Origin of the sequence: Streptomyces sp. NPDC006294 (assembly GCF_042870895.1) — a bacterium.
Classification (GTDB): domain Bacteria; phylum Actinomycetota; class Actinomycetes; order Streptomycetales; family Streptomycetaceae; genus Streptomyces.
Genome location: NZ_JBIAHV010000027.1, coordinates 1 through 57671, shown reverse-complemented (window position 1 = coordinate 57671; position 57671 = coordinate 1). Strand labels below are relative to the sequence as shown.

At 71.2% G+C, this 57671-nt stretch carries 48 protein-coding genes and 1 tRNA gene (1 of these 49 running past the window's edge); 15 read left to right on the top strand and 34 right to left on the bottom strand.

The genetic code is table 11. From position 1 onward, the window contains the following. From ACFYOP_RS32660 to ACFYOP_RS32600, 13 genes are all read right to left on the bottom strand, one after another. Window positions 1-83, bottom strand: the beginning of a protein-coding gene (locus ACFYOP_RS32660; protein WP_356899495.1) for a hypothetical protein. It extends 325 nt beyond the left edge of the window; 83 of the gene's 408 nt are visible here — the first part of the coding sequence; the start codon lies at window positions 81-83; its stop codon lies beyond the left edge, outside the window. Beyond that, window positions 84-431 (bottom strand): DsrE family protein, encoded by a 348-nt coding sequence (locus ACFYOP_RS32655; RefSeq protein ID WP_356899494.1) that lies wholly within the window; start codon window positions 429-431, stop codon window positions 84-86. Then, window positions 428-1399: a hypothetical protein gene (locus ACFYOP_RS32650; RefSeq protein WP_356899493.1), complete on the bottom strand. Its 972-nt coding sequence runs from the start codon at window positions 1397-1399 to the stop codon at window positions 428-430. The genes ACFYOP_RS32655 and ACFYOP_RS32650 overlap by 4 nt, the downstream gene beginning before the upstream one ends. After that, window positions 1396-2244: an alpha/beta hydrolase gene (locus ACFYOP_RS32645; protein WP_356899492.1), complete on the bottom strand. Its 849-nt coding sequence runs from the start codon at window positions 2242-2244 to the stop codon at window positions 1396-1398. Before ACFYOP_RS32645 ends, ACFYOP_RS32650 begins: the two co-directional genes overlap by 4 nt. After that, window positions 2244-3122 carry a beta-ketoacyl synthase N-terminal-like domain-containing protein gene (locus ACFYOP_RS32640; protein ID WP_356899491.1) on the bottom strand — a complete coding sequence of 293 codons (879 nt, stop codon included), beginning with the start codon at window positions 3120-3122 and terminating at the stop codon, window positions 2244-2246. The genes ACFYOP_RS32645 and ACFYOP_RS32640 overlap by 1 nt, the downstream gene beginning before the upstream one ends. Next, on the bottom strand, window positions 3119-4270 hold the full coding sequence (locus ACFYOP_RS32635; RefSeq protein WP_356899490.1) for a beta-ketoacyl synthase N-terminal-like domain-containing protein: 1152 nt from the start codon (window positions 4268-4270) through the stop codon (window positions 3119-3121). Before ACFYOP_RS32635 ends, ACFYOP_RS32640 begins: the two co-directional genes overlap by 4 nt. Next, on the bottom strand, window positions 4267-5529 hold the full coding sequence (locus tag ACFYOP_RS32630) for a beta-ketoacyl-[acyl-carrier-protein] synthase family protein (RefSeq protein WP_356899489.1): 1263 nt from the start codon (window positions 5527-5529) through the stop codon (window positions 4267-4269). Before ACFYOP_RS32630 ends, ACFYOP_RS32635 begins: the two co-directional genes overlap by 4 nt. A gap of 33 nt (window positions 5530-5562) precedes the next feature. Further along, window positions 5563-5817, bottom strand: a complete 255-nt coding sequence (locus ACFYOP_RS32625; RefSeq protein WP_356899488.1) for an acyl carrier protein — start codon at window positions 5815-5817, stop codon at window positions 5563-5565. 127 nt (window positions 5818-5944) lie between these two features. Continuing rightward, window positions 5945-6706 carry an IclR family transcriptional regulator gene (locus ACFYOP_RS32620; protein ID WP_388453798.1) on the bottom strand — a complete coding sequence of 254 codons (762 nt, stop codon included), beginning with the start codon at window positions 6704-6706 and terminating at the stop codon, window positions 5945-5947. After that, the gene (locus ACFYOP_RS32615) at window positions 6703-7455 is read right to left on the bottom strand and encodes an alpha/beta fold hydrolase (RefSeq protein ID WP_356899487.1); all 753 of its coding nucleotides are present in this window, start codon (window positions 7453-7455) and stop codon (window positions 6703-6705) included. Before ACFYOP_RS32615 ends, ACFYOP_RS32620 begins: the two co-directional genes overlap by 4 nt. Window positions 7456-7486: 31 nt before the next feature. Next, entirely contained in the window at window positions 7487-8410 is a 924-nt protein-coding gene (locus ACFYOP_RS32610; protein ID WP_356899485.1) for an ACP S-malonyltransferase, read from the bottom strand. Between the two features lie 206 nt (window positions 8411-8616). After that, window positions 8617-9411 carry a LuxR family transcriptional regulator gene (locus ACFYOP_RS32605; protein ID WP_356899484.1) on the bottom strand — a complete coding sequence of 265 codons (795 nt, stop codon included), beginning with the start codon at window positions 9409-9411 and terminating at the stop codon, window positions 8617-8619. 82 nt (window positions 9412-9493) lie between these two features. Continuing rightward, window positions 9494-10261, bottom strand: a complete 768-nt coding sequence (locus ACFYOP_RS32600) for a DNA-binding response regulator (RefSeq protein WP_356899483.1) — start codon at window positions 10259-10261, stop codon at window positions 9494-9496. Between the two features lie 435 nt (window positions 10262-10696). Here ACFYOP_RS32600 and ACFYOP_RS32595 point away from each other — a divergent pair, with 435 nt between their 5' ends. From ACFYOP_RS32595 to ACFYOP_RS32580, 4 genes are all read left to right on the top strand, one after another. Continuing rightward, window positions 10697-11467 carry a 4'-phosphopantetheinyl transferase family protein gene (locus tag ACFYOP_RS32595; RefSeq protein WP_388453792.1) on the top strand — a complete coding sequence of 257 codons (771 nt, stop codon included), beginning with the start codon at window positions 10697-10699 and terminating at the stop codon, window positions 11465-11467. A gap of 168 nt (window positions 11468-11635) precedes the next feature. Next, the gene (locus tag ACFYOP_RS32590) at window positions 11636-14476 is read left to right on the top strand and encodes a non-ribosomal peptide synthetase (RefSeq protein ID WP_356899481.1); all 2841 of its coding nucleotides are present in this window, start codon (window positions 11636-11638) and stop codon (window positions 14474-14476) included. After that, window positions 14473-15417, top strand: a complete 945-nt coding sequence (locus ACFYOP_RS32585) for an NAD(P)-dependent oxidoreductase (RefSeq protein ID WP_356899480.1) — start codon at window positions 14473-14475, stop codon at window positions 15415-15417. The genes ACFYOP_RS32590 and ACFYOP_RS32585 overlap by 4 nt, the downstream gene beginning before the upstream one ends. Before the next feature lie 14 nt (window positions 15418-15431). After that, window positions 15432-15941 (top strand): nuclear transport factor 2 family protein, encoded by a 510-nt coding sequence (locus ACFYOP_RS32580; protein WP_356899479.1) that lies wholly within the window; start codon window positions 15432-15434, stop codon window positions 15939-15941. A gap of 141 nt (window positions 15942-16082) precedes the next feature. Here the strand turns inward: ACFYOP_RS32580 and ACFYOP_RS32575 are convergent, their stop codons facing one another. Beyond that, window positions 16083-17078, bottom strand: a complete 996-nt coding sequence (locus ACFYOP_RS32575; protein ID WP_356899478.1) for a LysR family transcriptional regulator — start codon at window positions 17076-17078, stop codon at window positions 16083-16085. 128 nt (window positions 17079-17206) lie between these two features. Between ACFYOP_RS32575 and ACFYOP_RS32570 the strand changes: the two genes are divergently transcribed. Together ACFYOP_RS32570 and ACFYOP_RS32565 are read left to right on the top strand one after the other, a co-directional pair. After that, entirely contained in the window at window positions 17207-17878 is a 672-nt protein-coding gene (locus ACFYOP_RS32570) for an NAD(P)H-dependent oxidoreductase (protein ID WP_356899477.1), read from the top strand. Between the two features lie 87 nt (window positions 17879-17965). Beyond that, window positions 17966-18973, top strand: coding sequence for a TAXI family TRAP transporter solute-binding subunit (locus ACFYOP_RS32565; RefSeq protein ID WP_356899476.1), 1008 nt, complete (start codon window positions 17966-17968; stop codon window positions 18971-18973). Here the strand turns inward: ACFYOP_RS32565 and ACFYOP_RS32560 are convergent. Further along, the gene (locus ACFYOP_RS32560) at window positions 18952-20397 is read right to left on the bottom strand and encodes a HAMP domain-containing sensor histidine kinase (RefSeq protein ID WP_356899475.1); all 1446 of its coding nucleotides are present in this window, start codon (window positions 20395-20397) and stop codon (window positions 18952-18954) included. The genes ACFYOP_RS32565 and ACFYOP_RS32560 overlap by 22 nt on opposite strands. A gap of 15 nt (window positions 20398-20412) precedes the next feature. Beyond that, window positions 20413-21117: a response regulator transcription factor gene (locus ACFYOP_RS32555; protein ID WP_356899474.1), complete on the bottom strand. Its 705-nt coding sequence runs from the start codon at window positions 21115-21117 to the stop codon at window positions 20413-20415. A gap of 288 nt (window positions 21118-21405) precedes the next feature. Between ACFYOP_RS32555 and ACFYOP_RS32550 the strand changes: the two genes are divergently transcribed. The 5 genes from ACFYOP_RS32550 (at window position 21406) to ACFYOP_RS32530 (ending at window position 26561) form a co-directional block, all read left to right on the top strand. Further along, complete coding sequence (locus tag ACFYOP_RS32550; protein ID WP_356899473.1) at window positions 21406-22188, top strand: amino acid ABC transporter ATP-binding protein; 783 nt, start codon at window positions 21406-21408, stop codon at window positions 22186-22188. Between the two features lie 70 nt (window positions 22189-22258). Next, window positions 22259-23101 (top strand): glutamate ABC transporter substrate-binding protein, encoded by an 843-nt coding sequence (locus ACFYOP_RS32545; protein WP_356899472.1) that lies wholly within the window; start codon window positions 22259-22261, stop codon window positions 23099-23101. Between the two features lie 74 nt (window positions 23102-23175). After that, a complete protein-coding gene (locus ACFYOP_RS32540) occupies window positions 23176-23844 on the top strand; it encodes an amino acid ABC transporter permease (protein ID WP_356899471.1) in 669 nt (222 codons plus the stop codon). Further along, complete coding sequence (locus ACFYOP_RS32535) at window positions 23841-24746, top strand: amino acid ABC transporter permease (RefSeq protein ID WP_356899470.1); 906 nt, start codon at window positions 23841-23843, stop codon at window positions 24744-24746. The genes ACFYOP_RS32540 and ACFYOP_RS32535 overlap by 4 nt, the downstream gene beginning before the upstream one ends. 186 nt (window positions 24747-24932) lie before the next feature. Further along, on the top strand, window positions 24933-26561 hold the full coding sequence (locus ACFYOP_RS32530; RefSeq protein ID WP_356899416.1) for an FAD-dependent monooxygenase: 1629 nt from the start codon (window positions 24933-24935) through the stop codon (window positions 26559-26561). Between the two features lie 451 nt (window positions 26562-27012). Here the strand turns inward: ACFYOP_RS32530 and recX are convergent, their stop codons facing one another. The 4 genes from recX to ACFYOP_RS32510 form a co-directional block, all read right to left on the bottom strand. Continuing rightward, window positions 27013-27585, bottom strand: a complete 573-nt coding sequence (gene recX / locus ACFYOP_RS32525) for a recombination regulator RecX (RefSeq protein ID WP_356899417.1) — start codon at window positions 27583-27585, stop codon at window positions 27013-27015. 3 nt (window positions 27586-27588) lie between these two features. Then, window positions 27589-28719, bottom strand: coding sequence for a recombinase RecA (recA, locus tag ACFYOP_RS32520; RefSeq protein ID WP_356899418.1), 1131 nt, complete (start codon window positions 28717-28719; stop codon window positions 27589-27591). 200 nt (window positions 28720-28919) lie between these two features. Further along, window positions 28920-30125: an AI-2E family transporter gene (locus tag ACFYOP_RS32515; protein WP_356899438.1), complete on the bottom strand. Its 1206-nt coding sequence runs from the start codon at window positions 30123-30125 to the stop codon at window positions 28920-28922. A gap of 512 nt (window positions 30126-30637) precedes the next feature. Then, window positions 30638-30832 (bottom strand): DUF3046 domain-containing protein, encoded by a 195-nt coding sequence (locus ACFYOP_RS32510; RefSeq protein WP_356899419.1) that lies wholly within the window; start codon window positions 30830-30832, stop codon window positions 30638-30640. A gap of 79 nt (window positions 30833-30911) precedes the next feature. Here ACFYOP_RS32510 and ACFYOP_RS32505 point away from each other — a divergent pair, with 79 nt between their 5' ends. Then, entirely contained in the window at window positions 30912-31853 is a 942-nt protein-coding gene (locus ACFYOP_RS32505) for a hypothetical protein (protein ID WP_356899420.1), read from the top strand. A gap of 54 nt (window positions 31854-31907) precedes the next feature. Here ACFYOP_RS32505 and ACFYOP_RS32500 read toward each other — a convergent pair whose 3' ends face one another. The 3 genes from ACFYOP_RS32500 to ACFYOP_RS32490 form a co-directional block, all read right to left on the bottom strand. After that, window positions 31908-32216 carry an AzlD domain-containing protein gene (locus ACFYOP_RS32500; protein ID WP_356899421.1) on the bottom strand — a complete coding sequence of 103 codons (309 nt, stop codon included), beginning with the start codon at window positions 32214-32216 and terminating at the stop codon, window positions 31908-31910. Next, window positions 32213-32977: an AzlC family ABC transporter permease gene (locus ACFYOP_RS32495; RefSeq protein WP_356899422.1), complete on the bottom strand. Its 765-nt coding sequence runs from the start codon at window positions 32975-32977 to the stop codon at window positions 32213-32215. The genes ACFYOP_RS32500 and ACFYOP_RS32495 overlap by 4 nt, the downstream gene beginning before the upstream one ends. A 211-nt stretch (window positions 32978-33188) precedes the next feature. After that, complete coding sequence (locus ACFYOP_RS32490; protein WP_356899423.1) at window positions 33189-34061, bottom strand: AraC family transcriptional regulator; 873 nt, start codon at window positions 34059-34061, stop codon at window positions 33189-33191. A 102-nt stretch (window positions 34062-34163) separates the two neighbouring features. Between ACFYOP_RS32490 and ACFYOP_RS32485 the strand changes: the two genes are divergently transcribed. Both ACFYOP_RS32485 and ACFYOP_RS32480 read left to right on the top strand, forming a co-directional pair. Then, on the top strand, window positions 34164-38786 hold the full coding sequence (locus tag ACFYOP_RS32485) for an ATP-dependent helicase (protein WP_356899424.1): 4623 nt from the start codon (window positions 34164-34166) through the stop codon (window positions 38784-38786). A 55-nt stretch (window positions 38787-38841) separates the two neighbouring features. Next, window positions 38842-39660 (top strand): DNA-formamidopyrimidine glycosylase family protein, encoded by an 819-nt coding sequence (locus ACFYOP_RS32480; protein ID WP_356899425.1) that lies wholly within the window; start codon window positions 38842-38844, stop codon window positions 39658-39660. A gap of 215 nt (window positions 39661-39875) precedes the next feature. Here the strand turns inward: ACFYOP_RS32480 and ACFYOP_RS32475 are convergent, their stop codons facing one another. The 10 genes from ACFYOP_RS32475 to ACFYOP_RS32430 form a co-directional block, all read right to left on the bottom strand. Further along, the gene (locus ACFYOP_RS32475; protein WP_356899426.1) at window positions 39876-40112 is read right to left on the bottom strand and encodes a hypothetical protein; all 237 of its coding nucleotides are present in this window, start codon (window positions 40110-40112) and stop codon (window positions 39876-39878) included. Between the two features lie 101 nt (window positions 40113-40213). Further along, complete coding sequence (locus ACFYOP_RS32470) at window positions 40214-40684, bottom strand: DNA starvation/stationary phase protection protein (protein WP_356899427.1); 471 nt, start codon at window positions 40682-40684, stop codon at window positions 40214-40216. Between the two features lie 162 nt (window positions 40685-40846). Next, complete coding sequence (locus ACFYOP_RS32465) at window positions 40847-41230, bottom strand: helix-turn-helix transcriptional regulator (protein WP_356899428.1); 384 nt, start codon at window positions 41228-41230, stop codon at window positions 40847-40849. Window positions 41231-41339: 109 nt separating this feature from the next. Then, entirely contained in the window at window positions 41340-41849 is a 510-nt protein-coding gene (locus ACFYOP_RS32460; protein WP_356899429.1) for a CinA family protein, read from the bottom strand. Continuing rightward, the gene (pgsA, locus tag ACFYOP_RS32455; RefSeq protein WP_356899430.1) at window positions 41846-42511 is read right to left on the bottom strand and encodes a CDP-diacylglycerol--glycerol-3-phosphate 3-phosphatidyltransferase; all 666 of its coding nucleotides are present in this window, start codon (window positions 42509-42511) and stop codon (window positions 41846-41848) included. Before pgsA ends, ACFYOP_RS32460 begins: the two co-directional genes overlap by 4 nt. Then, window positions 42508-44004, bottom strand: a complete 1497-nt coding sequence (rimO, locus tag ACFYOP_RS32450; RefSeq protein WP_356899431.1) for a 30S ribosomal protein S12 methylthiotransferase RimO — start codon at window positions 44002-44004, stop codon at window positions 42508-42510. Before rimO ends, pgsA begins: the two co-directional genes overlap by 4 nt. Window positions 44005-44078: 74 nt before the next feature. Beyond that, window positions 44079-44897, bottom strand: coding sequence for a helix-turn-helix domain-containing protein (locus ACFYOP_RS32445; RefSeq protein WP_356899433.1), 819 nt, complete (start codon window positions 44895-44897; stop codon window positions 44079-44081). A gap of 191 nt (window positions 44898-45088) precedes the next feature. Continuing rightward, window positions 45089-47851 carry a DNA translocase FtsK gene (locus tag ACFYOP_RS32440; protein WP_356899434.1) on the bottom strand — a complete coding sequence of 921 codons (2763 nt, stop codon included), beginning with the start codon at window positions 47849-47851 and terminating at the stop codon, window positions 45089-45091. Between the two features lie 128 nt (window positions 47852-47979). After that, on the bottom strand, window positions 47980-48663 hold the full coding sequence (locus ACFYOP_RS32435; RefSeq protein ID WP_356899435.1) for a response regulator: 684 nt from the start codon (window positions 48661-48663) through the stop codon (window positions 47980-47982). Window positions 48664-48937: 274 nt separating this feature from the next. Further along, window positions 48938-54403: a HAMP domain-containing protein gene (locus tag ACFYOP_RS32430; RefSeq protein ID WP_388453773.1), complete on the bottom strand. Its 5466-nt coding sequence runs from the start codon at window positions 54401-54403 to the stop codon at window positions 48938-48940. Between the two features lie 268 nt (window positions 54404-54671). On the opposite strand from ACFYOP_RS32430, the gene ACFYOP_RS32425 reads away from it, so the two are divergent. After that, entirely contained in the window at window positions 54672-57326 is a 2655-nt protein-coding gene (locus ACFYOP_RS32425) for a SpoIIE family protein phosphatase (protein ID WP_356899437.1), read from the top strand. Window positions 57327-57393: 67 nt separating this feature from the next. Here the strand turns inward: ACFYOP_RS32425 and ACFYOP_RS32420 are convergent. Continuing rightward, window positions 57394-57466, bottom strand: a tRNA-Thr gene (locus ACFYOP_RS32420). Window positions 57467-57671: the final 205 nt, after the last annotated feature.

Sequence of the window (57671 nt, the reverse complement as noted above, 5' to 3'; positions counted from 1 at the left end):
AGTGCGGTGGTGACCCGGTCGCTGCCGTGCGGGGCGCCCATGAGAGTGATCAGCACATCCGTCTCGGGAATCCTCCTGGCCACTTAGTGCCACACCACCCGGACAGCGGGGTCGAGGAGCCAACCCGCCACCTCGTCCATGCCGACGACCCGCAGTTCGGGCCGCAGCAGGTCCGTGTCGAGTCCCCGCTGGGCGAGCGAGAACCCGTCCGCCGCGAGCACCCCGCCGCCCTTCTGGAACCGGTCCAGGTCCTCGTCGCTGCCGGGAACCGCCAGTACGACACCGTCCTGGACCAGGAAGAGCAGCACAGAGTGCCCGGTGAGGACCTGGGTGACCGCGTCGCGCCGGAAACCGGAGTCCCGCGCGGGCTGCCCCTGGCTCTCGATGAGCAGCAGCCGGGGCGGACCGCCGCTCTCCCAGGTCTCCGTCACGCCTGCGGCGCCTTGCCGCTGATCGCGTCGATCACCCGCTGGTCGAAGTTGACCAGGCTCCAGTCGCGGCGGTTCTCGATGACGGCGTAGCCGTGCACGATGCGGCCGGTGGCGGTCTTGACCAGCTTGCCGTCGCGCAGCACGTAGAAGTCCATGCGCGAGGTGTAGGTGAAGTCCTTGAAGACCTCCTCGACGGTGTAGACCGTGTAGAGGTCCTCCTCCATCAGCGCCTCGTCGAGGATGCGGATGTCGGAGCGGGGCACGACCGGGATCCAGCGGCGGTCGTCGAGCAGGGTCTTGATGGAGATGCCGCGGTCGGCGACGAAGCGGTCCTTGCCCTCCTCCATCAGCCGCAGGTAGCCGGACATCTGGATGCGCTCGGTGAAGTGGCAGTACGGGTACGGGATGTTCCACTTCCACGCGTACGCGTTCTGGCCGGCGGTGAGCGAGGCGAGGATCTCCTCCTCGGCCGGGGCGGCGGCGGGCGCCTCGCGCTCCAGGTCGTCGCCGAGGGTCGCGACGGCGAAGCGGGCGAGCTCGGCGGGGACCTCGCCGGCCGCCTCCAGGTAGGTGTCGATGCGCAGCGAGACGCGGACCTTGGAGGTCACGGCCTTGTGGATCTCGCCATCGCGCTCGAACTGGATGGTGATCTTGAAACCGATCGTGCCGTCGTCGCCCTTCGTCCAGGGCACGACCTCCGCGTCCGCGATGTCGTCCATGTGGAAGGCGTGCAGGATGCGGCTGTCGATGGAGACGAGGTCGAGGCCCAGCCCGTGCTCCTCGTAGAGCGCGCGGGCGGGCAGGCCGGCCTGCCGGAAGTGGTCGAGAACGGCTTCCTCGACGAGGTAGTTGACGTGCTTGAAGCCGATCCAGGTGCAGATGTTGGAGCCCTCGTAGCGGGGGCGCACCTGCGTGGTCGTGGTGGTTTCGAGGAGCGCCTTGACGGCGGTGTCGGTGACGAGGGTCATCGCTGGGGCTCCAGAGCGTTGAGGGGGGCGGTCCCGCGCTGAGGGGTGACGCCCATGATCGGGTTGACGAAGTCCTGCACGGTGGCGGCGAAGAGCTGGGCCGCCTCGAGCATCGGGAAGTGCCCGCAGCCGGGCAGCACGCGGGAGACCGCGTCGGGGAGCGCTTCGGCGAGTGCCACGCTCTCCTCGGGCCGGGCGGCGAAGTCCGTCTCGCCGCCCAGCACCAGGGTGGGGACGGTGATGCGGCCGGTCTGCAGTGCGGGCGTGCGCAGGTAGAGGTCGAAGAAGCGGAACCAGCCGTAGGCGCCGACACGGTCGCGCACCCGCCGGCCCATGGCCTCCTGCACCTCGGCGGGGAAGCGTCCGTCGGAGTGGGCGCGGATGCCCTCCTCCATGATCAGGTGGAAGTCGTTGAGGTAGTAGCTGATGGTGTCCCAGTCGAACTCGTCGGCCGCCCCCCGGTAGAAGGGCGAGGCGAGCACCAGGGCCCGGATGCCGAACTGGCGCAGCGCGTCGACGCCGCCCCGGTTCTTCTGGTCGAGCAGGTCGAGCAGGACGTTCGCCGCCATCGAGTGCGCGACGACGACCTCGGCGCGGCCGGGCACCGCCTCGATCGCCCTGGCCAGCCAGCCCTTGAGGTTGGGCTGCTCGCCCCACTCGCCGATGGTCTCCGTGCGCCACGGCAGCCGGGCGGTCCACAGCTCGTACTCGGCGGGGAGCAGCGGAATCACGCGCTCCCAGACGCTGTCGTTGGCGGCCAGTCCGTGCAGCATCAGCACCCGGGGGCCACTGCCCTCGGTGCGCTGCTGGACGGATACCGGCCTCAGGTCCATGTGGGTGGTCATCACGCCGCCTCGGGGGCCAGGAGCACCAGGTCCGCGCTCGCGTCGTCCGCCGCGGTGCCCGCGACGGCATGTACCGGGCCGCGCTCGCCGGCGTCGAACCAGCCGACGGCGGCGGCGCACTGCAGGATTCCGTAGGCGCCCGACGCACGGCCGAGGTGCGAGGGCAGTTCCCAGCGGCGGCCCCGGGCGGGCGCCGGGTCACCGGCGCCGCGGCTGTACGCGCCGAGTACGGCGCGGACGGCCGCGGAACGCCGCTCGGCCGCCGTCCGGGCCTCCAGGACGAGGGCCGCGCCGCCGTCCACCGCCCGGCCGCCGCCGAGGAGCCTGCGCACCACCTCGTTGTCGGGTTCGACGCCGAGGACGAGGACGCGCTCCGCGCGCCCCGCCACGATCATCGTGGTCGCCCAGTGGACGGCGTCCAGGCCGGACGTCTCGCCGTTGCAGACCATCAGGTTGGGGCCGCGCAGGCCGTAGCGGATGGCCGCGGACGAGGCGATGACGTTGCTGGACGCGTTGGGGAGGTCCATCGGGCTCGTCGCGGTGACGGTCTCCTCGCGGATGGTGTCCAGCGCCCTGGCCACGGTGTCGAGGTTGCCGAAGTTGGAGCTGGCGACCACGCCCAGGCTCTCGGGGGCGCAGGTGAGGCCGTCGTCGCCGAGCAGGCCGGCGTCCTTCAGGGCCGCCGCGGTCAGGCAGTAGCCGAGCTGGGTGGCCCGGTCCTTGTAGCGCAGTCCCTTGCGGCCGACGTGCTCGGCCGGCTCCACGGGGGCGCCGCCGGAGACCGGGCCGTCGGCGAGGGCCCGTACGGTGTCGGCGCCGGGCAGCAGCACTGCGGCGCCGGAGACCACCACGGTGGTGTCGGTGCTCTGCGTGGTCATCGGGGGCCCTCCACTATGGCGACGGCGTTGATGCCGCCGAATCCGAAGGCGTTGAGCTGCGCCACGTTCAGCTGCCGTGAACCGGCCGCCTCCCCGGTGACGAAGCGGAAGGGCGCGGCCTCCTCGACCGGCTCCTCGAGGCCCACGGTCGGCGGTACCCGTCCCTCGTTCAGGGCGCGTACGCCCACGATCAGGTTGATCAGCCCGGACGCACCGGAGGTGTGCCCGGTCATGGATTTCACGGCGGTCATCAGCGGTCCGGAGGCGCTGTCGCCGAGGACGTCGGCGAGCGCGGCGGCCTCCGCCTCGTCGTTGAGGAGCGTGCCGGTGCCGTGCAGCATCACCAGGTCGACGTCGGACGGCTTGACCCCGGCGAGCCGGTGGGCGGCGCGCATGGCTTCCGCGATGCCCGCCGGGGACGGCGCGGTGACGTGGTAGGCGTCGCAGTTGACGGCGACGCCGCGCAGCCGGCCGTGCACCTGGGGCGCGCCCTGCTCGGTGCGGCGCAGCACGATCGCCGCGGCGCCGTCGCCCATCAGCACGCCGGTGCGGTTGCGGTCGAAGGGCCGCACCCGGTCCGGCGGCTGCGCGTGCACGCGCTCCAGCAGGCCGTACATGGACTCGGTGAGCACGTCGACGCCCGCGACGATCACGGTGTCGGGCGCGTCGTCGCCCTCCTGGTCCAGCAGGTCGGAGCCGAGCGCCAGCGCGTACAGCGAGGCGGAGCAGGCGTTGGAGAAGGTGTGGGTGACATCGGCGTTGAAGCGCTCGCGCAGCCCGGTGCCGAAGTGCAGCCCGGAGTCCGCGAACGGCGAGCCGTCGCGCCACCACAGCTCCAGGGAGCGCAGCTCCCGCAGACCCGTGCCGACGAGCACGGGGATGCCGCTGAGGTCCTCGCCGAGGCCCGCGTCGGCGGCCGCCTGGCCGACGGCGTCGAGCAGCAGCTCCGTCGCACGGCCGGGTACGTCCTGGCCGGCGACCGGTCTGTCGTCGACCTCGTACGCGTGCTGCGCCCGGAACCGGGTGCGGTCGAACCCGCGGAGCTCGGCCCGGCCGCTGCGGCCCTGGCAGAGGCTCTCGAAGAGCTCGTCGACCCCGGAGCCGGTGGCGGCGACGGCGCCCATCCCGATGATGGGGCGGATCGTCATGACGCCTCCTTGATCGCGTCGTACCTGCCGAGGAGGACCGCCGCGTTGTTGCCGCCGAACGCGAGACCGTTGTTCTGGACGATCCTCAGGTCGGCCTCGACCGCCTCGTTCGGGACACAGTCGACGTCGCACTCGGGGTCGGTGGTGACGTGGTTGATGGTGGGCGGGATGAAACGGTTCTGGATCGCGAGGGCGCAGCCGATGGCCCCCAGGGCGCTGGCGGCGCCCATGCTGTGGCCGAGCATCGACTTCATGGAGACGGTCCGGGGAGGCGCGTCTCCGAAGACCTGGCGGATGGCGCCCGCCTCGGTGATGTCGTTGGCCTTGGTGCCGGTGCCGTGCGCGGAGATGAGGTCCACCTCGTTCGGCTTGACGCCGGCGTTCTCCAGGGCGAGGCGCATCAGCTCCGCGACGCTGTCCCGGTCGGGCGCCACCTGGTGGTGGGCGTCGCAGTTGAGCCCGTAGCCGAGCACCTCGGCGTAGATGGTGGCGCCGCGCGCCAGGGCGGAGTCGAGGCGTTCCAGGACGAGGACGCCCGCGCCCTCGCCGGTGAGGATGCCCTTGCGGTCCACGTCGAAGGGCTGGCACCGGTCGGGCGCGATGGTGCCGAGCCGGTAGAAACCGGTGAAGGTCTTGCGGCACATCGCGTCCGCGCCGCCGCAGAAGGCGAACTCGGCCTCGCCGGAGCTGACGGCGTCGAAGCCGTAGCCGATGGCGTAGTTGCCGGCCGAGCAGGCGGTCGGGATGGTGAGCGCCTCCACGTCGGTGAGGCCCAGCTCCTGGGCGATGGCCACCGAGAGCCGGCCGGCCGGCACCCGCCGCGCGGCCGCGGGGTCGAACATGCCGGTGCCGTCGGCCAGTTCCCTCTCGACCATCTGGTCGAGGTCGTAGCTCTCGCCGTCCGTGGTGCCGATGGAGATCAGGCCACGACGGCCGCGCAGCTCCGTCAGGTCGAGTCCCGAGTCCTCCAGGGCCATCCGGGCCGCCGCCACGGAGAACTGCGCGGCCCTGCCGAGCTGTTCCACCTGGAGCGTGCTGATCCAGTCACGCGGGTCGAAATCCGTGATCTCGCACCCGTTCGCGTGGGCGAACCCCTCGGTGTCGAACACCGTGATGGGCCGCGCTCCGCTGCGTCCCTGGCGGAGTCCTTGCAGAAACTCCTGTGCCCCCAGCCCGATGCTGGAGACCACACCGAGTCCGGTGAGGACGACCCGATGCCGTTCGGGCCCGGCCTGGCCGGTGCCGCGCACTGCCGTCATGCCAACCTCCCAATCCACTGCGGCCGGGGCCGACTACCAGCCGGCCGGCTCCGAGACGACCTCGTAGACGCCCTTGAGGTTCACCATGCGCGGCAGCTCGCTCTGGTTGATGACGACACCGAACTCCTTTTCCAGCGCCGCGAGGATTTCAATGGCGCGAAGCGAGTCCGCATTGTGGTCCTCCTTGAAAAGGCTGACCTCAGTGACCTCGTCCTCCTCGATCTCGAGAATGTCGCAGACGATTTCCTTGATGGTGACGAGACGCTCGTCGCGCGTAACAGTGGACACGCCTTTACCCCTTTTTGTGATGTGCCGCTGATCGATTCGCGGCAGGATTACTCGCAAATGAATACTGTCGCCGTGCGCTATCGGCCACAACGGCGGCTGCAACAAGCTGCCACCGCGTTCCTGCTGTTCACGTCCCGGCGAAGCCGGCGGGCACGAATTCACCCTGTGCGCGCCGCAGCGCGTCGCTCAGTGCGGCGGCCGAATCGATGAGCGCGCCGCTGAGGACGCGGCTCGGGGCGCCCGGCACCCGTGCGGGCGGCCCGGACAGCACCAGGGCGGCCACCACCCGGTGCCCCTTGGTCCGTACGGGCACGGCGTACGCGGCGCTGCCCGGCGCCATGGAGTCGGGGCCGTGCGCCCAGCCGCGCCGGCGCACCTGGGCCAGCGCCGCGGCGTTGAACCGGGCCCCGCGCAGCCCTTCGTACAGCTCCTCCGGGTCCTCCCAGGCGAGCAGCACCTGGGCGGCCGGGCCGGACTTGGCCGGCCGGGAGGTGCCGACCGGGACGGCGTCGGCGGGGCCGGCGGGCGAGGATGCGACACAGATCTGCAGGGGGCCGCGGCGGCGGAAGAGCCGCGCGTCGAGCCCGGTCAGACTGCGCAGGTCGGCCAGCACCGGAGCGGCCGCCTGGACCAGCCGGTCCCGCTGCGCCTCCACGGAGAGGTGGCCGAGGCGCGGACCGAGCACGAACCGGCCGTCGAAGTCCCGGGCGAGCAGCCCCAGTCGCTCCAGGGCGACCGCGATCCGGTGGGCGGTCGGCCGGGCGAGCCCGCTGCGGGCGACGAGCTCGGAGAGCGTCACCGCCTCGCGTTCGACCACGCTCAGCAGGATCGACGCCTTGTCCAGCACACCGACACCGCTCATCGGCAGCGGCTGGGTGGCGGTGCTCATCGCTGTGACGCCAGCCGTGCGCGGATGTCCCCGATGAGCTCGTCGCGGCGGTCCACGAGGTAGAAGTGCCCGCCGGGCAGCACCTTGAGGTCGAAGCCCTTGGGCGCGATCCGCTCCCAGCCCCGGACGCCTTCGACGTCCACGTCGGGATCGCTGTCGCCCACATAGCCGACGACGGGGCAGTCCAGCGGTTCGCCAGGCCGCGCCGTGTACGCGGAGACGATGGAGAAGTCGGCCCGGATCGCCGGGAGGATCAGCTCCCGCAGGTCGGGGTCGTCGAGGAGCGCGGTGTCGGTGCCGCCCAGCCGCTTCACCTCCGCGACCAGCTCGTCGTCGTCGCCGAGCGGCGCCGTGCGGGGCGTGAGCAGATGCGGCGCCTTGCGGCAGGAGACCATGAGCACGGCGGGGGGAGTCCCGTGCCGCTGCTGGAGCCGCAGTGCGACCTCGTAGCCGAGGGAGGCGCCCATGCTGTGCCCGAAGAGCACCAGCGGGGTGTCGCACAGGGGCAGCAGCGCCTCGGTGACCGCTTCCGCGAGCGGTTCCATCCCGGTGAACAGGTCCTCCGCGATGCGTTCCTGACGGCCCGGATAGCGGACCGCGACGACCTCGGTGTCACTGCCGAGGGCGTGGCCCCAGCTGTGGAAGAAGCTGGCGGAACCGCCGGCGTGCGGGAGGCAGACCAGCCGCGTCCGGGGCGGATCCTGGGTGGCGTATCTGCGCAGCCAGATGCTGTCCGTGCCAAGTGCCATGGTGCGTCGGTCTCCTCGCTCGCGGGATGCGTCAGTGCAGGACGCCGGGGGCGTCCACGGACATGACCTCGATGTCCGGGTCGATCCGGCGGATCAGCCCGGCCAGCGTGCGGCCCGGTCCCAGCTCGACGAGGCGGCCGCAGCCGAGCGTCGCGGTGAGGGTCCGTACGCATCGCTCCCACAGCACCGGGCGGGTGAGCTGGCGGGTGCCGAGCTCCGGCCAGTCGCAGTCGCCCGTGTACGGCACCGCGTCGACGTTGGCCACGACGGGCATATGGACGGGGGCGAACGCGGTGTTCTTCAGCGCGGTGCGCAGCGCCTCCGCGGCGGGCGCCATGTAGGGGCTGTGGAACGCTCCGCCGACCTGGAGGCGGATCATCTTGGCGCCGATCGAGGGCGCCGCGGCGTCGATCCGGTCGATCCCGTCGGGAGAGCCGGACACCACGGTCTGGCCCGGTGCGTTGACATTGGCGACCCATACGTCGGTCCCGCCGGCCCGCACCTCGTCCACCAGGGCCGCCACCGCGTCCGCCGGCGCGGCCACCAGCACGCCCATGGTCCCCTCGCGGTCCTCCGCGGCGCGGCGCATGGCGCGGCCGCGGGCGGCGACGATCGCGGCGCCGGCCTCGACGGTGACGGCTCCTGCCGCGGTCAGCGCGGCGTACTCGCCCAGGCTGTGGCCGGCGCAGGCGACGACCGGCCCGTCGAGCGCCCCGGTGCGCACCGCCTCCGCGTGTGCGATCACGGCGACGGTGAAGACGGTGAGCTGCGCGAGGTCGGTGCGCCGGAGCTGCTCCGCCGGGGTGTCCAGCAGCAGCCCGGGAAGATCTTCACCGGTGACCTCGGAGATCTTTTCCGCGAGGTTCCACGACGGGGTTTCCCGCCAGACCTCACCCATTCCCTTTTTCTGAGTGCCCTGTCCGGGAAACACCAGACCGATCGGCAATTGATTCATGGCCCGCCTTCCACGCGGTGTCAACCGGGAGGGAGGCACGGGAGTCCGGACAGCGCGGAACCCCGTGCACCGGCAGCGTGCACGGGGGTTGCACGAGCGCCGGGGACAGGAATTCCACAGAGCGGGAATCCCGTGCCTCGGGGCCTATACAACTGCTCGGCGGGAAGGGCGGCAACGGTCCTTTCAGGAAGCTGCCAGCGGGCCTTTCAGGACACCGGACCGTGGCCACCAGGACCCGGTGCGGAGGCAGGCGGGAGCAGCCCCAATTCGGCTGCCCTGACACCTGCCTGGAATCGTGAATTCGCACCGAGCAGCGCCATGATCTCCGCTACGTAGCGGCGGTAGGTGCGCACCGACACGGTGAGCTCCCGGGCGGCGACCTCGTCGGTGACACCGGCTCTGAGAGCGCTGAGTATCTGCCGCGCCAGCATGGCGCGGTCCCGGTCCCCGAAGACGATGCGCTCACCGGCCGGGACCGCGTTGCTCCAGACGCTCTCGAAGAGGATGTGCAGGGTGTGCAGCACCTCCGGGGCCCGGATCAGCGAGGCCCGGCGGCCGACCGCCGATTCGGCCACCACGAGGCCGGTCGTGCCGTCGACCAGCAGCGCCTGGAGGGGAGGCACCCGGGCCACCCGTATCGCCACCGGTCTGGGTCTGCCGAGCTGTTCCCGGACGTACGACTCGTCGAGGAGGGTGGGGCTGGCGAGCAGCCGCACCGACACCGACTCGTTGGCCCCGTAGATCAGTTCCCGCTCTGATCGCTCCGAACGGTCGGGCTGCTCGCTGATGGCCGGCATCCGCGCGTGCACGATGTCGATCGACCGGTCGGCCGTCGCGATCAGTTCCTCGGCGATGTCGAGCACGGCCCCGTAACCACCCTCGATGGTGGCGATCTGCTGTTTTCGAACGCTGCGGCCGCGATGGATGGCCACGGTTGACTCGATCAGCGCCTGGACCTCCAGCAAGGCGTGCTCGAGTTCGTCCCCTGGTTCTCTGGACAAAGTGGTTTTCCACCATCCCCGTTGGTGTTCTGCCTGCGGCCCGCCCGCCTGACGGGCCGCGTTCTGGTCGCTCGTCTGGTCGCTACTCCGCCAGCAGCCCCAGCTCCACGGCGCGCGCACCGGCCTGGAAGCGGGAGTTGGCATCAAGCTCCCGCATGATCTCCGCGACATGGCGGCGATAGGTGCGCAGCGACACGTTCAGTTCGCGGGCGGCGACGTCGTCGGTGCGCCCTGCCCGCAGCCGCTCGAGGATGTTGCGGGTGAGCTCCGTGCGCAGCCGCGGTCCCAGCTCGAGATGGTCGGCGAGCCGGCGCCCGCGGGACCACGCCCCGGCGAACAGCAGCTCCAGGGCGCGGACGGCCGCGGCGTCGTTGATGACCGTGGCCTGGGCGCCCTGCTCGGTCGGGGCGCCGCGCACCAGGGCGCCCGCGCCGTCGACGACGACGATCTCGCGCAGTTCGCGCTCGACGACCCGGATCTCCAGACGCGACTGCGGGAGCCTGCGCAGCGCCGGGAGGGACACGTCCGCCACCTCCGCGGTGCACAGCACCCGTACCGCCGCGGCCGGCCCCACCCGGGCGAGCAGCCGCAGCACCGAGTCGTTGAAGTCACCCGCCTGCGACAGCGCCACACTCAGCGAGTGGCGTACACCCCCGATGAGCTGATCGAGCGCACTGTCGAGCAGGGCCACATCAGTGGGCTCCGCCGCGAGCGATGCGACCGGCTGCCTGCGGTACAGGGAGACCGTCGACTCGATCAGTGCCTGGACCTGCAGCAGCGTCTCCTCAAGATGTGCTGCGTGCTCCTCCGGCACGGTCTGCTCGGCTCCGTCCGCTTCTGGTGGATCCACAACCGTATCCGTCACTCGCGCCCCCTCGACTACCCAGGATCTTCTTCATAGTCCGCGCCGACCCTCAGTATTGGCCACCGGCACCCCCCGGGGTCGCCGGCGGGAGATTGCCCAATACACCTGTTGAATCCGGCACTTTCACGCCATGAGAAAGGCTCAGATTCTCGTCAGGAACACTAGTTCGCTGGCTCGGAACCAGTCAACAAGATCGGTCACGGCCGACGCGCACGGCACTCATGGAACCCCCTTGTTTCAAGCCATGGGCGCTCGCGTGCGCCACGACTGTCAACAAGCTGCACAGGCGCCCCGTAAGCGAAAGTGCCGCCTCCCACTTTGGTCACTGCACGCCAGGTAAACGTCACGGACGGTGAGACGCGTGACCGTTTGCTGTCAACTCACCACTCGTACGGGTGGTTTCACGCCTACGGTCACCGGGTGACCACACGCTGCGCACCGATCCGCCACTCCATCAGTGCAACTTCGTCAGGTCCGCTCGCCACCGGCACCCAGGTGTGGTGGTGGCACGTACCGATGGGTACGTACGCCAGAGCCGATCTCGACCTGCTCGACAGTGCGGAGCAGGCCCGCCTGAAGCAACTCAAATCAGCCGACGCGGCCGCCGAATACATCTGTTGCCGCGCTGCGGTAAGGCGCATATTGGCCGGTTTCTTCGGCCTCTCGGCCACCAAGATTTCATTTGGCCGAAACCCGTGTCCCGGGTGCGGGAGCGAGAAACACGGACCACCCTCAGTTGTTCATCCTGAAACCGATTGGCATATCAGCCTTTCGCACTCTTCCGGGCTCGGCATGCTGGCCGTCGCCCCGTACCCGGTCGGCGTGGACACCGAGGCGGTCCGGGATCTCGCCGTGGAGGACCTCACGGGCGACGTCCTGACCCGCCGCGAGCACGACGCCGTCCTCGCCGCGCCCCAGGGCCCGGGCCGCACCAGGGCGTTCCTGCGCTGCTGGACCCGCAAAGAGGCGGTGCTCAAGGCCGCCGGCGTCGGGATCGTGACCGATCTGAGCCGGCTGGAGACCCGCGCATGGTCCCCGGGCCCGGCCGAGGTGACCACCGACGTCCTCGCCGCCCCGACCACCTGGCAGGTGGCCGAAACGCCGGTGCCCGACGGTTGGACAGCGGCCGTCGCGGTGCCCTCGGGAACCGGGGGGGACGTCACCGTCCGGCAGTTCGCGTTCCGCGGCTGAAGCCCCGCCCTCACGGACCCACACAACCGAACAGCGCCCCACAGCCACCCGCCCCCGCTCGCCGCTGACCGCACGACTCTCGTCAGGTCCTTCATCCTGCACATCCTTACGACGCCACGCGGGGACGCGTTCCCCGCCGTGCCCTGAGGCAACGGAGACAGACCAAACGTGGACAACGCACCTTCGCAGAGCATCGCCGGCCTCCTCCTGCGCGCCGCTGAACAGCACCCCCGCTCCGGCGTCCGCTACTGCCTCGGCGGGGCGGACGCCGAGTACACCGACCAGAGCCACCCGGATCTGCTGGCCGACGCCACCCGGGTACTGGCCGGGCTGCGTGCCCGCGGCCTGAGGCCGCAGGACAAGGTCGTCCTGATCCTCGAGCGCCCGCGGGACTTCCTCACCGCGTTCTGGGGCGCCGTGCTCGGCGGATACGTCCCGTGCCCGATGGCGCCGCTCCGCGGCGATCCGGAGCGCTGGGCCGCACAGCTGGAACATGTCGACGCGCTGCTGGACCGGCCGCTGATCGTCACGAGTGAGTCCCTCGCCGCCGAACTGCCTCCGGTGCCGGGCCTCTCCGTCGCCCCGCTCGACCGGCTGTACGCCGCCGGGCCCGCCGCCGTCCACCAGGCCGCGCCCGACGACACCGCGGTGCTGGTGCTGACGTCCGGATCGACCGGCAGCTCCAAGGCGGTCATGCTGAGCCACGCCAATCTGCTGGCCTCCATGGCCGCCAAGAACGGCCACCACCGGCTCGGCGCCGACGACACCACGCTGAACTGGGTCTCCTTCGACCATGTGGCCGCCCTGCTGGAGTGCCATCTGCTGCCACTGTCCATCGGCGCCCGGCAGCTCCACGTCGAGGCCCCCGTCGTCCTGGGCGAGCCGCTGGAGTTCCTGAGGCTCGTCTCGCGGCACGGCGTGACCATGACCTTCACGCCCAACTTTCTGCTGGGGCTGATCAATTCGTCCGCCGACCGGCTCGCGGAGGCGGCCACGGAGGCCGACGCGGACGCACCGCTCGACCTGAGCCGGCTGCGCCACATCATCAGCGGCGGCGAGGCGGTCGTCTGCGCCACCGGCGAGGCGTTCCTCGACCTGCTGGCGCCGTACGGCCTCGCCCGGGACGCGCTCTGGCCGGCCTTCGGCATGACGGAGACCTGCGCCGGCAGCGTCTACTCCCGCGCCGCCTTCCCCGACGTCGACCGCGGCAAGGAGTTCGCCAACCTGGGCACCCCGGTCGAGGGCCTGCGGATCCGGATCGCCGACGCCGACGACCGGCCGCTCCCCGAGGGCGAGGTGGGCGAGCTGCAGCTCACCGGCCCCGTGATCACGCGCGGCTACCACAACAACGCGCAGGCCACCGCGGACGCGTTCACCGCCGACGGCTGGTTCCGCAGCGGCGACCTGGGCCGCCTCGACGAGGGCCGCCTGACCCTGGTGGGCCGCAGCAAGGACAGCGTCATCGTCAACGGCGTCAACTACTTCAGCCACGACATCGAGACCGTCCTCGAGCAGCTCGACTCCGTGGCCCCCTCCTATGTCGCGGCGTTCCCGGTCCGCCCCGCGGGCAGCGACACGGAACAGCTGGTGATCGCCTTCCACCCCGACCTCCCGCCGGGTGACGAGGCGGCCCTTCACCGGGTGCTCACCGCCGTACGCAGCAGTGTGGTCATGCACTGGGGCTTCCGCCCCTCCCTGATACTGCCGCTGCCCAAGGAAGCCTTCCCGAAGACCAGCCTCGGCAAGATCCAGCGCGCCCTGATGCGGCGGCGCCTGGAGTCGGGCGCGTACGAGACGCAGCGGCGTCACGTCGCCGACCTCACCCTGCGGATGCTCGGCGGCTACACCGCGCCCGAGGGCCGGGTCGAACAGGTCCTGGCGGAGATCTACGCCGAGATGTTCGACATCGACCCCGGCACCGTCAGCGCCACCGCCGGCTTCTTCGACCTGGGCGGCACTTCCCTCGACATCCTGCGGCTGCGCAGCAAGGTCACCCAGCGGCTCGGCGCCGGCGGCCTTCAGCTCATCACCCTGATGACGGCGCCGACCGTCCGCGCGCTCGCCACCCACCTCGCGGAGCGCGAGGCGCGGGTGCACGGGACGGGTGGCGCGGATCCGGCCGCGTACGACCCGGTCGTGCCCATGCAGACCAGCGGGACCAAGACCCCGCTGTTCTGCGTCCACCCGGGTGTCGGCGAGGTCCTGGTCTTCGTCAACCTCGCCAAGTACTTCGTGGGCGACCGGCCGTTCTACGCGCTGCGGGCCCGTGGGTTCAACGAGGACGAGAAGCCGTTCGCGACGTTCGAACAGATGGTGGACTGCTACGTCGAGGGCATCAGGGCGCGGCAGCCGCACGGCCCGTACGCCGTCGCCGGCTACTCGTACGGCGGTGTGGTGGCCTTCGAGATCGCCAAGGTCCTCCGGTCGCAGGGCGAGCGGGTCGACTTCGTCGGCAGCTTCAACCTGCCGCCGCACATCAAGTACCGCATGGACGAGCTGGACTTCGCGGAGACCGCGGCCAATCTGGCCTTCTTCCTGTCACTGATCGACAAGAAGCAGTCCCGTGAACTGCCCCGTCTGCTGCGCCCGCTCGCCCCCGAGGAGCAGGTCGACGGGCTGCTGGCCCTCGCCCCGCAGGAGCGACTCGCCCAACTGGACCTCGACGCCGACCGGTTCGGCGCCTGGGCGGAGCTGGCGAACCGGCTGACCGACCTGGGCCGCTCCTACCGGCCGAGCGGCACGGTGCCGTCGATGAACGTCTTCTACGCCGTCCCGCTGCGCGGCACCATCGACGACTGGCTGAACAACGAACTGCGCCGCTGGGACGAGTACACCACCGGGGAGAACCGCTACATCAGGGTGCCCGGCGAGCACTACACCCTGATGAGCCCCCAGCACGTGGCCGCCTTCCAGTCCATCCTCCGCCGGGAGCTCGACCGCGCCCTCGTGGACGCCGACCGCACAGCCGCGGCGCGTGCCGCCGCCGCACAGGAGGAGAGCCTCCGATGAACGGGCCGGCAGCCCCGCTGAAGGGCAAGAAGATCCTCGTCACCGGCGGTACCGGGCAAGTGGCCCGGCCGGTCGCCGAGACGCTGGCCGAGCACAACGAGGTCTGGTGCCTGGGCCGCTTCGGCACACCCGGCGTCGAGCGGGAGCTCGCCGCGCGGGGGATCACCACCTGGCGCTGGGACATGGACGACCTCTCGGGGGACGGCCTCAAGGGCGTCCCCGAGGACTTCACCCACGTCGTCCACTCCGCCGTACGCCGCGGCGAGGACGGCGACTTCAACGCCGCCGTCGAGGTCAACGCCGTCGCCGCCGGCCGGCTGATGACGCACTGCCGCACCGCCGAGGCGTTCCTGTTCGTCTCGACGGGCGCGCTGTACGCACGGCAGACGCTGGACCACCGGTACACGGAGACCGACCCGGTCGACGGCGTCGCCGACTGGCTGCCCGCCTACCCCGTCGGCAAGATCGCGACCGAGGGCGCCGTACGCGCCTTCGCCCGGGTGCTGGACCTGCCCACCACGATCGCGCGGCTCAACATCGCCTACGGGCCCGGCGGTTACGGCGGCGTGCCGATGCTGTACTTCAAGCGGATGCTCGCCGGGGAGCCCATCCCGGTGCCCCTCGAAGGCCAGAACTGGTGCTCCCTGCTGCACACCGACGACCTGGTGGCGCAGGTGCCCGCGCTCTGGCGGGCCGCCGGTTCACCAGCGCGACTGGTGAACTGGGGCGGCGACGAACCCGTCGGAATCACCGACTGCATCCGCCACATGGAGGCGCTCACGGGCATCGAGGCGAAGCTCGTGCCGAGTGAAGTGACCCGCGAGACCTATCAGTTCGACCCCACGCTGCGCAGGGAGCTGACCGGGCCGTGCACGGTCGGCTGGCGCGACGGCATCCGCCGCACCCTCGAAAGCCTGTATCCCGAGCATGTCAACCGGTGAGGAGCGCACACCCTATGCAGACCGCATCCCTGACCCGTACGCAGACCGTCGCACAGCCCGGCCCCGCGGTGTCGCCCCTGCCCTCCGCCGGGACGGACGGCCCTGACGGCGCGCCCGGCCTTCCCGGCCGGAGCCCCCATCTCGAGCTGATCCGGCGCGCGTACCGGGCCTTCGGCTCCCGGGACGTGGCGGCCCTGCTGGAGACCCTGGCGCCCGACGTGGAGTGGATCCACCCCGACGGGATGACCGTGTACGGGCTGGGCGGCACAAAACACGGGCACGCGGGCGTAAGACAGTTCCTGTCCCATGTGCCGAACGTGCTGGGCGGGATGCGGCTGCAGCCGGAGGAGTTCGTGGAGTCCGGGGACCGGGTGGTGGTCTTCGGCACGCGTCGGGTGACGTCCAGGAGCGGGCGTACGGAGACGCTGTCGTTCGTGCACTCCTGGACGCTGCGCGACGGCAAGGCCGTGCGCATGGAGGACATCTTCGACACGGCGGCCCTCCACCGGCTGATCGAAAGCTGACACGGCCCGCGGCGGCCGGCTCCCCCGCTCCCCCACGCTCGGCGGCCGGCTCCCCCGCTCCACCACGCTCGGCGGCCGGCTCCCCCGCTCCCCCACGCTCGGCGGCCGGTTCCCCCACCGGCCGCCGTCAGCCGTTGCGCCCTATCGCCGTGCGTCCTCCGGCACGGCGTCCTCCGGCACGGCGTGTTCCGGCACGGCGTCCTCCGGCTGTGCCGCCGCCCCGCCGCCGTGCTCCAGCGTGTCGGTCGCCACCCGCACCGCCGCCAGCACGGCCGCGACCGCGGGCCGCTCCAGGGCCCCGCGCCTGACCACCAGGGAGAGCCGCCGGATGAGCTCGGGCTCGGCGAGGGGGATGCGGCGGACCGGATAGCCGGGGCGGGCCGGTACCAGGTCCGGGACCAGGGCCACCCCCCAGCCGAGCGACACCAGCCCGAGCGCGGCATGCATGTCCCCCGTGTCGGCCACCACGTCGGGGGCGAAGCCGGCCGCCGCGCAGGCGTGCAGCGCGAGCCTGCCGAGTCCCGATTCGGGGTCGAGGATCCACGGCCGGTGGGCGAACTCGCCGAGCCCCACCGGCCCGCCGCCCCCGGCGGCGGTCACGTCGTCAGGGGCGACCGCGATCCTGACCCGGTCGTCCGTCAGTGGTTCCTCGTGCAGTCCCGGCACCGGGTTCTGGGGCACCTGGTCGTAGCGGGCGGCCATGACCACGTCGAGCCGGCCGAGCCGGACCGCCTCCCGGCCCTCGGACGCGGCGACGCCGTGCAGGGTGATCCGCAGGCCGGGATGTTGGGCCTGCAGCCGGGTGAGGACGGGCACCAGCAGCGCGGGCCCTTCGTGGAACGGCACCCCCACCCGCAGTTCGCCGGAGACGCCGCCGGTCACCGCGAGCAGCACCGCCTCGGCCGCCTCGACCCGCTCGAGGATCCGTTCCGTATGCTCCACGAGGGTCCTGCCCGCCACGGTGAGGCAGGCCCGCCGGCTCCCCCGGTCGACCAGCGCCACGCCCGTCTCGGCCTCCAGGGCGGACAGCTGCTGCGAGACGGCGGAGCGGGTGTAGTTCAGCGCCTCGGCCGCCGCCGCGATCGAACCGGACGCCTCCACCTCGCGCAGCAGCACCAGCTTCCGTATGTCGAGCACCGTCCGCACCGTCACTTCTTCTAACGCCGGCCGTCGTCGACCGTCACGCCAACATACGGGATTCACACCGCATTTACCGGTTGAATAACAAGGCCCCCGGTCCGATTCCTCCTAGATGGGGTTCTCGTATGCCAACGCTGCTCCACCTCGACTCCAGCGCCCGTCCGGAGTCCGTGTCGCGTCAGGTCTCGGCCGAGTTCGCTGCGGCCTGGCGGACGGCCAACCCCACGGGCAAGCACCTCCACCGCGATCTCACCGCGACTCCGGTGCCGCACGTGGACGCGGCCCAGATCGAGGTCGTGACGCGCCTGGAAACCGCCGGCATCCGCGACCTGTGCGACGCACGGGACGCGGCGGTCACGGCGGAGGAGAAAGGGAGCTGGTCGCTCACCTGGGAGCTCGTCGAGGAGGTGCTGGCGGCCGACACCGTGGTGATCGGACTGCCCATGTACAACTTCTCGGTCCCGTCCGCCTTCAAGGCGTGGTTCGACCGCATCGCCATCCCGCCGATGATCGTGGACCACACGACCGGGCAGGGGCCGCTGTCGGGCAAGCAGGTCGTGGTGGTGACGGCGCGGGGCGGAGCGTACGGCCCGGGGACGCCCCGCCACGACTCGGACTTCCAGGAACCGTATCTGCGTGCCGCCTTCGCCATGGTGGGGCTCTGCGACGACCTGCTCTTCCTGCACTCGGAGATGACCAAGTCCGGTCATGTGCCCAGGCTCGCCGAGTTCCGTGAGACCGCCGTGGGCTCGCTGAAGGAGGCGGTGGAGCGGGCCCGCGAGGCCGCCCGCCGCTGACCTGCGCCGTACGCCGGCCACCCGCGCGGACGGCTGCTCCACGGCCCTGCCTGGCCGGAACGGGGAGGAAGCTGGCAGGATCGCGCCATGCTCCCGGCACCCGCGGTCCTCTCCCGCCTCGGCCGCCGCCGCGCCCTGCGGGGTGCCGCGGCCGCCCTGGTGATCCTCGGGCTGCTGCTGTGGTGGCTGCTGCCGCTGGGGCAGACGTCGCCGAGCGGGAAGCTGACGCTCAGCACGGGGTCGCACAGCGGCGTCTACCAGCGTTACGGCGTGCTGCTGAAGGAGGCCCTGGCCCGGGACATGCCGGACGTGGAGATAGATCTGCGCACCAGCGAGGGTTCGCAGCAGAACCTGGAGCGGGTGGCGTCCGGCGAGGCCGACTTCACCATCGCCACCGCCGACGCGGTCGCGACGTACAAGCGCCAGGGGCTCCCGGAAGCCGACCGGCTGCGCGGCTGCGCCCGGCTCTACGACGACTACGTCCAGCTCGTGGTGCCGAAGAACTCCCCGGTGCGGTCGGTGCACGACCTGCGGGGCAAGGCGGTGGGCGTCGGCCAGGACGGTTCCGGCATCCGGCTGGTGGCCGACCGGCTGATCAAGGCCGCGGGCCTCGATCCCGAGCGGGACATCACTCCGTTCCCCTCCGGTATCAACGCGGCGCCGGACCAGCTGGAGAAGGGCGCCATCGACGCGTTCTTCTGGTCCGGCGGGCTGCCCACGAACACCGTGCAGAAGCTGTCCGAGCGCTTCCCCGTCCGGCTGGTCGCCCTGGGACCCGAGCTGGTCGCCAAGCTCCACGCGTCGGGCGACCCGACCAGCTACTACCGCTCCGCCGTGATGCCGGCCGACGCCTACCCGCAGGCTCAGGGCGGAGAGCCCGTCGAGACGGTGGCGGTGGCGAATCTGCTGGTCACCATGGAGCGCATGAGTCCGGCCCGGACCGAGGGCTTCACCCGCACGGTGATCAGGAGCCGGGACCGCATCGGCAACACGGTGCACCCGGCGCAGCTCGTCGATCTGCGGACGGCCGTCTACACGGACCCGCTGCCGCTGCACGAGGGCGCGCGGCGCTACTACCGCTCGGTCAAGCCCTGACCGCTCAGCCCCCTGACGCCCCCGGTGCAGGCGTCCTCGGGCCGCGTACGCGGAACCGTGAGCGTCACCTGCAGACCGTGCGGCTCGTGGTGCGCGTACGTGATGGACCCGCCGCCCGCCGCCAGCAGCGCCCTCGAGATCGACAGGCCCAGGCCCGAGCCCTTCACGTTCTGGTGGTGGCCGCTGCGCCAGAAGCGGTCACCGATCCGGACCAGCTCCTCGTCGGTGAGGCCCGGCCCGCGGTCGGCGACGACGATGGTCGACGTGTTGCCCTGCGACGCCGTGCCGACGGTCACCTGTTCACCCGGTGGGGTGAACTTCAGCGCGTTGTCGATCACCGCGTCGAGCGCGCTGGACAGCGCCACGGGGTCGGCCCAGGCGGTGACGGCGGCGGTCTCTGACGACAGCAGGACGCCCCTCTCCTCGGCGAGCGGCCGCCACGCGGTGACCCGCTCGGCGGCCAGCTCCCCGATGTCGGTGAGCCGCAGCTCCGCGGAGGCGTGCTCGGCCAGCGCCAGGTCCAGCAGGTCGTCCAGGACCTGGGCGAGCCGCTTGCCCTCGGTGCGCACGGAGGCGACCTCCGCGTTCCCCTCGGGCAGCTCGAGGGCGAGCAGCTCGATCCGCAGCAGCAGCGCGGCGAGCGGGTTGCGCAGCTGGTGGGAGGCGTCGGCGACGAAGGCCCGCTGCTGTTCGAGGACCTCCTCGACGTTGTCGGCCATCTCGTTGAACGAGCGGGCCAGGCGCCGCAGTTCCGGCGGCCCGCTGCCGGCCGCGACCCGTGAGTTCATGCGCCCGGTCGAAATGTCGTGGGTGGCGGCGTCCAGGATGCGTACGGGCCTGAGGACCCACCCGGTGAGCCGGAAGGCCGCGCCGACCGCGACGAGCATCGCGGCGCCCTCACCGGCCACGATCAGCAGCCAGCCGCGCAGCACGCGAGAGCGCAGATGGTCGGTCGGCGAGTCGGTGAACACCACGGCGATGACGTCCCCGTCCCGTACGACCGGCGAGGCGACGACGAGGCGCTCGCCGCGCTGCCACGGCCACACCTGCGGCGGATCCTGGCTGCGTCGGCCGGTGAGCGCCTCCTGGAACGCCTCGCGGCCCTCCCCGTCCGACGGCAGATACCAGTCGGCCGGGGCACGGGCCATCGAGTCGCCGCTGCGGTAGAAGACGCCCGCCCTGATCCCGTACACGTCCTGGTAGCGGTCGAGCTGCTCCTGGAGCGTCGAGCGCCGCTCGTCGGGTGCGGGCGGCTGGTCGGTGACGAACTGGGCGAGCGCCGCGAACCGCACCGTGTCGTCGATGCGGTCGACGACGACCCGCTGCTGCTCCGCCGCCGCCACGCTCACGGCCAGCGGAAAGCCGAGCGCCAGCAGCACACCGGCCATGAGCACGATGAGCAGCGGAAGGAGTCGGGTACGCACCGGGGCAGGAGGACCTTACGCGCCGACGGGCGGGACGAGCCGGTAGCCGACGCCCCGCACGGTCTCGATCAGCGCCGGCATCCGGAGCTTGGAGCGCAGCGACGCCACGTGCACTTCGAGGGTGCGGCCGGTGCCTTCCCAGCTGGTGCGCCACACCTCGCTGATGATCTGCTCGCGCCGGAAGACCACACCGGGGCGCTGGGCGAGCAGCGCCAGCAGGTCGAACTCCTTGCGGGTGAGCTGTACGGCCGTGCCGTCCACGCTGACCCTGCGGGTGGGCAGCTCGATGGTGACCGGTCCCAGCCGCAGCGCCTCGTCGGCGGCGGACGCGGCGGCGTCGTCGGTGGCGGTGCGCCGGCTGACGGCATGGATCCGGGCCAGCAGCTCCCCGGTGTCGTACGGCTTGACCACGTAATCGTCCGCGCCCAGATTGAGCCCGTGGATACGGGAGCGGACGTCGGAGCGGGCGGTCACCATGATCACGGGCGTGGAGGTCAGCTTCCTGATCTTGCCGCAGACCTGATAACCGTCCTGGTCGGGCAGGCCGAGGTCCAGCAGGACGACGCCGAAGGGCGGCTTGCCCGGTTCCGTGGCGGGCAGGACGGCCCGCAGAGCCTCCTCGCCGTTACGGGCGTGCACCACCTCGAAGCCGTGCCGGGCCAGCACCGCCGACAGGGCGGCGGCGACGTGGTCGTCGTCCTCGACGAGCAGCAGCCTCATGGCCCCCCTCCGGTCGTGTGGTGTTCATGGTTCGGTCGTGCGGTGTTGTCCGGGCCTTCCCGCGACACACCACAGGGCATCAAGTCGGATTTCCCGGCGCCCAGTCAAGAGGCATCGGGGCACCGGATGGTTCCGTTATCCACCCGGTATCGCAGCGCACCACCCCGTTCACGCATAGTGTCCGGTTGAGGCCGGATCGTTATGCTCAATTTCCCCTCAGATGTAATGACGCTGGTCGCAGTGCGTGACTAAGGTCCTCCCAACCGAGGAGGACGGAGCAAGAAGCCGATGAGCGGAGTGTCAGTGACCAAGGACGCCGAGGACGCGGTACCCACGGCCGATCTGGTCGTGCTGAGCAACGTGAACAAGCACTTCGGCGCGCTGCATGTGCTCCAGGACATCGACCTGACCATCGCCCGGGGCGAGGTCGTGGTCGTCATCGGACCCTCCGGGTCCGGAAAGTCCACGCTGTGCCGCACCATCAACCGCCTGGAGACGGTCGACTCCGGCGCCATCTCGATCGACGGCAAGCCCCTGCCGCACGAGGGCAAGGAGCTCGCGCGACTGCGCGCGGACGTCGGCATGGTCTTCCAGTCGTTCAACCTCTTCGCGCACAAGACCGTGCTGGAGAACGTGACGCTGGGGCAGATCAAGGTCCGCAAGGCCGACAAGAAGGCGGCGGAGACCAAGGCCCGGGCGCTGCTCGACCGGGTGGGCGTCGCCGCGCAGGCCGACAAGTACCCCGCACAGCTCTCCGGCGGCCAGCAGCAGCGTGTGGCGATCGCGCGGGCGCTGGCCATGGACCCGAAGGTCATGCTCTTCGACGAGCCGACATCGGCACTCGACCCCGAGATGATCAACGAGGTCCTCGAAGTCATGCAGCAGCTCGCGCGTGACGGGATGACAATGGTGGTCGTCACACACGAGATGGGCTTCGCCCGATCCGCCGCGAACCGGGTCGTGTTCATGGCAGACGGCAAGATCGTCGAAGAGGCGACGCCCGACGAGTTCTTCAACAACCCGCGCAGCGACCGGGCCAAGGACTTCCTGTCGAAGATCCTTCACCACTGAGTCCTGGATCAGCTGGTTCCATACTTCGCGTCTGATCCGACACTTCGCGTCAAATTCTAGGGAAGTCATCATGAACCTTCGTAAGGTCACCACCGCTTCTGCCGCCGTGTTCGCGCTCGCCCTGACCGCCACCGCCTGTGGCTCCGACACCAAGGACGGCGGCTCCGGCTCCGACGGCGGCGACAAGAAGATCACGGTCGGCATCAAGTACGACCAGCCGGGCCTCGGCCTGAAGACCCCTGACGGCTCGTTCACCGGCTTCGACGTCGACGTCGCCAAGTACGTCGCCAAGGAGCTCGGCTACGCCGAGGGCGACATCGAGTTCAAGGAGACGAAGAGCGCCGACCGCGAGACCGCGCTGGCCCGCGGCGACGTGGACTTCATCGCCGCCACGTACTCGATCACCGACGAGCGCGCGAAGAAGGTCGACTTCGCCGGCCCGTACCTCCTCGCCCACCAGGACCTGCTGCTCCGCGCCGACGACAACGTCGCCAAGGGCGACGACCTCAACGGCAAGAAGCTCTGCTCGGTCGTCGGCTCCACCTCCGCGCAGAACGTGAAGAAGGACTTCGCCCCGAAGGCCCAGCTGCAGGAGTACCCCACGTATTCCCAGTGCCTCGGTGCCCTCCAGAGCGGCCGGGTCGATGCGCTGACCACCGACGACTCGATCCTCGCCGGTTACGCCGCGCAGCCGCAGTACAAGGGCAAGTTCAAGCTCGCCGGCCTCGAGCTGAGCAACGAGAACTACGGCATCGGCGTCAAGAAGGGCGAGAAGGAGATGGTCGACAAGATCAACGCCGCCCTCGAGAAGATGGTCCAGGAGAAGGCCTGGGAGAAGGCGGTCACGGACAACTTCGGCCCGGCCAACTACGAGAACGAGCCCGCCCCGGAAATCGGCAACATCGTCAAGTGAAGCAGGGCTGAGACGGCGCGCCGCCCCTGAAGGCGGCGCGCCCGGCCCTCCCACACGCGGAAGCGCGGGAGATCGTGTTCGACTTTCTTGAAGGTTACGACTTGCTCGGGGCGTTCTGGATGACGGTGAAACTCACCGTCCTCTCCGGAATCGGCTCCCTGGTGCTCGGCACCGCCCTCGCCGCGATGCGGGTGAGCCCAGTGCCTCTGATGCGGGCGTTCGGCACGGTCTACGTGAACGTGGTCCGGAACATCCCGCTGACCCTGATCATCGTCTTCTCCTCGATCGGCCTCGCCGATGTCTTCGGTATGACGCTCGGGGTGGCCGACGACTTCAACGCGCTGTCGTTCCGGCTGGCGGTCCTCGGCCTGTCGGCCTACACCGCGGCGTTCGTGTGTGAGGCCGTGCGCTCCGGCATCAACACCGTGCCGGTCGGCCAGGCAGAGGCGGCACGCGCCCTCGGTCTGAGCTTCACGCAGGTCCTGACGACCATCGTGCTTCCGCAGGCGTTCCGCTCGGTCATCGCCCCGCTCACCAATGTGCTGATCGCCCTCACCAAGAACACCACGGTCGCGGCGGCCATCGGCGTCGCGGAAGCGGCTCTGCTGATGAAGGAGATGATCGAGAACGAGGCACAGCTGGTGCTCATCTCGGCGATCTTCGCCTTCGGCTTCGTGGTCCTCACCCTCCCCACCGGTCTCATCCTCGGCTGGGTCGGCAAGCGCATGGCGGTGAAGCGATGACATCCGTTCTCTACGACGCTCCCGGCCCCCGCGCCAAGCGTCGCAATATCGTCTACACGGCCGTCTTCCTCGCCGCGCTGGCGCTCGGTATCTGGTGGGTACTGGGCACCATGTCCGACCACGGACAGCTCGAGTGGTCCCTGTGGAAGCCGTTCATCGAGGCTCCGGCCTGGACGACCTATCTGCTTCCCGGCCTCGCCAACACGCTGAAGGCCGCAGCCCTCGCCATGGTCATCGCCCTGCCGCTGGGCGCGATCTTCGGCATCGCCAGGCTCTCCGACCACCGCTGGGTCCGCGTCCCGTCGGGCGTGGTCGTGGAATTCTTCCGCGCCATTCCCGTCCTGCTCCTGATGCTGTTCGCAAACGAGTTCTACTCGAGCTACACCAACATCAGCAGCGACGTCCGCCCGTTGTACGCCGTGGTCACCGGCCTCGTCCTCTACAACGCTTCGGTCCTCGCCGAGGTCGTCCGGGCCGGCATCCTGTCGCTGCCCAAGGGCCAGTCGGAGGCTGCAAAGGCCATCGGCCTGCGCAAGGGCCAGACGATGACGAACGTGCTGCTACCGCAGTCCGTCACAGCCATGCTGCCGGCGCTGGTCAGCCAGCTCGTCGTGATCGTCAAGGACACCGCACTCGGCGGCGCGCTGCTGGCCTTCGCCGAGTTGCTCAGCGCGCAGGGCACGCTGTCCGCGAACTACGCGAACACCATCCCGAGCTTCATCGTGGTCGCTCTGATCTTCATCGTCGTCAACCTGATCCTGACCACGTTCGCCTCGTGGCTGGAGCGCAGGCTGCGGCGGGGCAAGAGGAGCACGGGCGCGGTGCTGACCGCGCCCGGCGGCGCGGAGGAGCCCGTCGGGGAGCCCGGGGTCGCCAAGACCGACGACGGCCGGGGCGGCTGACGATCCATCGGATGTTCGACCGGTGTGGGGCGGTGGCCGTACGGCCACCGCCCCACACCGCGTCCACGGTGTCGCTCGACGCAGCTTGACGCAGGCACCGGCAGTCGGTTGCATACGTTCTGTGATCGCGCACCGGGCTCCAAGAGCACTTTCCCGCACGACCCTCCGGGCCCGAGGAGTCACGCCGTGGACCCGGTGATCGTCGTCGGCGCCGGCCCGGTCGGACTCACACTCTCCCTCGCCCTCGCGGCGCAGGGCGTCCCCTCCGTCGTACTCGACGAGACCAACGGGAAACCCGAACCCCGTCCCGCCCGCACCGTCGTGCTCCGCCCGGACACCGCGGACCTGGTGGAGCGGCTCGGCTGTGGAACCGTGCACGGCGAGGGCGTCCGGTGGACCGGCTGGCGGTCGATGCTGCGCAAGCAGGACCTGCGGCAGCTGCCCCTGGGCGAAGGCCGAGGCGACGACGCAGGCGAAAGCGAAGACGGCCCCGCCGCGCCGCTGCACATCCCCCAGCACAGTCTCGCCCACGGACTGCGTGAGGCCGCCAGGGAGCACCGGCTCGTACGGCTGGTCACCGACAGCCGCCTCGACTCGCTCGAGCAGGACGCCGGAGGGGTCGGCGTACACACCAGGGGGCCTTCGGCCACTTGGTGGCGCGGGAGTCACCTTGTGGGGTGCGACGGCGCACGGTCGACGGTCCGCAAGCTCCTCGGCATCCGCTTCCCGGGCCGTACGGCGGTGGAACGTCACGCCGTGGCCGCGCTGCGCACCGAACTGCCCTGGCCCGGCGAAGCGTTGCTCCACCGCCAGCCGCCCTGGAGTTCGGGCGGCACCGAGATCACCGCGCGCCCGCTCCCGGACGGCGTCTGGCGGCTGGACTGGCTCCTGCCGCCACGCGGCGAACTGGTCACACCCGAGGCCCTGGTGGCGCGGATCCGCGACACCCTGACCGGCTGGTGCGGCCAGGCCCCACCGTACGAACTGCTCGACACCGGCGTCCACACCCTCCACCACCGGCTCGCCCGGCGCTGGCGCGTGGACCGCGCCTTCCTCGCCGGCGACGCGGCCCATCTGATGGGGGCCGTCGGCACCCAGGGGCTCAACGAAGGTCTGCGGGACGTGGACAACCTGGCGTGGAAGCTGGCGCAGGCGTGGCACCACGGCGCATCGGAAACGCTCCTCGACAGCTACCAGGCGGAACGACGCACCGCCGTCGCCGCGCGGCTGCGCGCCGCCGACCAGTCGCTGCCGATACTGCGCAGCGGCGGCGGACTGCGCATGTACCTGCCGGGTGCCGCCCGGGAGCACGACGCGATGCTCACCGACGCCCATCTGGGGCAGGGCGCACTCGGAGCTCCGCCCGTCTACGCCCACTCCCCCCTCACACCGGCGCCCACCGGCCCGCCGGCCCTCAGCGGTGCGGGGCCGGGCTCGCCGGTCGACGACGTACGGGTCACGGCTCCCGACGGCACCTCGGCCCGGCTGCGGGACCGACTGGGGCAGGGGCGGCTGCTCGTCGTACTGGTGGCGCCGGGCACCGGGGTGTGGGACCGGCGGCACTGGGTCGGGGCGGGCGTCATGCCGCGGCTGGCGACCGCCGTGTCCGGCCTTCCGGTCCAGGCCGAACTGCTGGTGACGGAGAGCTACCCGGGCGCCTCCGCGCACACCGTGCTGCTGGTGCGTCCGGACGGTCACCTGGTGGCCGCCTTCGCGGGAGTCCGGCCTGCGGAACTGCACACCGCCGCGGACATCGCACGAGGAGGCGCGCCGGCTCCGGCGGGCTCCGAACGCACGGCTGACACCGGAACCTGACCGCTTCGCGCTCTCGCGAGCGGGACGGAGCCGGTAGCGAGGCGTGACGGACCGGTCGGCTGCCAGGCGCCGCTGCCAGCGGGAACATGGCTCCGTCGGAGCGTCCGCGACGGCAGACTGACGACGCGCTGTCTCCCCGTTCCGTCCTCGTCGTTGGACACCCGCCAGCTCCCCGGGTGCCTGGGGCAGAGCCGAGCGAGGCGGTTCGATCGTGACCGACGCCCGGGGCGGCATGACCCACCCGGCGCGCGGCGAACTCCCGCCAGTCCGGCAGACTGGCCGGTTACCGGTCGATGGTCGGTCACCGGCCCGCCCGGTCGCGGCGGGTCCGCCGGTCACCGGCCGATCCACCGATCTGCCAGTCCGCCAACCGATGGGTCCGCCGATTCGCCAGTCGGCCGGCCACCCGGTCGGCCACTGCCGACCGCGCCTGCCGAAGGCCGGCCGGTGCCTAGTAGCCCGCCTCGTCCAAGTCCGTCGTGTCCTCGCCCTCTTCCTCCAGGGCGCGTCTGACCACCCGCAGGGCCATGCCCTCCGGGTAGCCCTTGCGAGCGAGCATCCCGGCCAGGCGGCGCAGGCGGCGGTCCCGGTCGAGGCCTCTGGTGGAGCGCAGTTTGCGCGCCACCAGCTCCCGGGCGGTCGCCTCTTCCTGGTCGGAATCGAGCTGCCCCACGGCCTCGTCGATGAGCGCGGAGTCCACGCCCTTGGTCCGCAGCTCCCGTGCCAGGGCCCGCCGGGCGAGGCCCCGGCCGTGGTGCCGGGACTCCACCCACGCGTCGGCGAAGGCGGCGTCGTTGATCAGTCCCACGTCCTCGAAACGGGAGAGGACCTCCTCGGCCACCTCCGAGGGGACCTCCCGTTTGTGCAGCGCGTCCGCGAGTTGTTTGCGGGTGCGCGGGGTCCCGGTGAGCAGGCGCAGGCAGATCGCACGCGCCCGCTCCGCCGGGTCCCTGGGCGACAGCTCCTTCTCGGCCCTCGACGAGTCGGGGCTGTCACCCGGCCATTCGGTACGCCGGGCGGCCATGTGCTACCCCTTGGCCGCCGCCGTCTTGGCCGCCTTCGCCTTGGAGGCGGGCGCGGGCACCGACTTCGCGGCGTCCTCGGCAGCCGGCGCCGCGACGGCCGCGTCCGGACCGGGCTCCGCCGCGGGGGCCTCGGGCGGCCTGACGCCCACGCCGAGCTTCTCCTTGATCTTCTTCTCGATCTCGTTGGCGAGATCGGGGTTGTCCTTCAGGAAGTTACGGGCGTTCTCCTTGCCCTGGCCGAGCTGGTCGCCCTCGTACGTGTACCAGGCGCCGGCCTTGCGGACGAAGCCGTGTTCCACGCCCATGTCGATCAGGCCGCCCTCGCGGCTGATGCCGTGGCCGTAGAGGATGTCGAACTCGGCCTGCTTGAAGGGCGGCGCGACCTTGTTCTTGACGACCTTGACACGGGTGCGGTTGCCGACCGCGTCCGTGCCGTCCTTGAGGGTCTCGATACGGCGGATGTCCAGACGCACGGAGGCGTAGAACTTCAGCGCCCGGCCACCGGTCGTGGTCTCCGGGGAGCCGAACATCACACCGATCTTCTCGCGGAGCTGGTTGATGAAGATCGCGGTGGTCTTGGACTGGTTGAGCGCGCTGGTGATCTTCCGGAGCGCCTGGCTCATCAGCCGAGCCTGCAGACCGACGTGCGAGTCGCCCATCTCGCCCTCGATCTCCGCCTTGGGCACCAGGGCCGCGACGGAGTCGATGACGATCAGGTCGAGCGCGCCCGAGCGGACGAGCATGTCGACGATCTCGAGCGCCTGCTCGCCGTTGTCCGGCTGGGACAGGATCAGGTTGTCGATGTCGACGCCCAGCTTCTTCGCGTACTCGGGGTCGAGGGCGTGCTCCGCGTCCACGAAGGCCACCGCGCCGCCCGCCTTCTGGGCGTTGGCCACGGCGTGCAGCGTGAGGGTCGTCTTACCGGAGGACTCCGGTCCGTACACCTCCACCACACGCCCGCGCGGCAGGCCGCCGACGCCGAGGGCGACGTCGAGGGCGGTCGACCCGGTGGGGATGACCTCGATCGGCTCGTTCGGCCGCTCGCCGAGCCGCATCACGGCGCCCTTGCCGAATTGCCGTTCAATCTGTGCGAGCGCGGCGTCGAGCGCCTTCTCGCGGTCGGTTCCTGCCATGGGTTCCACCCGATTTGCTTGTGTCGATCGCTTCACGTCAAAGACGCTAACCCCTGCCACTGACAATGGGCCCCGACGTCCGGCCGGCCTGTGGATAACTCGTGGGTACGAGGGCCGGAATCCCATAAGAATGGATGTTCGATTTTACTGTCAAGCGCACCACGCGGCACCCCGCGAACCGGGGCGTGCACGGTTCCGGGTCAGGCTCCGGCGTCCGTCTGCGGGGGCACGGCCCCGGGCGCGCCCGGGGCCGTGGGGGACGCCGGAGGCTCCGACGGCGCGGCCGGCAGCGGCACGGAGTCGCCCTGGAGTGCGCTCCGCATCCGCGCGAGCGCCCGACGGCCGCCGCGCCTGCGGTGCCCCTGGACCCGGGGGTCGTCGGTGACGGTGTACCGCTTCACGTACGCGCCGAGGAACGCCTGGAGGGTCGCGACCGCCGGGATCGCGATGAGCGCACCCACCGCTCCCAGCAGGGCGGTCCCCGCGACGACCGAGCCGAAGGCCACCGCCGGGTGGATGTCGACCGTCCTGGCGGTGAGCTTCGGCTGCAGCACGTAGTTCTCGAACTGCTGGTAGACCACGACGAAGCCCAGCACCCACAGCGCGTACCAGGGATCGATGGTGAACGAGATCAGCATCGGCAGCGCGCCCGCCAGATAGGTGCCGATCGTCGGGATGAACTGCGAGACGAGCCCGACCCACACCGCCAGCGCCGGGGCGTACGGCACCCCGAGGATCTCCAGCAGGATGTAGTGGGCGATCCCGGAGACCAGCGCCATCAGCCCGCGCGAGTAGAGGTACCCGCCCGTCTTGTCGACCGCGATCTCCCAGGCCCGCAGCACCTCGGTCTGCTTGGCCGGAGGCAGCACGGAACACAGCGCACGGCGCAGCCGGGGCCCGTCGGCCGCGAAGTAGAACGAGAACAGGAAGATCGTCAGCACCTTGAACAGCCCGCCGAGCACGGTGGCGGACACGTCCAGCACGCCGCTCGCGCTGTTCTCGACGTAGTCCCGCAGCCAGTCGGATCGCAACAGGCTGTCCTGGACCTCCACCCGGGACAGTTCGGTGTGGAAGGTGTCGTTGATCCAGCGGATGACCGAGTCGAGGTACTTGGGGAAGTCCTCGACCATCTGGACGATCTGGCCGGCCAGCATCGAGCCGAGCAGGACGACGAATCCGATGCCGGCGGCCAGCACCCCGAAGAAGACCAGGAAGGTGGCGAAGCCCCGGCGGATGCCGCGGGCGGCCATCCGCCCCACCGCGGGTTCGATCGCGAGCGCCAGGAAGAAGGCGATCAGGATGTTGAGCAAGAGGCTGGTGAGCTCGTGGAAGGCCCAGCTGCCGAGCTGGAAGCAGGCGTAGAGCGCCAGCGCCAGGACCAGGGCGCGCGGCAGCCAGCGCGGCATCCGGGCCGGAACGCCGCCGTCGGCGCCCGAGCCGGGGGGCGGCGCGGCCGGCGGCAGGCTGGGCGCCGCGATGCCCTGTGCGGGGATCCCCACTGCGGCCTCGTCCGACACGGCCACGTCCGGCGTGGCCCTCTCGTCAGCGGTCATGTCCTCAGCGGTTCCCGTCGTGTGGTCTCGTGGTGCGCGGTCGCGCGTGCAGTCCGGCCCGGCCCGGTCTGAAACGGTCGGATCCGGGCGAGGTCGGTCGGAAATGGTCGGGCTCGGGGAGATCGGGAGCGGCCGAACCCAGGCGGGCGGGCCTGAGGCAGCCCCGTCCGAGGCGGGCCGGCCCCACCGAAACGGCCAGGGCCCCGTCCGAAGCAGACCGGTCGGTCCGCCGCGGGCCGTCGGCCGGTGGCCGGCACCCCCGGCCGGCCACTGGCCCAGTGTGGCTCACCGCGGTGACCGCAGGCCGTCTTCCCGGTGTCTCACCGCTCGGCCCCGGCATCCCACCGCTTGCCCCGCCCCGCGTCTCACCGCTTGTCCGCAGGGACGTCCATGGCCGCGCAGACGGCCCGCCACACGTCCTTCGCCTCCCAGCCCGCGGCCAGTGCCTCATGGATCGTACGGCCGCCCAGTTCGGCCATCACATGGTCCCGCGCGAAGGAGTCCGCGTACGCCGCACCGAAGTGGTCCGCCATGCGCTGCCAGAAAATCGTCAACCGCATGCCCTCAGTATCCCGCTCCTGAGAGTGCAGCCCTGCCCGTCCTCCTTGCTGAAAGCATTTTCCGCTCTACGGTCGGAACATGGCTGGAATCGGAGCAACCCCTGACCCCTCCCCCGCGTCCGCGTCGGCACTGGAGTGCGCCGAGCGCTTCATCTGGCTGACGGCCCGGGTGCTCGAGCAGCGGCGGTTCGCCTATCACTTCCTCGGCGGCAGCTCCGACGCGGTGGAAACGGCGCTGACCGCCTACCTCAACGAGGACGGGGGTTACGGTCACGCCCTCGAACCGGACCTGCGCGGCCCGGTCAGTCAGCCCCTGCACACGGGGCACGCACTGCGCGTGCTCGACTCCATCGGCCGCTGCGGCGGGCTGCGGGTGGAGCGGATGTGCCGCTACCTCACGGACGTGTCGACCAAAGAGGGCGCGCTGCCGGCCGTTCACCCCTCTCAGCGGGACTACCCGGCGGCTCCGTTCCTGCCGATCCTCGACGACCCGCCGAGCGAGCTGCTCGCGACGGGCCCGGTGGTCGGTCTGCTGCACCGCAACGAGGTCTGGCACGCGTGGCTGTTCCGGGCCACCGACTTCTGCTGGTCCGCGGTGGACGCGATCGAGAAGTCGCACCCGTACGAGATCGAGGCGGCGATCGCCTTCCTCGACGGCGCGCCGGACCGGCCCCGCGCGCAGGCCGCGGCGGACCGGCTCGGCCGGATCGTGCGCGAGCAGCGGCTCGTCGCCCTGGACCCGGAGCACCTCGACGGCCAGCCCGTGGCCGCCGGATACGCGCCGGGCGAGCACCACTTCGCGCACGACTACGCCCGCACGCCGGAGTCGCTGGCCCGCCGCTGGTTCACCGACGAGGAGATGGCCCGTTCCCTGCAGCACCTCGCGGCTGAGCAGCGCGAGGACGGCGGGTGGCCCATCACCTGGCGGGAATGGGCGCCCGGCACCGCTCTGGAGTCCCGGCCGATCGTGACGATCGAGGCACTGCGGACCCTCCAGGCGCACGGCCACCCCATCGGGTGACACCGCTGCCGGTCCGCCGAACGCCTCCTCCCAGGAGACGGCCGGCCGGCCCGTTCAGCCGCCCAGCGCCCGCACCCCCGCCGTCACGGCCACGGCGGCCCCCACGATCACCAGGAAGGGCGCGCGCAGCAGCAGCGCCACGGCGGCCGCGGCGAGCCCGGCGGCCCGGGCGTCGAGGACCAGCGACTGGCCGGTGCTGAAGGTCTGCTGCGCGGTCAGCGCCGCCAGCAGGGCGACCGGCAGCAGGGCCGCCAGGCGCCGCACGAGAGGCCGCTCGAGCGTGCCGGCCGGGACCAGCAGCCCGGCCAGCTTGACGAGGTAGCAGCCGACCGCCGTGGCGGCGATCGCGATCCAGATGCTCACCGGTTCCGGTCCTTCCTGTTCGTACGACGCCTCCCGTTCGTACGCCGCGTCCCGCCGGCGCCCTCAGCGATCGCGCGCCCCTTGAGCCACAGCACCGCGGGGGCGGCGAGCGCCGCGACGAGCACCGGCACCCCGGCGGGCAGCACGGGCAGGAAGCCGAGCCCGAGCAGCACCGCGAGCGCGCCCACGGCCCGCTCCGTGGCCGTGCGCAGCATCGGCGCGAGCAGTGCCAGGAAGACCGCCGGGCCGGCCGCGTCCAGGCCCCAGGCGTTCGTGTCGCCGAGGGCTTCGGCGCCGAGCGCGCCGAGGAGCGTGGTCAGGTTCCACAGCACGTAGAGCGTCACGCCGGTGACGGTGAAGCCGATCCGTACGCTGCGTCGCGTGGGCTGCGCGAGGGCGACGGCGGTGGTCTCGTCGATGACCCAGTGCGCGGCCAGCGGCCGCACGAGGCGGGGCAGGGCGAGCAGCTGCGACAGCCGCAGCCCGTAGAAGGCGTTGCGCACCCCGAGGAAGAAGGCGCCGGCCACGGCGGCGAGCGGATTGCCCCCGGCGGCGATCGCACCGACGAGAGCGAACTGCGACGCGCCGGTGAACACGAGCAGGCTGAGCGCGCAGGTCTGCAGGAGGGTCAGGCCGGCCCCGGCCGAGGTCACGCCGAAGGCGAAGCCGGACAGGCCGACGGCTGTGCCGACGCCGAGTGCGTCTCTGACGACGGCCGAGTCCGGCTTCCCGGTCGGCTGCGCCGCGTCCGCCTCCCTCATCGAGCCGTCGTCGGCCCCGCGCCCGCCCGGGGCGCCCCCGGACGGTCCGTCGCCGGGCCCGGTCCGCTGCCGGGGCGCCGCGGACGCGTCACCGGGCTCCGGCGGGGGCCCGGGAACGGGCGCCGCGAGTATCACGGACGGCGCCGCGCCCCCGGGGACCTCCCCGGCGGCCATGTCTGATCGAGCTGCCTGTTCTGCCACGCCAGGGACGTTACGCAGGGCTCCCGCCTGCGGTCTTGTACGTTCTTGCGCGCTCCCGCCGGTACGCCCCGGGCGGCACGCCGACGATCCGGGTGAAGTGACGGTTCAGGTGCGGCTGGTCGGTGAACCCGACCGCGACGGCCGCCTCTGCCGGGGTCGTGCCGGCGTCGAGGAGACGGCGGGCGCGCCGCACGCGCGCGTCCGTGAGCCAGGTGTGCGGCGGCAGCCCGTAGGCGGCCTTGAAGGCGCGCAGCAGCGCGAAGGGGCCGACGCCGAGCCGCTGCGCGAGCTCCTCCAGGGACGGCGGGTCCGCCATCCGCTCCTCCAGGAGCTGCTTCGCGGACGCCGCGGTCCGGGCGCCGGCGGCCGGAGGCGTACGGACCGGAAGGGAGCGCCCGTGGCGGCGCAGCAGGGTGGCGACGGTGATGCGCAGGGCGCTGTCCGCGGCGAGGGCGTTGCCCGCCTCCGCCGCGCGGTGCACCTCGTGCACGAGCCGGGCGGTGTGCGGGTCCTCGACGATCGTCTCGGCGAATCCGGCCGTGCCGCGCAGGCTCGTCGTCTCCTCCGCGATCGTGGCGACGAGCTCCGAGGACGGGTAGAGGGTGGAGTACACCCAGCCCTCGGGGACCCCGGCCCTGGCGGAGTGCGGCACCTCCGGGTTGATCATGACGACGGTGCCGGGTCTGGCCCGTACGGTCCCCTCGGGCAGAAACACGTCCTCGATGCCGCGCCGGACGGCGCCGAAAACGAACCCCTCGTGGCTGTGCCGGGGGAAGGAATGGCGCACATAGCGCGCCTGCAGCAGGTCGAGGCCGGGCACACCCGGGTACTGCCAGTGCCGCGCCCACTCGCCCTTCGTGTCCGGCGCCGGATCCTTCTCCATACAGCCATTCTGCTCCCGCCCCCACCGGGCACGACGCGGGCGTCCGCGCCCTGGACACGCCGCCGACCCGCGTTGTCAGTGGTCGGGTGCACGATGGTGGGCATGGCTCGGACTGCGCTCGACTCCTTCTCCCCCGCGACCCGCGGTTGGTTCTCGGGGGCCTTCCACGCGCCCACCGCGGCCCAGGAGGGGGCGTGGAAGGCCATCGGCGAGGGCTCGGACGTGCTGGTGGTGGCTCCGACGGGCTCGGGCAAGACGCTGGCCGCGTTCCTGGCCTCTCTCGACCGTCTGGCGTCCGCACCCCCGCCGGCGGAGGCGAGGAAGCGCTGCCGCGTGCTGTACGTGTCACCGCTGAAGGCCCTCGCGGTGGACGTGGAGCGCAATCTCCGCAGCCCGCTCACCGGCATCCGACAGGAGTCGGTGCGGCTGGGCCTGCCCGAGCCCGAGGTGCGGGTCGGCATCCGCTCGGGCGACACCCCCGCCGCGGAACGGCGCTCGCTGGTCACCAGGCCGCCGGACATCCTGATCACCACCCCCGAGTCCCTGTTCCTGATGCTCACCTCGGCCGCCAGGGACGCGCTGTCGGGCGTCGAGACGGTGATCCTCGACGAGGTCCACGCCGTCGCGGGCACCAAGAGGGGCGCGCACCTCGCCGTGTCCCTGGAGCGCCTGGACGAGCTGCTGCCCCGCCCCGCCCGCAGGATCGGCCTGTCGGCGACGGTCCGCCCGGTGGACGAGGTGGCCCGCTACCTGTCGCCGCAGCGCCGGGTCGAGATCGTCCAGCCGCCGTCGGGCAAGGAGTTCGACCTCTCGGTGGTCGTCCCGGTGGAGGACCTGGGCGAGCTCGGCGGCTCCCCCGCGTCCGACGCCGGCGGCGGGGTCGCGGAGAAGCCGTCGATCTGGCCGCATGTCGAGGAGCGCATCGCCGACCTCGTCCAGGCCCACCGCTCCACGATCGTCTTCGCCAACTCCCGCCGCCTGGCCGAGCGGCTGTGCAACCGCCTCAACGAGATCGCGTACGAGCGGGCCACCGGCGCCCCCATGCCGCAGGACACGTCGCCGGCCGAGATCATGGCGCAGTCCGGCGCGGCGCAGGGCGCCCCGCCGCTGCTCGCCCGCGCCCACCACGGCTCGGTCTCCAAGGAGCAGCGGGCTCTCGTCGAGGAGGATCTGAAGGCGGGCCGGCTGCCCGCGGTCGTCGCCACCTCCAGCCTCGAACTGGGCATCGACATGGGCGCGGTGGACCTGGTCGTGCAGGTCGAGTCCCCGCCGTCCGTCGCCTCCGGCCTGCAGCGGGTGGGCCGCGCGGGGCACCAGGTGGGCGCGGTCTCGACGGGCGTCGTCTTCCCCAAGTACCGGGGCGACCTGGTGCAGGCGGCGGTGGTCACCGAGCGGATGCGTACGGGCTCCATCGAGTCGCTGCGCATCCCGTCCAACCCGCTCGACGTGCTCGCCCAGCAGCTGGTCGCGATGGTCTCCCTGGACAGCTGGCAGTTCGACGACCTGCTGACGCTGGTGCGCCGGGCCGCGCCGTTCGCCTCGCTGCCCGAGTCCGCGTTCACCGCCGTCCTCGACATGCTGGCCGGCCGCTATCCGTCCGACGCGTTCGCCGAGCTGCGTCCGCGCGTGGTGTGGGACCGGGTGGCGGGCACGGTCACGGGCCGGCCCGGGGCGCAGCGCCTCGCCGTCACCTCCGGCGGCACCATCCCGGACCGCGGCCTCTTCGGTGTCTTCCTCGCCGGAGCCGACCCCAAGAAGGGCGGCGGCCGGGTCGGAGAGCTCGACGAGGAGATGGTCTACGAGTCACGGGTGGGCGATGTGTTCACCCTGGGCACCACCTCGTGGCGGATCGAGGACATCACCCGCGACCGGGTGCTGGTGTCCCCGGCCCCCGGTGTCCCCGGGCGGCTCCCCTTCTGGAAGGGCGACCAGCTGGGCCGCCCCCTGGAGCTCGGTCGCGCGGTCGGCGCGTTCCTGCGCGAGGTCGGCGGCCTGTCGGCCGAGGACGGCCGGCTGCGTCTGCTCGCCGCCGGTCTGGACGCCTGGGCGGCGGACAATGTGCTGGCCTATCTGGACGAGCAGCGCCGGGCCTGCGGCCATGTGCCCGACGACCGGACGATCCTGGTGGAGCGCTTCCGCGACGAACTGGGCGACTGGCGGGTCGTGATCCACTCCCCGTTCGGCGCCCAGGTGCACGCGCCGTGGGCACTCGCGCTGGGCGCCCGTCTCGCCGAGCGGTACGGCATGGACGCCCAGGTGATGCACGCCGACGACGGCATCGTGCTGCGGCTGCCCGACGCCGACCTGATGGGGCTGGACCTGCTCGACCAGGACCCGACCCCGCTCGATGCGCCGTTCGACAGCGAGCAGGCTCCGGTCGGCGCCGCGGACGCCGTCTTCGACAAGGGCGAGATCAACCAGATCGTGACCGACCAGGTCGGCGGCTCCGCCCTGTTCGCCGCCCGGTTCCGTGAGTGCGCCGCCCGCGCGCTGCTGCTGCCGCGGCGCAGTCCCGGCAAACGCACGCCGCTGTGGCAGCAGCGCCAGCGGGCGGCCCAACTGCTGCAGGTCGCGAGCGAGTTCGGCTCGTTCCCGATCGTCCTGGAGGCGGTCCGCGAATGCCTCCAGGACGTCTTCGACGTCCCCGGCCTCACCGAGCTGATGGGGGACATCGAATCGCGCCGCGTGCGCCTCGTCGAGGTCACCACCCCCGAGCCGTCCCCCTTCGCCCGCTCGCTGCTGTTCGGCTATGTCGCCCAGTTCCTCTACGAGGGCGACTCCCCGCTCGCCGAGCGGCGGGCGGCCGCCCTGTCCCTGGACTCCCGCCTGCTGTCCGAGCTGCTCGGCCAGGCGGAGCTGAGGGAGCTGCTGGACGCGGAGGTGCTCACCGAGCTGGAGCGGGAGCTGCAGTGGCTGACCGAAGACCGGCGGATCAAGGACGTCGAGGGCGTGGCCGACCTGCTGCGCGTACTGGGGCCGCTGACGGACGCCGAGCTCGTCGAGCGGGGCGGTGATCCGGCCTGGCCCCAGGAGCTCGCCGCGGCTCGCCGCGCCATCCGGGTCCGCATCGCGGGCGCCGACCACTGGGCGGCGGTCGAGGACGCGGGACGGCTGCGCGACGCGCTGGGCACGGCGCTGCCCGTGGGCGTCCCGGAGGCGTTCACGGAGCCGGTGAAGGACCCGTTCGGCGACCTCCTCGCCCGGTTCGCGCGGACGCACGGCCCGTTCACCTCCGCCCAGGCCGCCGCCCGCTTCGGACTCGGCACGGCGGTCACCGACGGCGGTCTGCAGCGGCTCGCCGCGAGCGGCCGGGTCGTGCAGGGCGAGTTCCATCCGGCGGGCATCGGCCAGGAGTGGTGCGACGCGGGCGTGCTGCGCCGCCTGCGCAGGCGTTCCCTGGCCGCGCTCCGCCACGAGCTGGAGCCCGTGCCGCCCGCCGCGCTCGCCTCGTTCCTGCCCGAGTGGCAGCACCTGGGCAGCAACAGCCTGCGCGGCATCGACGGCCTGGCCCGCGCCGTCGAGCAGCTCCAGGGCGCCTCGGTGCCGGCCTCGGCCCTGGAGAAGCTGATCCTGCCGTCCCGCGTCGCGCACTACAGTGGCGCCCTGCTCGACGAACTGACCACGACCGGTGAGGTGGTGTGGGCCGGCGCCGGCGCCCTGCCCGGCAAGGACGGCTGGGTCTCCCTGTATCTGGCCGATGCCGCGCCCCTGCTGCTGCCGCCCCCGCACCCGCTGGAGCTGACGGCGCTGCACGAATCGGTGCTCACCGCCCTCTCCGGCGGCTACGGCCTGTTCTTCCGCCAGATCGCCGACCAGGTGCGGGCGACCACGCACCCGGACGTCACCGATCCGCAGCTGGCGGACGCCGTGTGGGACCTCGCCTGGTCCGGCCGGCTCACCAACGACACCCTGGCACCGCTGCGCGCCCTGCTCGGCTCGGGCCGTACGGCGGGGTCCACCGCCCATCGCGCCAGGCGCACCGTCCCCCGCGGCCGGTACGGCGGTCTCACGGCCGCGGCCCGCCCGGCCTCCCGCACGGGCCCGCCGACGGTGAGCGGCCGCTGGTCGCTGCTGCCCGCACCGGAACCGGAGCCGACGCACCGGGCGCACGCGCTGGCCCGGACCCTGCTGGACCGCCACGGCGTGGTGACGCGGGGCGCGGTCGCGGCGGAGGGCGTCGAGGGCGGCTTCTCCGCGACGTACCGCATCCTCTCGGCGTTCGAGGACAGCGGCCAGGCGCGCCGGGGTTACGTCGTCGAGGGGCTGGGGGCGGCACAGTTCGCGATGGACGGCGCGGTCGACCGCCTGCGCGCGGCGTCCACGGCACGGGACCGCTCGGAGGGCGGGGCGCCCCGCGCGGTGGTGCTGGCGGCCGCCGACCCGGCCAACGCGTACGGCGCCGCGCTGCCCTGGCCGGAGCCACCGGAGGGCGCCGGGCACAAGCCCGGCCGCAAGGCGGGCTCCCTCGTGGTCCTCGTGGACGGCGAGCTGACGCTGTACATGGAGCGCGGCGGCAAGACCCTGCTGGCGTGGGCCACCGACCCGGACTCGCCCGCGCTGCATGCGGCGGCCGGCGCCCTCGCCGCCGCGGCCCGGGAGGGCTCGCTGGGCACGGTCACGGTGGAGCGGGCCAACGGGACCCCGGCCCTGACGGCACCGTTCGCCCGCGCCCTGGAGACGGCCGGTTTCCACGCCACGCCGAGGGGACTGCGCCTGCGCCCGTGACCGGCGCGCACCGCCTCGATGCCGCCGCTGTCCCCGTGGCGGCATCATGGATGCCATGCCCGAAGGAGACACCGTCTGGCTGACCGCCCACCGTCTGCACGCGGCGCTGGCCGGTCAGATCCTGACCCGTTTCGATCTTCGCGTCCCCCGCTTCGCCACGTCGGACCTGACGGGCCGCACCGTCCTGGACGTGACTCCGCGCGGCAAGCATCTCCTCACCCGGTTCGAGGGCGGCCTGACCCTGCACTCGCATCTGAGGATGGACGGCTCCTGGCGGGTGTACGAGAGCGGTGCCCGCTGGGACGGCGGGCCCGCCCACCAGATCCGCGCGGTCCTCGGCAACGCCGCGCACACCGCCGTCGGCTACCGCCTCCCCGTCCTCGAACTGCTCCGCACGGCCGACGAGGACCAGGCGGTCGGCCATCTCGGACCGGACCTGCTCGGCCCCGACTGGGACCCCGCGAGAGCGGCGGCGAACCTGCTCGCCGACCCGGCCCGTCCCCTCGGCGAGGCCCTCCTCGACCAGCGCAACCTCGCCGGCATCGGCAATGTCTACAAGTCGGAACTGGCGTTCCTCGCCCGCGTCACGCCCTGGCTGCCGGTCGGCGAACTGCCCGCCGGGGTGCCCGAGCGGCTGGTGGCCACCGCACAGCGCCTGCTCGATGCCAACAAGCGGCGCTTCGACCGGCGCACCATGACCAGCGGCCGCCATCCGGCCCAGAAGCTGTACGTCTACGGCCGCGAGGGCCGCCCCTGCCCCCGCTGCGGCACGCCCGTGCGCAAGGCCGACCAGGGGGACGGCAGCCGGGAGCGGCCGACCTACTGGTGCCCGCGCTGCCAGTCCGGCCCCACCGGCCGCCCGCACCCCGGCTGACCGCGGCAGCAAGACCGCGGCACTCAAGACCTCAGCGCTCAAATCACTGCGCTCACGACCACAGCGCTCACGACCGCACGCCGATTGACGCTCCGTCAGGTCCGGTCGTACGGTCCCTCCATGGTCCCCTCGGCGTACGACCTCACCGGCCGGACCGCCTTCGTCACCGGCGCGGCCGGCGGCATCGGCCGGGCTGGCGTGTGACGCCTCGTCGTTCACGACGGGTCAGATATTCCGTCCGAACGGGGGCGTCGTGAAGCCCTGGTAGCGCGGGCCACCGTCGCGTGCACCGGAAGCAGACTCAGACCCCAACCTCCCGCGGCCACCGCCCCTTCGACGACACCCGAGTGCTCCGGGACCAGGACGAGCCGCAGAACGGCCCACCACCACAGCCCGCCCACCACGAGCCCGAACAGGACGACGGGCACCAGGACCGCCCCGCGTACCGCCATGGCTGCCTCCTCGGGCCCACGCTAGTGCGACGTGACAGACCGCTGGGAGGGCGCACGGTTGGGCGATCCGGCGCGCACGGACCCCGGTTGCGCGCTCGGCGTCATGCGCTCTCCGCCTGGAACATCCAGGCGTGCTTCTCGAGGTCGGCCGTGAGCTGGATCAGGATGTCCTGGCTCACGGGGTCCGGCTGATCGGTGACCTCGATGCGCTCCCGCATCCGCCCGATGACCGCTCCCAGGCCGTCGACCATCGTCCGTACGACGTCGACGTCCTTGATCCAGCCCTCGGGCACCGAGCCGAACGCACTCTGCGCCGCCACCGTCGCGGCCCGCCCGTCCGGCGTCACACCGATCGCGGAGCAGCGCTCGGCGACCGTGTCGGAGTGCTGCCGCGCCGTGTCGACGACCTCGTCGAGCTGGAGGTGCACGGACCTGAAGCGGGGACCGACCACGTTCCAGTGCACCTGCTTGGCGACCAGCGCGAGATCCACCAGATCGACCAGAGCGCCCCTGAGCGCCTCCCCGACGGTCTTGAGGTCCGCATCGGACAGAGTGCTCTTCACGACAGACATGCACGTCCTCCACTCGGTTCGCGACTACCGTCCACGATTACACAACTACCCAAAAGGGTCATCCGGGGGATGAAGTACAAGGAAAAGACCCCGGCCGGTACTCGAGTACCGGCCGGGGCCCAAGGCAAACCAAGCCGTGCTGAATCGTGCAGTGCCTGCGGATCAGGCGGCGACGACGTCGACCGCTTCCGCGGGCGCCTTGATCGTCACCCGGTCCGTCGGCACACCTGCCACCGACGTCACGGAGACGGAGCCCAGCATCGGGCGTACCGGCGCGGGCACCGGTTCGGCGGCCGCTGCCGACTCGGCCAGTTCGGCCAGTGACAGCTCGTCGCTCACTTCACGCATGAGCTCGGACATCCGTACGTCAAGCGCGTCGCAGATGGCGGAGAGCAGCTCGGAGGATGCCTCCTTCTGCCCCCGCTCCACCTCGGATAGATAGCCGAGCGAAACTCGGGCGGACGAGGAGACTTCGCGCAGAGTACGGCCCTGGCGCTGGCGCTGCCGACGCAGCACGTCACCAAGCAGGCGACGGAGCAGAATCATCGGTGGCTCCCTCCTCGGACCGCGTAGCCGCATCCTTCACGCCCCACCGTACCGCCTTGCGCCGCGGCCGTGCGGGGAGCGATGTCGTGTTCACTCAGGGCTGCAAACATCAATTCCCCCCGTTCTGTTCCGTATCCTGTGCGCGCGCGTTCCCGTGCAGTTCGTCACGGAGCAGGCCGAGCACGCTCCGTACGCTCTCTCTACGGATTTCCCCGCGGTCGCCGTTCAACCTCAATGCGGCCACTTTCCCGGTGCCCGCGGGACCCGCGACCGCCACATATACCGTCCCGACGGCCTGTCCGTCCTGCGGTTCGGGCCCGGCGACCCCCGTGGTGGCCACTCCCCAGTCCGCGCCCAGTACGTCCCGTACCCCTGCCGCCATCTGCGCGGCGACCTGCGGGTCCACCGCTCCCCGGGCCGCCAGGAGGTCCGCGTCGACGCCCAGAACATCCCTCTTGAGGGTGGTGGCGTAAGCCGTGACGGACCCACGGAAGGACTTCGAGGCACCGGGCACCGAGGTGAGCTCCGCGGCCACCAGACCGCCCGTGAGGGACTCGGCGACCGCCAGCGTCTGGCCACGCTCCGCAAGGAGGGTCAGCACCGTCGCAGCTCCGGTCACCTCTGGGAACCCGGCGCCTTCCGTTCCGACTCGATCCCCTGGCGCCTCAGCACGATCGCCTGCCGCACGTAGTCGAGGGCGGTGACGACGGTGAGGACCACGGCGAGGGCCATCACCCAGAACCGCAGGGTCGCCAGCGGCCCGGTCAGCGCGAGCACGTACATGCCGACCGCGGTGCCCTGGGCGAGGGTCTTCATCTTGCCGCCGCGACTGGCCGGAATCACTCCGTGCCTGATCACCCAGAACCGCATGAGCGTGATCCCGAGCTCACGGAAGAGGATGATGCCGGTCACCCACCACGGGAGGTCACCGAGCGCGGAGAGGCTGATCAGGCCCGCCGCCATGATCGCCTTGTCGGCGATCGGGTCCGCGATCTTCCCGAAGTCGGTGACCAGGTTGTACGTGCGGGCCAGGTGTCCGTCGAAGATGTCCGTGATCATGGCGACGGCGAAGGCCGCCCAGGCCCATGCCCGCCAGGCAGGGTCGTAGCCGCCGTCCTGGAGCAGCAGCAGCACGAAGGCCGGCACCAGCACGAGCCGCACCATGGTCAGGATGTTGGCGATGTTCCACAGGCTGGCCTGATTCACGGCCGCAGCGCCCAGCTTGCCGCCGGGCGCCGGCCTCCCGGTCCCGCCCGCCGCGGATGCCGGCACTCCGGTCATCTGCCCGCCTCCTCGTCAGGGGTCCGGGGGCCGGCCCCCAGGACCTCGCAGTACTCGGCCACCAGGTCGACGCCCTCGGTGCCCACGACCTTCGCCACGACCATACGGCCGGGTTCCAGACCCTCGGCGGAGGTGAACACGACCTGTCCGTCGGTCTCCGGCGCCTGGTGGGCGGCGCGGCCCACGGCGCCGTCCTCGCCGTCCACGGACTCCACCAGCACCTCGAGGCGCTCGCCCAGCCGCTCCTCCGCGCGCTGCGCGGTGAGCTCGTCGGCGATCCGCGACAGATGCTCCAGGCGCTCCGCGACGACGTCGGCGTCCAGCTTGTTGTCGTAGGTGACGGCTTCGGTGCCCTCTTCGTCGCTGTACCCGAAGACGCCGATGGCATCCAGGCGCGCCGCCGTGAGGAAGCGTTCGAGCTCGGCGAAGTCCGCCTCGCTCTCGCCGGGGAAGCCGACGATGAAGTTCGAGCGCACACCCGCCTGCGGGGCCTTGTTCCGGATGGTCTCCAGCAGTTCGAGGAACCGGTCGGTGTCGCCGAAGCGTCGCATGGCCCGCAGCACGCCGGGCGCGGAGTGCTGGAACGACAGGTCGAAGTAGGGCGCGACCTTCGGCGTGGAGGTGAGGACGTCGATCAGGCCGGGACGCATCTCGGCGGGCTGCAGATAGCTGACCCTGACCCGCTCGATGCCGTCGACGGCCGCCAGCTCGGGCAGCAGCGTCTCCAGCAGGCGGATGTCGCCGAGGTCCTTGCCGTACGAGGTGTTGTTCTCGGAGACCAGCATGACCTCCTTGACGCCCTGCTCGGCCAGCCAGCGCGTCTCCCCCAGCACGTCGCTCGGGCGGCGCGAGATGAAGGAGCCGCGGAAGGACGGGATGGCGCAGAACGTGCAGCGCCGGTCGCAGCCCGAGGCGAGCTTCACGGAGGCCACCGGGCTGCTGCCGAGGCGGCGGCGCAGCGGCGCACGCGGCCCGGACACCGGGGCGACGCCTTCCGGCAGGTCCTCGGGCGCCGGCGCGGCGTCTCCGTGGCCGGGCAGGGCCACATCGGTGGCGTCCTGCCGCTCGACGGGGCTCAGCGGCAGCAGCTTGCGCCGGTCGCGGGGGGTGTGGGCGGCGTGCGTGCCGCCGCTGAGGATGGTCTGCAGGCGGTCGGAGATGTCGGCGTAGTCGTCGAAGCCGAGCACGCCGTCCGCCTCGGGCAGTGCCTCTGCGAGGTCCTTGCCGTACCGCTCGGCCATGCAGCCCACGGCCACGACGGCCTGGGTTCTGCCGTGATCCTTGAGGTCATTGGCTTCGAGCAGGGCGTCGACGGAGTCCTTCTTGGCGGCTTCGACGAATCCGCAGGTGTTGACCACGGCGACGTCGGCGTCGGAGGCGTCCTCGACGAGCTCCCAGCCGTCCGCTGCCAAGCGGCCTGCAAGCTCCTCCGAGTCCACCTCGTTACGGGCGCATCCGAGAGTGACAAGGGCGACGGTACGGCGTTCGGGCATGGGCTCAAGACTACTTTGTCCCGGCCCGGGCCCCGGCCGCGAGGGTCGGGGCCGTCCGTACGCCGCCGCGGGGGTCAGCCGACCTCCGGGTCGCCCTTCGTGTAGGAGAGCCGTTCGACGCCGCCCATCTTGAATTCGTCCTCGACCTTCTTGCCGTTCACGAACAGCTCGATCGCCCCGGCGTTGCCGAGGATCAGGTCGACGCGCTCGTCGTCCTGGAAGGTCTTGGTCTCGCCCTTGAGCAGCAGTCCGTCGAAGAGCAGCTTGCCGTTGTGCGACTTGGCGGAGATCCAGCTCTTGTCACTGGTGGCGGAGAGCTTGACCGTGACCTTGTCCTTCGGGACGGCCGCGATGGCGCTCTCGGTCGGGTCGGGCTTGGGATCGGAGGGCTTGGTCGTCGGGGCCTCTGTCGGGCTGGGCTCGATGTCCGCGGGGCCTTCGGCGACGTTGGCGCCGCCGGTCTCGCCGTCGCTGAAGAGGGTGAAGCCGGCGAAGCCGACCACGGCGACGATCGCGGCGACCATGGCCGCCGTCCAGTTCGGGCGGCGCCGCTCGGGACGGATGCGCTCGGCTTCGAACAGCGGGGCGGCGGGGGTCGGCGCGGGACGGCCGCCGTGCTCGTCGTCGTACTGCGCGACGAGCGGTTCGGGATCGAGTCCTACGGCGTGGGCGATCATGCGGATGTGCCCGCGGGCGTACACGTCGCCGCCGGAGCGGGAGAAGTCGTCCTCCTCGATGGCGTGCACGATGGGGATGCGCACCCGGGTGGAGGTACTGACCTCGTCGACGGTCAGGCCTGCGCCGACACGCGCCTGCTGAAGCACGTGGCCGATCGAAGGCCGGTCGTCCTCAATTGAAGGCCGGTCGTCTTCGGGGGAGTTGCCGATGGACACGGGGGCGCCTTTCGAGCGTGTAGCCACCTGCTGGAGGTTCAGTCTATGGGTGGTACGAAAGGGTGGGGCAACCGGGCGTGGGGCTTTGTACGCCATCGGAATGGACCTGTGATCCCGGGGGGTCGGGACATCTGTACATCCCTCCCTCCAACTTGACGTACGACCAAGGGAAACGGTTGCTCCCACAACCCTTACGAGTGAGTCTCTCCGCGAATCACGGCGAGCACTCCATCCAGTTCGTCCGGTTTCACGAGAACGTCACGGGCCTTTGACCCCTCGCTCGGTCCGACGATGTTCCTCGACTCCATCAGGTCCATCAGCCGGCCCGCCTTCGCGAAGCCCACGCGCAGCTTGCGCTGCAGCATCGACGTCGAGCCGAACTGGGTGGAGACCACCAGCTCGGCGGCCTGGCAGAGCAGATCGAGGTCGTCGCCGATGTCCTCGTCGATCTCCTTCTTCTGCTTGGTGCCGACCACCACGTCGTCCCGGAAGACGGGGGCCATCTGGTCCTTGCAGTGCTGGACGACGACGGCCACCTCCTCCTCGGTGACGAAGGCGCCCTGCATACGGGTGGGTTTGTTGGCGCCCATCGGCAGGAAGAGGCCGTCGCCCTTGCCGATCAGCTTCTCGGCTCCCGGCTGGTCGAGGATGACCCGGCTGTCGGCGAGGGACGACGTGGCGAACGCCAGGCGGGACGGCACGTTCGCCTTGATCAGGCCGGTGACGACGTCGACCGAGGGCCGCTGCGTCGCCAATACCAGGTGGATGCCCGCCGCGCGCGCCAGCTGTGTGATGCGCACGATCGCGTCCTCGACGTCACGCGGCGCGACCATCATGAGGTCGGCCAGCTCGTCGACGATGACCAGGAGGTACGGGTAGGGCTGGAGCTCGCGCTCGCTGCCCTCGGGCGGCTTGACCTTGCCGTTGCGGACCGCCTGGTTGAAGTCGTCGATGTGCCGGTAGCCGTACGCGGCGAGGTCGTCGTAGCGCAGGTCCATCTCGCGCACCACCCACTGCAGGGCCTCCGCGGCCCGCTTGGGGTTGGTGATGATCGGCGTGATCAGGTGCGGGATGCCCTCGTAGGCGGTGAGCTCGACCCGCTTGGGGTCGACCAGCACCATCCGGACGTCCTCCGGTGTCGCTCTTATCATCACGGAGGTGATCAGGCAGTTGATGCACGACGACTTGCCGGAGCCGGTGGCGCCGGCGACCAGGACGTGCGGCATCTTCGCCAGGTTGGCCATCACATAGCCGCCCTCGACGTCCTTGCCGAGCGCTACCAGCATCGGGTGGTCGTCCTCCGCGGCGTCCGCGAGGCGCAGGACGTCGCCGAGGTTGACCATCTCGCGGTCGGTGTTCGGGATCTCGATGCCGACGGCGGACTTGCCGGGGATCGGCGAGATGATCCGCACGTCCGGGCTGGCGACCGCGTACGCGATGTTCTTGGTCAGGGCCGTGATGCGCTCGACCTTCACCGCCGGGCCGAGCTCGACCTCGTACCGGGTGACCGTGGGGCCGCGGGTGAAGCCGGTGACGGCCGCGTCGACCTTGAACTCGGTGAACACGGTGGTCAACGAGGCGACGACCGCGTCGTTGGCGGCGCTGCGGGTCTTGCCGGGTCCACCGCGCTCGAGCAGGTCGAGCGAGGGCAGCGCGTAGGTGATGTCGCCGGAGAGCTGTAGCTGCTCGGCCCTGGGCGGCAGGTCCTTGGGCTGTTCGCGGACCGGCTTGGTCAGGTCGGGCACGGCGCCCTTCGCCGCCGGGACCCGCTCCTCGCGGTCCGCGGCCTCGGGCTCGCGCGCGGTCGGCACGGGCGTGGCGGCGCGCTGGCGGTCTGCGGTGACGTCACGCGTCAGGTCGGCGACGAGCGGCGAGGGCGGCATGCCGTTCAGCACGGCTCCGTCCAGGGCGGCCGCCGCGGCCGCGGCGACGTCCACGGCGTCCATCTCCCGGCCGAGGGCCGGCTGGACGGAGGGCCGGCGCGGCCGGCGGCGCCGGGCGAGGGCCTCCTCCTCCGCGGTGTCCGGGCCGCCGTCCACGGGGGCCGCGCGGCGTCCGGAGCGGCGCGGCGCGGCGGGCAGGGCCTCGCGCCACTGCTCCTCGTACCGCTCGTCGTCGTCCTCGGCCACGGCGTCGACGTCGTGCCGGGGCTCGATGATGCCCAGCTTGGAGCCGAGCAGCCGCAGGCGCTGCGGGACGGCGTTGACGGGTGTGGCGGTGACGACGAGGAGACCGAAGACGGTGAGCAGCACCAGCAGCGGCACCGCGAGCGCCTCGCCCATGGCGAAGATCAGTGGCTTGGACGCGACCCAGCCGATGAGTCCGCCCGCGTCCTGGATCGCCTCGGTGCCCTCGCCGCGGCCGGGCGAGCCGCACGCGATGTGGACCTGGCCGAGTACGCCGATGACGAGCGCGGAAAGTCCGATGACGACACGGCCATTGGCCTCCGGCCGTTCGGGATAGAGGATCAGCCGCACCGCGACCGCGCCCAGCAGTATCGGCGCGAGCAGGTCGAGCCGGCCGAAGGCGCCGGTGATCAGCATCTCGACGAGGTCGCCGACCGGGCCGCGCAGATTCGACCAGGTGCCCGCCGCGACGATCAGGGCCAGGCCGAGCAACAGCAGCGCCAGGCCGTCCTTGCGGTGTGCCGGATCCAGTCCCTTGGCGCCGCGCCCTATGCCGCGGAACATCGCCCCGACGGCGTGCGCGAGGCCCAGCCAGAGGGCGCGCGCCAGGCGGTACACACCACCGGTGGGGGACGGTGCGGGTTTCGGCGGGGCCGCCTTCTTGGCCGCTGCCTTCTTCGCGGGCGCCTTCTTGGGAGGCGCCGTCTTCTTGGCGGCGGCCTTCTTGGCCGGCGCCGCCTTCTTCGCGGCGCCGGTCGTACGGCCGGCGCGCGGCTTCGCGGTGCCCGCCGTGCCCTGGGAACCCTTGCCGGACGTACGTGAGGCCATGGTGGTGAGGTTACCGGTGGAGACGGCAGGGGACACGTGTGCCCACTGCTTCACCCGTTCGTGTCGTTGCCGATGTGCCGGGAAACTGACGCATGCTCAAGCACGGGCCGGCGCCCGGACGCACCCGCCTAGCTCTGCGACGGGAGTGTCTGGGAGCCGCCGCCCGTGCCGGGCTCCAGGGCGTCAAGAGCCCTGCGCAGCCCGGTGAGTTTACGCTCGAGGTGGGCTGCCGTCGCCACGGCAGCGGCGTCCGCCGAATCGTCGTCGAGCTGCTTGGAGAGCGCCTCCGCCTGCTCCTCGACGGCGGCGAGACGCGCGGACAGCTCGGCGAGGAGACCCGCGGGCTCGCGGCCGGCGCCGGTTTCCGACTGGTTGCCGCCCTCGAGCTGGAGCCGCAGCAGCGCCGCCTGCTCGCGCAGTTGGCAGTTCTTCATGTAGAGCTCGACGAAGACCGACACCTTGGCGCGCAGCACCCACGGGTCGAACGGCTTGGAGATGTAGTCCACCGCACCGGCCGCGTAACCGCGGAAGGTGTGGTGCGGGCCGTGGTTGATCGCCGTCAGGAAGATGATCGGGATGTCCCTGGTCCGCTCCCGGCGCTTGATGTGCGCGGCGGTCTCGAATCCGTCCATCCCGGGCATCTGAACGTCCAGCAGAATGACCGCGAAGTCATCCGTCAGCAGCGCCTTGAGCGCTTCCTCCCCTGACGATGCCCGCACCAGCGTCTGATCGAGCGCGGAGAGGATGGCCTCCAGCGCAAGCAGATTCTCCGGCCTGTCATCGACCAGGAGGATCTTGGCCTTCTGCACCATGCCCCGTCCTCCTCGCCCCGGCATGGGGTCTCCCCAGCTCGATGAGCCGGGGGACGCACCGGGCGCCGCCCCAGGGGACGACTCCCTTGCGCCGCCCGTCCTTGTGCCGGTCATGGTAGCCGCACCCCGCCCGTCGCCACACCCTGTCACCGTGATGTCACTGTGCACGTACCGCAAACGTGGGGGGAGATCGGATAGTTCCCCGAACTCATCGGTCCCACACGCCTTCGGCCACATTCGATCAGCGACTCGCGCACAATCGCACGCCCGACACTCACTTGTCGCGCATCCACTGCTCCATCACCGAGAGGAGATGGTCGGGATCGACCGGCTTCGTCACATAATCCGATGCGCCGGACTCGATCGCCTTCTCCCTGTCGCCCTTCATGGCCTTCGCCGTGAGCGCGATGATCGGCAGCCCCGCGAACTGCGGCATCCTGCGGATCGCCGTCGTCGTCGCATAACCGTCCATCTCCGGCATCATGATGTCCATCAGTACGACCGTCACATCATCGTGCTGCTCCAGGACCTCGATGCCCTCCCGGCCGTTCTCCGCGTAGAGCACCGACAGGCCGTGCTGCTCCAGCACGCTGGTGAGCGCGAAGACGTTGCGGATGTCGTCGTCGACGATCAGGACCTTCTCACCGTCGAAGGCGAACACCCGCCGCTGCTCGGCGCCCTCCTGCTCACCGGCGGCCGCTGTCGCCCACGGCTCCTGGCCCGGGGCCTCCCCGAGCTGCCCGGCGGTCCGCTGGGCCTCCAGGGCCGCCTGCGCCTTCCGGCGCCGGCGCAGCAGGGCCGCGGGACCCGCCGGAACGGCGGCCGGCTGGTGCGGCTCCTGTGCGCCGCCGGCGTCCTCCGTGGCGCGCTCCAGGCCCAGGCCGCTCCCGACGCCCGGTACCAGCTGCGGATAGCCCTGCGGGGGCAGTTCGGTCGGCTGCAGCGGCAGATAGAGGGTGAACGTCGAACCGCGCCCCGGCTCGCTCGCCGCATGGATCTCGCCGCCCAGCAGCCGCGCGATCTCCCGGCTGATCGACAGGCCGAGTCCCGTGCCGCCGTACTTGCGGCTGGTCGTCCCGTCCGCCTGCTTGAACGCCTCGAAGATGACCCGCATCTTGCCCGCCGCGATCCCGATGCCCGTGTCCGTCACCGAGAAGGCGATCAGGTCCCCGTCCGCGTCCCGCAGCGACCCCGCCTCCAGCAACTGCTCCCGGATCGACTGCGGCACATCGGCGCCCGCCGGCCGGATCACCAGCTCGACCGCACCGCTGTCGGTGAACTTCACCGCGTTCGACAGGAGGTTGCGCAGCACCTGGAGCAGCCGCTGCTCGTCGGTGTGCAGCGTCGCGGGCAGCTCCGGCGAGACCCGGACCGAGAAGTCGAGCCCCTTCTCCGCCGTCAGCGGCCGGAACGTCGCCTCGACATAGTCGACCAGCTGCACCAGCGCGATACGGGTCGGGCTGACGTCCATCTTGCCCGCCTCGACCTTCGACAGGTCGAGGATGTCGTTGATCAGCTGCAGCAGATCGGACCCCGCGCCGTGGATCGTCTCGGCGAACTCCACCTGCTTCGGGGACAGGTTGGCGTCCGCGTTGTCCGCGAGCAGCTTCGCCAGGATGAGCAGGGAGTTGAGCGGCGTACGCAGCTCGTGCGACATGTTCGCCAGGAACTCCGACTTGTAGCGCATGGAGACCGCGAGCTGTTCCGCACGCTCCTCCAGCACCTGCCGGGCCTCCTCGATCTCGGTGTTCTTCACCTCGATGTCGCGGTTCTGCTGCGCCAGCAGCTCGGCCTTCTCCTCCAGCTCCGCGTTGGACTCCTGCAGCGCCTTCTGCCGGTTCTCCAGCTCCGCGGAGCGCTCACGCAGCTGCTCGGTCAGCTCCTGCGACTGCTTGAGCAGCACCTCGGTCTTGGTGTTGACGCTGATCGTGTTGACGCTCGTCGCGATCATCTCGGCGATCTGGTTCAGGAAGTCGCGCTGGATCTGGGTGAACGGCTGGAACGACGCCAGCTCGATCACACCGAGGACCTTCCCCTCGAACAGCACCGGCAGCACGATCACATAGGCCGGCGAGGCCTCGCCGAGCCCCGACGAGATCTTCAGATAACCCGGCGGCACATTGACCTGAATCGTGCGCTTCTCCTCCGCCGCGGTCCCGATCAGGGTCTCCCCCGGACGGAACGACGTCGGCATCAGACCCGCCGAGTAGCCGTAACTGCCGCGCATGCACAGCTCGTACGACTCGCCGCCCGACTCCGGGCCGCCCGTGGGCACGGCCAGGAAGAAGGCGCCGTGCTGGGCCGAGACGACCGGAGTGAGCTCGCTCATGATCAGCGAGGCGACGTCCTCCAGGTCGCGGCGGCCCTGCATCAGACCGGAGATACGGGCCAGGTTGCCCTTCAGCCAGTCCTGTTCCTCATTGGCGAGGGTGGTGTCGCGGAGGTTCGCGATCATCGTGTTGATGTTGTCCTGGAGCACCTGGATCTCACCGGCGGCGTCCACATCGATCTTCAGATTCAGATCACCGCGGGTCACCGCGGTCGCGACCGCCGCGATGGCGCGCACCTGCCGGGTGAGATTCCCGGCCATCTCGTTCACCGACTCCGTGAGGTCGCGCCAGGTGCCGTCGACGTCCCGCACCCGCGCCTGACCGCCCAGCTGCCCGTCGGTGCCCACCTCGCGGGCCACCCGGGTCACCTCCTCGGCAAAGGAGGACAGCTGGTCGACCATGGTGTTGATGGTGGTCTTCAGCTCGAGGATCTCGCCCCGCGCGTCGATGTCGATCTTCCGAGTGAGATCGCCCTTGGCGATCGCGGTGGTGACGGTGGCGATCTGGCGCACCTGACCGGTCAGGTTGGACGCCATCGAGTTCACCGACTCGGTCAGGTCCTTCCAGGTGCCGGAGACGCCCGGCACCCGCGCCTGGCCGCCGAGCCGGCCGTCGGTGCCCACCTCGCGGGCGACCCTGGTCACCTCGTCGGCGAACGACGACAGCGTCCGCACCATCGTGTTGACGGTGTCGGCGAGCTCCGCGACCTCGCCGCGCGCCTCGACCGTCACCTTCTTCGTCAGGTCTCCGTTGGCGACCGCCGCCGAGACCCGCGAGATGTTGCGCACCTGACTGGTGAGGTTGTTCGCCATCAGGTTGACGTTGTCGCTGAGGTCCTTCCAGATGCCGGTGACGCCGCGCACCCGTGCCTGGCCGCCCAGTACGCCTTCCGTACCGACCTCGCGGGCGACCCTGGTCACCTCGTCCGCGAAGTCGGACAGCTGGTCGACCATCGTGTTGACGGTCGTCACCAGCTCCAGGATCTCGCCCTTCGCGTCGACGGTGATCTTCTTCGACAGGTCGCCCTTGGCGACGGCCGTCGTCACCTCCGCGATGTTGCGCACCTGGGAGGTGAGGTTGTTGGCCATGAAGTTGACGGACTGGGTGAGGTCCTTCCAGGTGCCGGACACACCCTGGACCTCCGCCTGGCCGCCGAGGATGCCCTCGGTGCCCACCTCGCGGGCCACCCGGGTCACCTGCTCCGCGAAGTTCGACAGCTGGTCGACCATCGTGTTCAGGGTGTTCTTCAGCTCGAGGATCTCGCCCCGCGCGTCCACGTCGATCTTCTGCGACAGGTCACCGCGGGCCACCGCCGTCGCGACCTGCGCGATGTTGCGCACCTGCGCCGTGAGGTTCCCGGCCATGCCGTTCACGGAGTCCGTCAGATCACGCCACACACCGGCCACGCCCGGCACCTGGGCCTGGCCGCCGAGCCGGCCGTCCGTGCCCACCTCGCGGGCCACCCTGGTGACCTGCTCCGCGAACGCGGAGAGCTGGTCGACCATGGTGTTGATGGTGTTCTTGAGCTCGAGGATCTCGCCGCGTGCGTCCACGTCGATCTTCTGGGACAGGTCACCGCGGGCCACCGCCGTCGTCACCTGCGCGATCTGACGCACCTGGGAGGTGAGATTCCCGGCCATGAAGTTGACGGAATCCGTCAGTTCCTTCCACGTACCGCTGACGCCGTCGACCCGCGCCTGGCCGCCGAGCCGGCCTTCCGTGCCCACGTCCCGCGCCATGCGCGTGACCTGGTCGGCGAACGAGGAGAGCTGCGCAACCATCGTGTTGACGGTGTTCTTCAGCTCCAGCATCTCGCCCGCGACGTCCACGGTGACCTTCTGCGACAGATCACCGTTCGCCACCGCCGTCGTCACCTGCGCGATGTCACGCACCTGACCCGTGAGGTTACGGAACGCCGTGTTCACCGAATCGGTGAGGTCCTTCCACGTCCCCGCCGCACCCGGCACCTCCGCCTGGCCGCCGAGCCGTCCCTCGACTCCGACCTCGCGGGCCACCCGTGTCACTTCGGAACCGAAGGACTGGAGCTGGGCCACCATCGTGTTGACGGTGTTCTTCAGCTCCAGCATCTCGCCCGCGACATCGACGGTGACCTTCTGCGACAGATCACCGTTCGCCACCGCCGTCGTCACCTGCGCGATGTCACGTACCTGACCCGTGAGGTTACGGAACGCCGTGTTCACCGAATCGGTGAGGTCCTTCCACGTCCCCGCCGCACCCGGCACCTGCGCCTGCCCGCCGAGCAGGCCCTCCGCGCCGACCTCGCTGGCCACGCGGGTGACCTCGTCCGCGAACGTCCGCAGCGTCTCGGTCATCTGGTTGATGGTCTCCGCGAGCTGGGCCACCTCACCCCGCGCGTTGACCGTCACCTTCTGCGACAGGTCGCCGTTGGCCACCGCCGTCGTCACCTCGGCGATGCCGCGCACCTGGGAGGTGAGATTCCCGGCCATCGTGTTGACCGAGTCCGTGAGGTCCTTCCACACGCCGGCCACGCCCGGCACGGTCGCCTGACCGCCCAGCTCGCCCTCCGTGCCCACTTCCCGGGCCACCCGGGTCACCTCGGAGGAGAACGACGACAGCTGGTCGACCATCGTGTTGACGGTGTCCTTCAGCTGCAGCATCTCGCCGGCCACATGAACGGTGACCTTGCGGGACAGATCGCCCTTCGCGACGGCCGTCGTGACGAGAGCGATGTCACGCACCTGCGCCGTCAGCCGGTACGCCATGGTGTTGACCGAATCCGTGAGGTCCTTCCACGAACCGGACATACCGCGCACCTGCGCCTGGCCGCCGAGTTTGCCCTCGGTGCCCACCTCGAGCGCGACCCGGGTCACCTCGTCGGTGAACGCCGACAGCTGATCCACCAGGCTGTTGACCGTACGCGCGACCTTCAGGAACTCGCCGCGCAGCGGGCGCACCGCCGCCGCCCCGTCCTGGCCTTCGACGGCCGGCGAACGCAGCTCCATGCGCTGCTCGAGATCACCGTCCGCGACCGCGGAGAGCACCCGCCCGACCTCGGACACGGGCCGCGCCAGGTCGTCCACCAGTTCGTTCGCGGCGTCGACAGCCGCCGCCCACGACCCTTCGCAGGCGCCCGTCTCCAGCCGCTCCGTGAGTTTTCCCTCACGGCCGACCATCCTGCGGACCCTGGCGATCTCACCCGTGAGGTGGAGATTTCGGTCGGCGACCTCGTTGAAGACAGCCGCGATCTCGGACATCACGCCATCGCCCGACACCGTCAGACGGCGGCGGAAGTTGCCGTCGCGCATCGTCACAAGGGCGGCCAGCAGCCTGTTCAGGGCTGCTGTGTCGACCTCGGTTGTCCCATTGCTCCGGGACCGTCCGCCTTTCGCGCGCGTATCTTTGGTCCGCGCCGTCACGCCAGACTCCACCGTGTCCCTCCCGCAGGGGTTGACCGTTACTGCCTGGGCCGTCTCAGGAAGCCTGCCCAGTGTTTCACCATGCCGGAACCAGGCGATAACAGTTCGGCAGCTTCGCATAGCGTCCCCACCCCCGGAGGGCGGAAACAGCGGTGACCGGCATCCGCTCGGACAGCGAAGGTAAGTAACCTGGCATCCGGCTGTCCAACCGCCCCGGTCCGCCCGGCGGGGGCGGTGTGGTGCTCGACTACCACCGGGCACCGGGAGGGGCAGGCCGATCATGGCAGAGCCGGGCGTCGAGACGCGTACGAGGAGTTCTGTGATCACCGCGCGGGCGGCTGCCAGCTTCGACCCTGTCGGGCGGTCCGTCGCGACCGCCCGCGCCTTTGTCCGCGACACCCTCCAGGGGTGGGGACACTCCGACGTGGTGGACGACGCGGTGGTGCTCACCAGTGAGCTCGTCACCAACGCCGTCATCCACGCCGGAACCTCCGCGGACGTGCTGTGCCTGCGTTCCGAGGACGGCGTCCGGGTCGAGGTCGCCGACCGCTACCCGGAGCGGGAGGTGCCGATACAGGGCGCCGGCCGCACCATCGCGAACCTCGACAGCGAGAACGGACGCGGGCTGCTCCTCTGTGCGGCGCTCGCCTCCCGCTGGGGCGTGGAGTACACGCCGACGCGCAAGACGGTGTGGTTCCAACTCGACCTTCCGCAGCGGGCGGTCGGCACCCGCTCCGCCGGCCCGGTCGTACCGACCGCGATGCTGCCGGTCACCGAGGACCGGGTCCGGGTCGCCGTGACCCAGATCGACCGCACCGGCACGATCTCCGTGTGGAACGAGGACGCCGAGCACCTCTTCGGATACGCGGCGGACCAGGTCATCGGCAAGCCGCTCACCGACTTCGCCGCCTGGCCCCACACGCCCGGCCTCGGCACGGGCATCGCCGAGGCTCTGCGGCTGTCCCGCTGGGAGGGCAGCTACGGCATCCGCGGCAGCGACGGCCGGGTGATCCCGGTCTACGCCTCCCACCTGCGGGTGCGCGACGCGCACGGCGAGCCGTCCACGGTCTGCCTGCTGGTGCGCGACGACGAGCGTGCCGTGCTTCAGTCGCCCCAGCGGACCCCCGGCGGCGACAGCCGCTCTGAGCACCGCAGCACGGACCCGTTCGAGGTCTTCATCGGCTCCCCCGCCCCCGACGATCTCGACGGCCTGCTCCAGCGCACCGTCGAACGGGCCAGGGACATGCTCGACGGCGACGCCGCCTTCCTGCTCCTGGCCACCGACGACGAGACGGAGCTGGAGGTCCGGGCGACGACGGGACTCCCCTCGGCCCGCCAGCGCTTCGCCCGTGTTCCGGTGGAGGCCGGCGCGGGACGTTACGGCTCCGCCCGGATGCCCGCGGTCCACGAGGACCTCGCGGCCGTCCCCGGGGCCGTTCCGCTCCTCAACTCCACAGGTATGCGCTCGGTGGTCACGGTGCCGCTGAAGGTGGAGGGCCGGCTCACAGGCTCCCTCGGCGTGGCCGCCGAATCCGCCGGCCGCTACTCCAACGAGGAGGCGCTGCGCCTGCAGTTCGCCGCGGACCGCATCGCGCTGGCCGTCGAATCGGCACGGCTGGGCGAGCTGGAACGGCTGCGCCGCGGCTCCCTGTCGTTCCTCGTCGAGGCCTCCGACCTGCTGGCCGGCACGCTGGACCGGGACCAGACGCTCGCGCTGATGGCACAGATGACGGTCCCCACGCTCGCCGCCTGGTGCGCGGTCTACACGATCGCCGACCAGTCCTCCGAGCCGTACCTCAGTTATGTGCTGCACGAGGACGAGGAGCGCATCGACGGCCTCAAGGCCCTTCTGTCGAGGATCGACCCGCCCGACCCGGTGCCGACGCCCGGCGCCCGGGTCTGGAACGCGCCCGGCGAGGCCGCCCAGCGGGCGGCGCTGCTCGCGTCGAAGCGCGAACTGGGCCTGAGTTCCTCGCCGCCCGTCTCCTCCGGCATCGGCACGACGCTCGCCACGGCGGCCACGGTCGGCGGCGAGACCGTCGTCCTGCCGCTGGTCGCCCGTAACCGCGTGATCGGGATGCTGACCCTCGGCAAGCCGTCCGACGACCACTTCCGCCAGGAGATCCTCGAACTCGCCGAGGACCTCTCCCGGCGCGCGGCCCTCGCACTGGACAACTCGCGCCTCTACTCGGAGCGCATGGCGATCAGCCAGTCCCTCCAGCGCAGCCTGCTGCCGCCCGAACTGCCGCAGATCCCCGGCGTCGAGGTCGAGGTCATCTACCGCGCCGCGGGCGAGGGCAATGAGGTCGGCGGCGACTTCTACGATCTCTTCCCCATCCGCGACGGCGCGTACGGCTTCGCGATCGGCGACGTCTGCGGCACGGGCCCCGAGGCCGCGGCGGTCACGGGTCTGGCCCGTCACGCTCTGCGCCTGCTCGCCCGTGAGGGCTTCGGTGGCCCGGCGGTCCTGGAGCGGCTGAACGCGGCCATCCTCGACGAGGGCGCCCGCAGTCGCTTCCTCACGCTCCTGTACGGGGAGCTGTGGCCGCAGGAGGACGGCAGTGCGGTCCTCAAGGTCGTCTGCGCCGGCCACCCGCTGCCGCTGCGGCTCCGCCAGGACGGCACCGTGGAGCCGGCCGCCGAGCCGCAGCCGCTCCTCGGCGTCATGGAGGACCTGGAGCTGTACGAGCAGATGGTGACGCTCGACCCGGGCGACGTGCTCCTGTGCGTGACGGACGGCGTCACGGAACGCCGCGAGGGAACGCGCATGTTGGGCGACGACGGCCTGACCGAGGTACTGACGCACTGCACCGGCCTGACGGCCGGCGCGGTCGCAGGACGGGTGCTGAGGGCCGTGGAACGCTTCGCGGCGGAGCCGGCGTCGGACGACATGGCCATCCTGGCGATGCGGGTCCCGGAGCCTCACAACACCTGAGACGGAACATGAAGAAGGCCCCCGCCGAAAGGCGGGGGCCTTCTTCATGGTGAAGCTTGTTTGTCCGAGCCCCCAAACGGAATCGAACCGTTGACCTTCTCCTTACCATGGAGACGCTCTACCGACTGAGCTATAGGGGCCTGTTGCGCGTGGCAACGGGATAAAGCATACCCCGGATCAGGGGATGCTTCAAAACCGGCCGCCGAATCCGTCGGATCCGTCGTGAACGGGCCCGGAATCGGTCCGGAATCGGTCGTGAATGGGTCCGGAACGCAGAAAAGCCCCGCACCAGAGGTGCGGGGCCTTCCCACAATAATTGTTCGGCGGCGTCCTACTCTCCCACAG

What these genes read in the sequence shown, in the direction of transcription:
- ACFYOP_RS32650 (WP_356899493.1), bottom strand. Translation starts at nt 1,399, where the DNA reads ATGACCCTCGTCACCGACACCGCCGTCAAGGCGCTCCTCGAAACCACC.
- ACFYOP_RS32645 (WP_356899492.1), bottom strand. Translation starts at nt 2,244, where the DNA reads ATGACCACCCACATGGACCTGAGGCCGGTATCCGTCCAGCAGCGCACC.
- ACFYOP_RS32640 (WP_356899491.1), bottom strand. Translation starts at nt 3,122, where the DNA reads ATGACCACGCAGAGCACCGACACCACCGTGGTGGTCTCCGGCGCCGCA.
- ACFYOP_RS32635 (WP_356899490.1), bottom strand. Translation starts at nt 4,270, where the DNA reads ATGACGATCCGCCCCATCATCGGGATGGGCGCCGTCGCCGCCACCGGC.
- ACFYOP_RS32630 (WP_356899489.1), bottom strand. Translation starts at nt 5,529, where the DNA reads ATGACGGCAGTGCGCGGCACCGGCCAGGCCGGGCCCGAACGGCATCGG.
- ACFYOP_RS32620 (WP_388453798.1), bottom strand. Translation starts at nt 6,706, where the DNA reads ATGAGCACCGCCACCCAGCCGCTGCCGATGAGCGGTGTCGGTGTGCTG.
- ACFYOP_RS32615 (WP_356899487.1), bottom strand. Translation starts at nt 7,455, where the DNA reads ATGGCACTTGGCACGGACAGCATCTGGCTGCGCAGATACGCCACCCAG.
- ACFYOP_RS32610 (WP_356899485.1), bottom strand. Translation starts at nt 8,410, where the DNA reads ATGAATCAATTGCCGATCGGTCTGGTGTTTCCCGGACAGGGCACTCAG.
- ACFYOP_RS32585 (WP_356899480.1), top strand. Translation starts at nt 14,473, where the DNA reads ATGAACGGGCCGGCAGCCCCGCTGAAGGGCAAGAAGATCCTCGTCACC.
- ACFYOP_RS32580 (WP_356899479.1), top strand. Translation starts at nt 15,432, where the DNA reads ATGCAGACCGCATCCCTGACCCGTACGCAGACCGTCGCACAGCCCGGC.
- ACFYOP_RS32570 (WP_356899477.1), top strand. Translation starts at nt 17,207, where the DNA reads ATGCCAACGCTGCTCCACCTCGACTCCAGCGCCCGTCCGGAGTCCGTG.
- ACFYOP_RS32565 (WP_356899476.1), top strand. Translation starts at nt 17,966, where the DNA reads ATGCTCCCGGCACCCGCGGTCCTCTCCCGCCTCGGCCGCCGCCGCGCC.
- ACFYOP_RS32555 (WP_356899474.1), bottom strand. Translation starts at nt 21,117, where the DNA reads ATGAGGCTGCTGCTCGTCGAGGACGACGACCACGTCGCCGCCGCCCTG.
- ACFYOP_RS32550 (WP_356899473.1), top strand. Translation starts at nt 21,406, where the DNA reads ATGAGCGGAGTGTCAGTGACCAAGGACGCCGAGGACGCGGTACCCACG.
- ACFYOP_RS32545 (WP_356899472.1), top strand. Translation starts at nt 22,259, where the DNA reads ATGAACCTTCGTAAGGTCACCACCGCTTCTGCCGCCGTGTTCGCGCTC.
- ACFYOP_RS32535 (WP_356899470.1), top strand. Translation starts at nt 23,841, where the DNA reads ATGACATCCGTTCTCTACGACGCTCCCGGCCCCCGCGCCAAGCGTCGC.
- recX (WP_356899417.1), bottom strand. Translation starts at nt 27,585, where the DNA reads ATGGCCGCCCGGCGTACCGAATGGCCGGGTGACAGCCCCGACTCGTCG.
- recA (WP_356899418.1), bottom strand. Translation starts at nt 28,719, where the DNA reads ATGGCAGGAACCGACCGCGAGAAGGCGCTCGACGCCGCGCTCGCACAG.
- ACFYOP_RS32515 (WP_356899438.1), bottom strand. Translation starts at nt 30,125, where the DNA reads ATGCCGCGCTGGCTGCCGCGCGCCCTGGTCCTGGCGCTGGCGCTCTAC.
- ACFYOP_RS32510 (WP_356899419.1), bottom strand. Translation starts at nt 30,832, where the DNA reads ATGCGGTTGACGATTTTCTGGCAGCGCATGGCGGACCACTTCGGTGCG.
- ACFYOP_RS32505 (WP_356899420.1), top strand. Translation starts at nt 30,912, where the DNA reads ATGGCTGGAATCGGAGCAACCCCTGACCCCTCCCCCGCGTCCGCGTCG.
- ACFYOP_RS32495 (WP_356899422.1), bottom strand. Translation starts at nt 32,977, where the DNA reads ATGAGGGAGGCGGACGCGGCGCAGCCGACCGGGAAGCCGGACTCGGCC.
- ACFYOP_RS32490 (WP_356899423.1), bottom strand. Translation starts at nt 34,061, where the DNA reads ATGGAGAAGGATCCGGCGCCGGACACGAAGGGCGAGTGGGCGCGGCAC.
- ACFYOP_RS32485 (WP_356899424.1), top strand. Translation starts at nt 34,164, where the DNA reads ATGGCTCGGACTGCGCTCGACTCCTTCTCCCCCGCGACCCGCGGTTGG.
- ACFYOP_RS32480 (WP_356899425.1), top strand. Translation starts at nt 38,842, where the DNA reads ATGCCCGAAGGAGACACCGTCTGGCTGACCGCCCACCGTCTGCACGCG.
- ACFYOP_RS32475 (WP_356899426.1), bottom strand. Translation starts at nt 40,112, where the DNA reads ATGGCGGTACGCGGGGCGGTCCTGGTGCCCGTCGTCCTGTTCGGGCTC.
- ACFYOP_RS32470 (WP_356899427.1), bottom strand. Translation starts at nt 40,684, where the DNA reads ATGTCTGTCGTGAAGAGCACTCTGTCCGATGCGGACCTCAAGACCGTC.
- ACFYOP_RS32465 (WP_356899428.1), bottom strand. Translation starts at nt 41,230, where the DNA reads ATGATTCTGCTCCGTCGCCTGCTTGGTGACGTGCTGCGTCGGCAGCGC.
- pgsA (WP_356899430.1), bottom strand. Translation starts at nt 42,511, where the DNA reads ATGACCGGAGTGCCGGCATCCGCGGCGGGCGGGACCGGGAGGCCGGCG.
- rimO (WP_356899431.1), bottom strand. Translation starts at nt 44,004, where the DNA reads ATGCCCGAACGCCGTACCGTCGCCCTTGTCACTCTCGGATGCGCCCGT.
- ACFYOP_RS32440 (WP_356899434.1), bottom strand. Translation starts at nt 47,851, where the DNA reads ATGGCCTCACGTACGTCCGGCAAGGGTTCCCAGGGCACGGCGGGCACC.
- ACFYOP_RS32435 (WP_356899435.1), bottom strand. Translation starts at nt 48,663, where the DNA reads ATGGTGCAGAAGGCCAAGATCCTCCTGGTCGATGACAGGCCGGAGAAT.
- ACFYOP_RS32425 (WP_356899437.1), top strand. Translation starts at nt 54,672, where the DNA reads ATGGCAGAGCCGGGCGTCGAGACGCGTACGAGGAGTTCTGTGATCACC.